Raw genomic sequence first — 49649 nt, 5'->3', positions numbered from 1 at the left:
TTTTTCAAATCCTATATAATCATTCGTCCAGCTTTTCACCATTTTTTCCGGAATACCAGATTGATTACCTTCAAGAGCATAAAACCCTGTTATCGCTAAGAGCATTGCTACCATTTTTTTCATTTTAGCACCTTTTTTACCGAGAACCTTAAAAGATTTGAACCTTTCATTATATTTATTATAACATAAATTTTTTTTCAAGTTAATTGAATATTTTTTCAGGTAAGGAAAATCATTTAGTGTTAATTTGCTTACTACTGCATAAAAATTACCACTACACTTTTTGTTTTATCCAACTTTTTCAATTTTCTTCGCAGAGCTTCTTTTCCTTTGTTCAATCTTAAATTATCTAATGAATTTTAAAAAGGTAAAAAATATTATAGTCATAACACCTATCTGTCCTACCCAGAATATAAACATCCATTTTATTATGTTCGCATAAGTTTTTGAAATTTTTTCATTAAATTCTACCCTTAACTTTGAAATCTCCTCAGTAATTCTTTTATCAAGTCTTGCAGTTTCCTCAGTAATTCTTTTATCAAGTCTTGCAATATCTTCGGCTCTTAATTTATTAATCTCTTCAGTTAATCTCCTTTCATATTTTTCAGCTTGTAACTCAATTAGATCAATTTTCAGTTTTTCATTAGAAGCATTTAAAAGTTCAATCAATGCATCAACTCCATCTTCCCCAAGTTTCTCCCTTAATACCTTTGGAACAGTTATTATTTTCATATTTTAAATTATAAAGAAAAGATACAAAAAATTCAAATATATGTAGAATAACATAAACAATATTGAATTTTTTGCTCAATAAGATTTTTAGGGGTGCCTACTTCAAAATGTTCCTACATTTACTCTTTAAATCTTTCAACATAGGCATTTTCTCATAAAATCTTTTGCATTTTACCTCTCTATCATTATTAAATTTTTAAAAAATTCCTCACTTCTTCTTATACCTTCCAGAATTAACTTGTCTTTTGAATTCTTATTTTTAATGTAGAATTTTTCAATTTCTTTTTTAATTTCCACTAAATGTTCTATTTTTCTTTTATCATTAAGAGCTTTTTCAGCAAGAATTTTTGGAGAACCTTCCCAAAATCCCTCCGGAAAATAAAAATCCTTCATCCATGTAAAGGAAAGCTTTAAAAGTTTAAAACCAATTCTTGAAAGATAAACTGGATTTCCTTTAAATAAAAAATCATAGGTCTCTTTGTCCCTTATATACTCTATATAAATTTTTTCACCACCTTTTATATCCTTTGAAATAAATTCAAGAAAAAAATCTTCAATCTCTGAGTTAAAGAAATTTTCACTTATATTAAAAATTTCAATCCATTTCCTATAAAAGGGTTTTCTTCCTTCAAAATATTTCAAATTTAAAATAAAAAAATCTTTTTTATCTTTTCTTAAAAAAACCTCAATATTATACTCTTCAGGAAATCTACCTGAGGAAATCCTATCAGCAAATATATAAAAATCTTTAAATTTAAAACCTTTTTTTAATTCCTCTATCAAATTCATTTAAAAACTTCCCCTGTTTCTCTCCACCAGAAGAAAAGATCAAGATTCTGTAAAGGAATACCTGTTCTATAAGAAAATTCTTTAAATTTTTTCTCTATTTCTAAATATTTACTCTTTTTTAAATTATCAGGAATTTCATCAATCACACCTTCTTTTCTTAAATTTTTCAAAATGTGTCTATCAAGAATAGCAAGTTCAAAGGAAAATCCTATATTCCTTAAAAAATGAGTAGCCTCTTTCAAACCATACCCTTTAACATTTTTAATAAGATATTCCCTTACTTTTTCTGGTTCTTTCATATTCTCAAGGATACTAACAATTTCAAAATTACCATTTTTAAAAAATTTTTTTCTGTTTTCTAAAATGTATTTTGCCTTACTTTTTCTAAACCTTACCTTACTCAGTTCATTAAAAATATCATTATAATCACCATTAAAAAGAAGATTTTTCCTTTCCAAGTTTAAAACAGCCTCCCAGCAAAATTTTGCTTTTGACTGAGGAGTTAAAAGACAGAATATAAATTCCTTAAAAATTTTAATATGATCTTTTTCTTTCCATATTTCTCTGAATTCCTTCAACCTTTTTTCTATTACTTCCTCTATTTCCTTATATTCTGAAAAAATAAATAAATTATTAATTTTTACTTTGAAAAAGTTTCAATCAGTTCATAAACTCTTTCTCTTCCACAATAAAGGTCTTCCCTGCATGGATTAGAGCTATCAAGAATCAATTCCTCATAAGTGGGTCTTTCCTTTTTATAAAAAATTCCAATGGGTATTTTCCCTTTGAAAGAAGTAGCATAGGTAAAAGCCTCTGTAAGATTTTCCTTATCATGACCATTTGGCAGAAACTCTATATTCTCCCTGAACCAATCATAGGTATTTACCTTGTTATAGGTTACACATGGAGAAAGAACATCAATAACAGAAAAACCTTTGTGTAAAAAAGCCTCTTTAATTATCTCTGTTAAAGAATTAGGCTCACCTGAAAATGCCCTTGCAACAAAACTTGCACCTGAAGCAAGAGCCAAAATTACAGGGTCAACAGGAAATTCAACAGAACCATATGGACTTGAAACTGTTACAAAACCATGATTTGATGTGGGAGAAAACTGACCTTTTGTAAGACCATAAATTTGATTATTCATTATTATAAGTTTTATATTAACGTTCCTTCTTGCAGTGTGAATAAAATGATTTCCACCTATTGCAAGTGCATCACCATCACCTGAAAGACCTATAACAAAAAGTTCAGGGTTGCCGAGTTTAATTCCTGTAGCAACAGGTAAAACCCTACCATGAAGTGTATGAACACCGTTTGCATAGAAAAAAGCATAGGATTTACCAGAACAGCCAATACCTGAAACAACAACAGTTTTTACAGGATCTAATCCAATTTCAGCAGCAACTTTTTTCAAGGAAGAAAGAATTGAAAAATCTCCACAACCAGGACACCAGGTAGGTTTTTTATAACCTTCGTAATCTTTTGGAGTTCTAACTTTGACCTCACTTAATATTTCACTCATTTTAATTCCTCCCTTATTTTTTCCTCTATATCAAGAGGTTTAAAAGGTCTTCCTGAAAACTTTGTAATTCCCCTTATTTTATTCTTATGGATATCAATAATAGCATTCTCCACAAGAAATCTTAACTGCCCTTTATAATTCTGCTCCACTATAAAAATTTTTTCCTTATCTTCAACAAACTTTCTTACTTCATCCTCAGGAAATGGCCATAAGGTAACAATTCTTAAAAAGGAAACAGAAATTCCATCCTTTTCCAATCTCTCCATAGTTTCCATAATAGGACCAAAAGTAGAACCTGCTGAAATAATTCCGATCTTAGCATTCTTTTTTTCATATAATACAGGAGGAGGAACCCTTTTTATTAAATGCTTTATTTTACTCATCCGCTTTTTTACCATACTCACTCTATTATCCTCATCCTCTGTTCCATAACCTGCTTCATCATGCTCATAACCTGTTGTTCCAAAAACACCTTCTTTTATACCGGGTATAATTCTTGGAGAAATACCATCCTCTTCAATTTTATACCTTAGAAGAAAACCATTATTCCTTGGAATATCATTTCCATTTAAAACTAATTTACCTCTCCTTATTTCTACTTTTTTAGGATCTATTTTTTCTTTATCAATAGTAAATTTATTCTGTGCGAGAAACTGATCTGTTAAAATAATAACAGGTATCTGGAATTCCTCAGCAAAATTAAAAGCCTCTGCTGTTAAATAAAAGAGTTCATCAGGTGTTGCTGGCATTAAGATAAGTCTTGGAAATTCTCCATGACCAGCAAAAATAATATAAAGCAAATCTTCCTGACTTGTCTTAGTCGGAAGACCGGTTGAAGGACCCACTCTCATAGCATAATAAATAACAAGGGGAGTCTCGGTCATTCCTGCATAGGATAATCCCTCAGTTTTTAAAGCAACCCCTGGACCAGAGGAAGCAACCATCGCCCTTAGACCTGCTATTGAAGCACCAATTGCCATATTTATAGAAGAAATTTCATCCTCTGCCTGTATAGCAGCACCCCCAAATTTTTTCATTTCTTTTGACAAAAACTCAAGTATTTCTGAAGAAGGAGTAATAGGATAAGCAGCAAGAAATCTACAACCACCCGCAATAGCTCCCATTGAAACAAAATCGTTCCCCATTGCTAAAACTCTTCCTGGGTCATTATATTTCCTCAATTTAAATTCAGGAAATCTTCCATGATTTTCCCTTACAAGTTCTCTACCCTTTAAAACTGCCTTTTTATTAAGCTCAACAACTTTTTCCCCTTTCCGCTTGAAATTCTCAAGAATAACCCTATCAGTAATTTCTTCATCCACTCCAAAAATTTCAGAAAGAACCCCAGAAGCAACCATATTTTTTATTAGCTCAAGACCAAGTTCCTTTCTTGCAATCTCCCTCAAAGGAAGAGGAACATAAAAAACACCTTCCTTTTTCAAATCATCAGAAAGCTCTTTTCCATCCCTTGAATCGTAAATACAAACAGAACCTTCCTTTAAATCTCTAAGATGAGTCTTTATACTGGGTATATCAAAAGCAATCAAAAAGTCATCATAGTTATTCCTACCGTATACAGGTTTAGAACTTCCCCTTACAGTATAGTTTGAGGGAAGACCTCTTATATTTGATGGAAAATCCTTAACCGTAACAACATAATACCCAATTTTTTTTAAAAGCGAAGCAAGAACTTCACCAGTAATAAAACTTCCATCACCGGCTATGCCGGCTATTCTTACTTGTACATCTTCTTTCAATTTTATCCTCCTTTTAAAATAAAATATATTCAAAATTTAGTAAAGTTTTAAAAAGTTTAATTATATAATAACTTGAAAGAATTTATTTTTCAAATCTTATTTCAATCTTAAAATTTTTCTTGGGGTTTCATTTTTCTTTAAAATGTAAATTCCAGATTTAAAATTTTTAAAATCTACCTTCCTTCCCGTAATATCATAAATACCTTCTCTAAAAGTTGAACTTTTTATTACAACTTCTTTTTCTCTAATAATCACAGTATGGAACTTTGCGGTATGTAAAATAAAAGCCAAAACCCCTTTTATTATATTTGTAGCATAATTAATATCTAAGGAATCTACAACATCCCTTGTAGTGTGGTAACCTGAATTGAAATTTTTCTCAAAAACACCAAGAGTTGTGTATCCATATGCTTCAAAAGGTATATAATCAGAACCCCATATGTTATCATAAATAGTGTTAAGTGATGGAATATAAAGGTTATAAATTGTTTTAAGGGTTTCAGCAAAGGCGAAAGATTTACTATTATTTGTATCAACCTGGTTTCCCATATCGTATTCAATCACTACCGTATTATTAACAAAGTCTATATCTCCTCCTATCATATCTGCATTTAAAAGATATTTAATTTTTTTATTATTCTGCCTGTAGTAATTTGCAAGCTGAGTGGAGCCTATAAGTCCAGGTTCTTCAGCAGCAAAAGCAATAAATTTTATCGTGTAATCAAAATCAATATCTTTGATTACCCTTGCTATTTCAATTAAAAGGGAAACACCTGAAGCATTATCATCCGCCCCTGGTGCAGGACCGTAAGGCGGATTACTCCAGCTTTGACCCCTTGAATCATAATGGGCACAAATTACTATGGGTTTTAAGGTATCAATAAAACCCACTTTTTTTGCTATTATATTGGCCTGTTCCCTGTTTCCATAAAAGAATATATGCTCTCTTAAATTATAACCGTAATTTTGAAATCTTTCCTTTATCCAAAGTCTTGATTTATACATGGAATCGCTTTTATAATGTCTTGTCCAGAAGTTCTGAAGTCTTAAAATATTCTTATAAACAGAATCTACCTGAACTTTCTCTATAATCTGTGCTATATCAGGATTATATGTTTGGGAGATTAATAAAAAAAATAAAAAGTTCATTTTAAAACCTCCTTTATATGTTTCTCAAAAAGTTCTTTAATGTATTCAAAATTAAAAGGATAAAGATATTTTATCCTTAAATTCTTAAATTTTTCTTTTATTTTTTCTATCTCTTCTTTTATTTCTTCATCTGTATGGTGTCCACCTGTAAACATTGTTGGAACAATAAAAATTTCTGAATTATTTTCATTTTTAACTATTTCTTCTATAACTTCTTCAAGATTTGGAGCACAGAATTCATTAAAGGCAAAATAACACTTTATATTCAACTCTTTCTCAATCTCATCTTTTAATTTTTTATGAAAAAAATAATGAGGGTCATTTTCTGCATTCCTTTCAAAATAATGAAGTTCTCTTTCAAGATTTAAAAATTCTTTTTTTTCTTCCTTATTTAATTCACCTTTCATTTTTTTAGATCTTAAGAAAAAATACTTTTTCAACTTTTCCTGAGGAAAATCATATGGAACAGAACCATGCCCAACAAAAATAATGTATTTCATTTTTATATTATAAAAGAATTTAAATTTAAAACCAAAATATTTTAAAATTAAATGAATTTAAAAAGAAAAAAAAAATGAAAAAATCAAAAGAAATTTATGAAAAAGCAATAAAACTTATGCCCGGGGGTGTATCATCCCCTGTAAGAGCGTTTAAAGCAGTTGATGCAGAACCCCTTGTAGTTGAAAAAGGGAAAGGTGCTTATATTTATGATGTTGATGGAAATAAATATATTGATTTTGTCTTATCATGGGGGCCACTAATTCTTGGACATTCTCACCCTGAAGTAAAAAGAGAAGTTAAAAAAGTATTAAATAATGGGTTTTCCTTTGGAATGCTTACCGAACTTGAAATTATTCTTGCTGAAAAAATAAAAAGAGCTTTTCCCTTTATTGATAAAATAAGATTCGTTAATTCAGGAACAGAAGCCACAATGTCAGCTTTAAGACTTGCAAGGGCTTATACAAAAAGGGATAAATTCATAAAGTTTGAAGGTTGTTATCATGGACACTCTGACTTTTTCCTTGTAAAAGCAGGTTCAGGGGGTCTAACCTTTGGTGTCCCCTCCTCTCCTGGTGTTCCTGAAAATATAATAAAAGATACTATTATTCTTCCCTATAATGATATTGAATTAGTTAAAGAAGCTTTTGAAAGGGAAGGAGAAAGAATTGCCTGTGTTATAGTAGAACCAATTGCAGGAAATATGGGGGTCGTTTTACCAAAAGAAGGATTTCTTGAATCCTTAAGGGAAATTACAAAAAAATATGGTAGTCTTTTAATTTTTGATGAAGTTATAACAGGTTTCAGAGTTGGTTTTGGTGGTGTGAGTTCCTTAAAAAACATAATACCTGATATTGTAACACTTGGAAAGGTTATTGGTGGTGGTTTTCCGGTGGGCGCTTATGGAGCTAAGAAGGAAATTATGGATTTAATTTCTCCATCAGGTCCTGTTTATCAGGCAGGAACCCTTGCTGGAAATCCTGTTTCAATGTCCTGCGGTATAAAAACCTTGGAAATTCTTGAAAGGGATAACCCTTATCCTGAAATTGAAAAAAATCTTACATATTTAATTAATGGATTAAAAAATATTTTTGATAGAAAAGGAATTCCCGCATCTTTTCCAGGGTTTAAAACCTTCTTTTCTATATTCTTTTCTGAAAAGGAGCCTTTAAATCTTAATGATGTTTTAAATACAAAAAAAGAATACTTCGTAAAACTCTTTAAAAATTTATTAAAAAGGGGAATACTCCTTCCTCCTTCTCCCTTTGAAGCCTTATTTCTTTCAATTTACCATGATAGAAAAATAATAGATAAAGTCCTTTCTAAATTTGAAGATGCAATTAAAGAAATATGAGTTTTGAAAAAGTTTAATAGTTATGTTAAAAATTGAGGTTATAAATCTTACTAAATTCTATGATAAAAGAAAAGCTCTTTTAAATATAAATTTTGAAATAAAGGAAAACGAGTTTTTTGCTCTGATTGGTTCAAATGGTTCAGGTAAAACAACTTTAGTAAGAATACTTTTAAAAATTTTAAAACCGAGTTCTGGTAAAGCAGGTATTTTCTATAATGGAAGAGAAATAAAAAAAGAAGAGATAGGATTTGTTCTTGAGGATGAAATGCCCTTTGATTTTTTCTCGCCTCTTGAATACCTTAAATTTTATGCAGAGATTTTGAAAAGAAAAGTTAATTTAGAGGAACTCTTAAAAAAATTTAATTTATATGAGTATAAAGATACAAAAATTTATAAGTTATCAAAGGGTAACAAGAGAAAATTATGTATTTTAAAAGCACTTATAAATAATCCGAAAGTCTTAATCTTTGATCAAGCTTTTGAAATTATTGATATTGAAACGAGGAGGGAAATTTATGAATTTTTGAGAAAAGAAAAGGAAGGCAGAATAATTTTCTTAACATCCCATGATTTTGAATTTATAGAATATTATTCCACACATTTTGGTATAATTAAAGAGGGAAAATTTTTAGGAAAATTTAAAACAGAGGAATTAAAAGGTAAAAAATTTTCAGATTTTTATTTTGAAAAAATAAAATGAAAAGTTTAATAAAAAGGGAAATTGTTTATTTTTATATAAAAAGACCTTTAAATTTTCTATGGTTATTTATTTTAAATATGATTTTCTTTTCTGCAAAGGGTCTTGCAACACCTTCTGATATTTCTCCATCAAGTCCTGAATATACCTTTACAAAATGTTTTTCTCTTTTAATACCCCTTTTTATTTTTGCTTTTATTGGTGGAATGAGTATGGATGAAATAATTCACAAGGAAAAAGTTAAGAAATATTTTGAAACTCTTTTAGCATTTTCTTTTTCTCCTTTTAAAATACTTTTGAGTAAAATAATAGCAAGTTTTATAGTTTTATATTCAGTTTTTCTTTTTTCCTTTTTATTTTATGTTTTTTTATTAAAATTATCTGGAAGTGGATTCCAAAAGATTTTTTTTGAAGGTAAGTTATACTGGATAAATTTTCTTTTATTTTCACCTCTTTTAGGTATTTCAATTTTAAATTTAGAAGCACTTTTTTATTTTATATTCACAGATCAGAGAACAAGTTCACTTTTATCTTTTTTTGCTTTTGGTTTTATAAGTTTTTTTATTTTATTTTTAGCCCTTGCCTCTCCTTATGATTTCTTTTTAATATTTTTCTTACCAATTTTTTCAATAGTATCTTTTATTGGTTCAATTTTAACAATTTTCATATTATTAAAAATTATTCCTCCTGAGAATTATCTATTAAAGTTTTAATTTTTCCATGAATTTTCAATAAAGCTTTTGTATCTCCATATATTTTTGCTGCCTTAATAAAATTTTTAATTTCTGATTCAAACCTTAAAATAATTCTTGTTCTCATATCCTCTGACAGGTTATCATACATTTTTTCAAAAGGCTTTCCTCTGAATAAATCAAAAGCAGTTAAGTATTCCCTTTTTGCATATTTCCATTCACCAGCCTGCAAGAATGTATTTGCAGCTGTAAGTGCTTGCATAAACTCCTGATAATCTGTTATAAAATAAACTCCATTATTTTTTAAAGTTTTGTCTCTTCTATTAATCTCAATCAAAGACCCTCTAATTTTTAATTTTTCCTTAATATTTTTAAGTAACCTCCTAAAATTTTTTTGTGGGTTTTTTGTTCTATTGAAGAAATTATTATAAATAAATTGAAGAGGGATACTTTTTCCAGGTTCATTTATTCTTAGGGCAAGATGAATAATAAAGGCACTTTCTCTGTTAGATAGATTAATTTTTAAAAATCTTTTATTTTTACCTTTTTCTCTTCTATAAATCTTCAATTTTCCTAGAAATTTTATTTCATATACAGGATTTTCCTTGTTTAAAACAGGTAAATCTAAAATTTTTTTTGAAAATTTAATAAAACCTTTTTTAATCATTCTTTCTATGGATTCAGGGAAGAAGAAAATAAACTGGTAAAAAAAGCCTAATATACCTTTTTTCTTTGCAAAAGAAAATGCTTTAATAAATTTTTTCTTTTTAAGCAAAACCAAAATATAAATAGAAGATAATAAATTACTCTTTTTTAGTTTTAAAATATTTTTATTTTTACCTAATAAAATATTAATAATATTTTGATGTTTTTTAAGTCCCTTATTTTTACAGAAAAATAAAATTCTTTTTAATAACTCTTTAGATTTTTTCATTTCCCCAAGCGCAGAATAACAAGCAGAAATTGTAAGATATGAATAAAACATACCCAAAACAAGTTCTTCTTTTTTAAAATTTTTGATAGCCTTATTGCATAAATAAATAGCCCTTATTAATTCACCCTTTAAAATATAAAAAAGAGAATAAAATAAATCTCTGAAACTTTTTTGTGCCCAATCTCCAAAATAGGCATTCTTTGAAATTTCTTTTGCCTTTTTATATTCACCTTTTAAAAAAAGAATTAATGCAAGGTTATAATTCACCCATTTTCTATTTTCTTCATCTAAACCATCAATAGATTTTATAAAGAAATATTCTGCTTTTCTATAATCCCCTATATGAGTGTATAGAGTTGCAATATCAAGCATAAGATAAGAAGAAGAAATTTTTTTTCTCTCTAATATTTTCTTACATAGATTTGCATATCTCCGGGCATAATATATCCTTCCTAAATAAGCATTCAGTATACCTTTTTCTATAAGAAGAGTAAATTTTAAATTAAAAAGTAAATATGAATTATACTCTTTTTTTCTTTTTAATATTCTTTCCAATTCCTTTATCCTTTTCAAACCCTCACTTGCCTTTCCAATCCATTCTAAAACACCAACTTCGGTTAACCCGATAATTAATGCTGAATAATTCAAATTTCTTTTTAAGCATTCTTTATACAACTTTTTGATTCTCTTAATATAAGATCCAACCTGTACCTTTCCAAAAAGAGAAAGTATTTTTTCAATTTTCCTTTTTAAGTTTAAGAATTCATCAGGAATTTCTTTTAAAATTTCATTTTTAGGTAAAACCGGAATAGAATTTAAAATTTCTCCTGCTTTTTTTAATTCCCTTTTAATAAAAAAAGTTCTAGCTAAACTAAATTTAACTTCTGCTTCCTTCGTCCAGGAAACATATTCAACAAAATTATTACTGATTTTCTCCTTTTTAAAACCTGCATAACCGTATCTTTTCCATACCCCCCATATACCCTTTATTGATATTTTTATATTCTCCTTTTCTAAAATTTCTTTTGCCTTTTTTAAAGTTAATGCCGGGTCCCTTTCCTTTAATAAAACAATCTTCTCCTCTAAATCCCTCTTTATCCTGTTCCAGGGTCTTCTATATCCATAAAAAATTCGTTCATCAAATTTTCCTTGCTCCTTAAACCCCTGATTTTTATATATTTTTACCCATTTCCAAAGGGTGTTGTAATGTATATTAAAATTCTTAGCAGTCTTTCTTAATGAACCATTATTAAGATAATGTTCAATTACTTTTATAGGTATAATTAAATTATTTGTCATATTTTGTGGAAAAATTATAAAATAAACAATAAAAAAAAGTCAAGTAAAATTATTCTTAAATAAAATAAATTGTGCCACAATATTTTTTTAAATTAAAAGATAAAAATTATGGGCATTTTTAAATTTATTATTTAGTGTAAAAAGGAGGTATCTTATGGGTAAAAATAAAATAAGCCTTATAGTAATAATAGGGCTCTTCTTTTTTGGGAGCCTGAAGGCAGAATGGGAAAACATATCTCCTAATGGTGCAATAGTCTATGCCTTTGATATCTCATCAACAGGTGTTTTTTATTTAGGAACTTATTACGGTGGAATATGGAAAAGCACTGATGGAGGTAATACTTTTTCTTTTCATTCAGGTCCATTTGCACCTATCTGGGATATAGCTGTTAGCAGACAAGATGAAAACATTATTTATGTTTTTACTGGGACTATTGGACTTGGATTCCATTTTTATTATAACACACGTTTATATAAAACAATGGATGGTGGACAAACCTGGATTCAGTTAGGAGGAACTGAGGTTTTTAACTATCCAATAAGAATTCATCCACAAAATGATAACTTAATTTTTATCTGCAATAGAGATTTAGATGGTCCTGGATTTAAAAGCACAGATGGCGGTTTCACTTGGCAACAGCTATCATTACCTTCAGATGTAGATGTTCACGATTTTGCAATTCATCCTTTTTATCCCAATATTATTTTTGCTGGTGGTGAAAGATCAGGTTCTGGTTATTGGTATGGTGTCATATATAAAAGCACGGATTATGGAGAAAGTTGGTATCAGGTTTATGAAAGTCCCTATCAAGATTGTTATGGCTTTGCTTTCCATCCTTCAGACAGTAATATTATTTATTGTTTAGCCAGAAGTGTAAATGAAACTTATGTTTTAAAAAGTTTAAATAAAGGAGAAAACTGGTTTCAAGTTGGTAGCTTGCCTTGGGGTTCACTTCCAGTTTCTTATTTTTCTGAATTACTCATAGACAAAGATTATCCTGATTTAATGTTTATTGCTGCAGATAAGGGAGGTATTTATAAAAGTATTGATGGAGGTCAAAGCTGGTTTTCTTCAAACTCTGGTATGAAAATTCCTTATGCTTCACGTATTATTCAGGATCCCTCACAACCCCTTACATATTACATTTCAAATGTTCAAGGTTTATATAAATCAACCGATGGAGGCATGACATGGACTCTTCTTAATGAAGGTCTTAGAGCCCCTTATACCTATGGAATTACAATACATCCCTTAAATAAAAATAAAATATATGTAACTTCTTTGGCAAATGGTATATTTATATCTAACGACAGAGGTAAAAATTGGACACTTAAAAATCATGGAATCTCAAATGCTGATTTAAAGTTTAATACTATTGCTATTAACCCTAAAAATTTAAATGAAATCTATGTATCATATCCATATCCTACAGATATTATTGGCAGAGCTTCCAAATTTTACAGAAGCGTAGATTCAGGACAAACATGGAGTTATAGATCCACTTTAAGTGGAAGCTCTGCCGGAGTTGGGAAAATTGTAATGGATACTTTCTCTAATATATACGTTACAAATTCAAACAACTTTGTGTATAAAAGTTCTGATGGTGCTTTGACTTTTAATCAGATTTTGTATCCAGCAGCATACTGGTCCGGTATCACAATTAGCCCAGACCAGACGATTTTTGCAACTAAACGTCCACCATTTGGGCCTGACAGGGATTCTTGTCTTGCAAAGAAAAGTCAAGATCAGGGCACAACTTGGCAGAAAATCTTTAGAAGCGGAGAATTTATTGGCATGATAGGCACAGCAATAGCTGTTTACCCTCAAAATCCTAATATTATTCTGGCAGCTGACAACTGGAATAGGCTCTTTAAAAGTATGGATGGAGGAGAAACTTACTTCCCTATCGCTTCTTTTCCTTCTTTTGGTATATTTGATATCTGTTTCAAACCATCCTCCCCTGAAACTATTTTGGTTTGTGTAAATTACCCTCAGGTATTATACTACTCAGCATACTTGTTGGATTATTTTGAGGTAGGTGGTGGTTCTCCTGCTCAACTTTACATATCATATAATGGTGGATTAACATGGGAAGAATTCCCAGTTCCTCCCAATCCTTATATTCACAGAGTAGAATGGAGTGAGGATTCAATAATTTATGTAACAACAAAAGGAGGTATTTTTAGATACAGATTTGGCTACACTAATATCTCAGAAAAAGAAAAACATAAGGAAATTAACCTTTTTGTTCTTTCACAGAATATCTCTAAAAATGAAATTAAAATACTATTAAACCCTGAAATTCTAAAATCTCTTAATTCGCCTTTAAGTTTAGAAATACTTGACATAAAGGGAAGTGTTATCAAAAAGTTTAATTTAAAAGATAAAAGCTTCATCATCTTAAATGGTGAATCTGATTCTGGTAAAAAGCTAAAAACCGGTGCTTATTTTATTAAGGCATCCATAGGAAACAAAAAAGAAGTTAAAAAAGTTATCTTATTAAAATAGGAGAAAAATTATGAATTTTTTGCTACTCTCTTTTTTTGGAATTTTACCTCCTTTACCCCTTGAAGGGAAAATAACATCTGAATTAAAAAAAGAACTTGAAAAAGCTGGTAATAAGGATAAGGTATTTGCCATTGTCCACCTTTCAACTATATACCCTTATGAAGAAGTTGATAATCTTTCATATAAAGAAAAAGCAAAAATTTTTAAAAGTATAGCTGAAAATTCACAAAATAAAATTATTGAATTCCTGAAAAATAATTTTAAATCCGATGAATATGAAATTCTGAAAAGATTCTGGGTTTTTAATGGTTTTCATATTAAAGCTACAAAATCTGTGATCTATACCCTTGAAAAATTAAATGATATATGGTTTATATGCGGAAACGAAAAGATAATACTTGATGGTATAATTGAAAAAGAAAAAAGAAGAATGGCAAAAAATACTGTTGAATGGAATATTCTGCGCGTTAGAGCAGATTCTTGCTGGATGGCAGGTTATACAGGTCAGGGAATTATAATAGGACACATTGATTCAGGTGTTGATACCTCCCATCCTGCATTAAAAAATAAATGGCTTTTTCCCTATTGGTTTGATGGAGTTTATGGACAATCTTCTCCTTATGATGATGATGGACATGGAACACATACGATGGGAACAATATGTGGAGGAGATGGCTTCGGTCCATTTCAGGATGATATAGGAGTTGCACCAGATTTAAAATTTGTAGCAGCAAAAGGGTTCTCAGGTGGGATAGGTTACTATGAATGGATTGATCCTTGCATGCAAAAGATTGTTGACTGGAAAGAAAGTGGAGTTGATATAAGAGCAGTTAGTAATTCTTGGGGTGGTGGTCGCCTTGAGTTGCATTTCTGGCCAATAATTCTGACATGGAAATCAATGGGGATTTTCCCTGTATTTGCCAATGGAAATAGTGGTCCAAATTATGGAACTGCTAACACACCTGGAAATTTTCCTACCGTTATTGGAGTTGGAGCCACAGATATAAATGATGTAATTGCAAACTTTTCTTCCCGTGGTCCTGCTCCTGATGCATATCCATGGAACGATCCCCAGTATTGGTATCGTCCTGATTGGAATTTAATTAAACCTGATATATCAGCACCAGGCGTCTATGTGCGATCAGCTGTTCCAGGAGGAGGTTACCAAGCCTGGAGTGGCACATCAATGGCATGCCCGCATGTTACAGGAGCAGTAGCAATATTACTTCAAAAAAATCCAAACCTAACTCCAAATGATTTATACAATATCCTTGTAAATTCTTCTCGACCAGTAGAGCCTTGCCCAAATTTTGATTATGGATGGGGTATTTTAAATATCTATAAGGCCCTTTTAAATACACCTTCTCCTAATGAACCATTCATTTATTTACTTTCTCTCCAAAGAGATGACCAAAACCAGAACGGAATATGGGAACCAGGGGAGAATTCAAGTATAACTATCAATCTAAAAAATTTAGGTGGCGGACCAGCGGTGAATACTTATGGGGTTTTAAAAACACAAAACCCATATGTATCAATAATTGATTCCATATCATCCTTTGGGGATATTTATCCAGGGGATAGTGCAGATAATGCAAGTGATCCTTATAAAATTTTTGCCTCTTATGATGCTCCATGGGGTTCTGAAGTTTTTTTTACTCTTGAAATAAATGCTCAGGAATATTCATCAACAAAATTCTTTAAAACTTATATAGGAATACCTGGATTTGATTTTGTAACACATGATACAGGAAATATAGTTTTATCTGTAACAAGGAATGGTTCAATTGGTTATATGAGTTCATATCCACCAATGATTTATGGCAGGGGCTGCCATTATCCAAAAACTTCTCCAAGTCATTTATATTACGGCAGTTTTGCAATTGGAAATTCTACATCCTTTGTTGTTGATAGATATTACAATCAAGAAGGTGATGATCAAGATTGGATAACATTAGATCCAGAAGGAAAAGTAAGATTATATGAACCAGGTCCTTTTTCTGATGAATACACAATTGCACTCTATGATGATTCAGGTCATCCCTCTTCTAAAAATATTTTAGTTAAACAGGAAACTTTTGCATGGGGAGATACAAGTGCTGATGATTTTGTTATTTATAAATTTACTATAAAAAATAGAGGAAATACCACTGTTAATAATCTGTATTCTGCAATCTTTCTTGATTGGGATATTGGAAATTATGAGCAGAATGTGGGAGGAGTTGATACAATTCGGAATTTAGCCTATATGTATTACGGAAATGTTGTTATGGGTTCAGCAGTGATTGACCCACCAAGAAATTCAGGAAAGATAAATCATTCATTAATTGATCATGCTCAATATGTGTATCCTTATGGTGGATTACCTGATAATATCCAGTTCCAATTTATGAACGGAACAATAAAAGTTCTTTTCTCAGATAGACCTTATGACTGGTCAACCTGTATTTCAGCAGGACCTTTTAATATAAATCCCCAGGATAGTATTATTACTGCTTTTGCAATACTTGGAGCAACTTCCGTCACCAAACTCCGCAAATACTCTGATACTGCTTATGCACGATACTGGAATATGGTTCATATAAAAGAAGTAAGTGAAAAAAATAACAAAATAACTTTCTTCAGTGTATCTCCAAATATCATAAAAGACAATGAAATACACATTAATTACACTTTAAAGAGAGATTCTGATGTGAAAATAAACCTGTATAATGTCTTGGGACAAAGGATATTTACATTACCAAGGGGAAAAATAAGTGAAGGTGAAAAAATAAAAATTCATACAAAACTTGCAAAGGGAATTTATTTTCTAAGTCTTCAAACCGGAAAACAAAAATTTCAGAAAAAAGTAATTTTAATAAGATGAAAAAACTTTAGGTATAGAAGATAAGAAAATTATAAGGTTCAAATCCTTAAAATTTTTGAGAAAAGATGATTTTATATAAATCTTTATTTTAAAATTAAAATATTACAGCCGAAACAATAAATATTCTTGCAATAATTTTAGGAGTTCTTGCTTTAATCCAACCCCTTATACTATCTTACTTTACAAACAAACTTATACAAAAAGAGGATGAAAGAGCAAAAAAGATGATTGAAGCAACACAAAGAATGATTGATGAAAGTAAAAAAGATACAGAAAGGATAATTGAGGAAAGTAAAAAAGATACACAGAAAATGATTGAAGAAAGTAAAAAAGATACAGAAAAAATACTTGAAAGAACTCAGAAGATGATTGATGAAGGAAATAAAAGACTTGAAAAATTTATAATGGAAACACAGAGAATAATTGACGAAGGAAATAAAAGACTTGAAATACTTCTATCAGAAGTTATTAAAAGAGTTTAATTCTCCTATCTATTCTGCAAATACATAGAAAAGATACCCATCTTTATTTCTGACTTTAATTTCATAGGAAAAGTTCTTTAAAAAATCCTGTGAGACCCTGTAATATAATTTAAAACTATCAATACCTTTTCTTTGTTATATCAATCAACAATGTTACATTCTAAATCATTAACATATACCAATAAAAAAAATAATTACCTATATATAAAGATTTATTGAAAAAATCTTTCCACATAAAATATAATAATAATTCAAATAAAAAGGAGGGTAAATATGCACCACTTTAAAGAATTATTCCAAAGTGCAGACTGGAAAAAAGAAAAGCATTCCCCGGTAATAGAAATAATAGGTGAAGTAAAAAAGGGAGAAAAAATAAGAATTGAAGTGAGTGTTGGAAAAGAAATATCCCATCCTAATACCACCCAACATCACATATCATGGATTGATGTCTTTTTCCTTCCTAATGGCGAAAAATTTCCTTATCACCTTGGGAGGTTTGAATTTTTATCTCACGGTTCTTCAACCCAGGGACCTGATACAAGTACTGTCTATACAGAACCTATTGTTATTTTTGATTTTAAAACCGAAAAAAATGGTGAAATTTTTGCCTTCTCATACTGCAATATTCACGGTTTGTGGGCAAATTCAAAGGAAATTAAATTTTAAACTTTAGAGGTTAAAATGGATTTATCACAGTATAACCTTGAAGAACTACTTTCTATTGCTATAAAAAGTGAAATAGAAGCAAGAGAACTATACGAAAGCTTAAGTAGAAAGGTTAAAAATGCTTTCTTAAAGGATAAATTAAAATTTCTATCCCAGGAAGAACAGAAGCATAAAGAAACCTTTGAATCAATTTATAAAAATAGATTCCCTGGAAAAAGATTATTACTTCCAGAAAAATCACCTGTTCCATTACCCCAAATAAATATTAAGTCTGAAAAAATTAAAATAAGTGAAATTTTTGAAATGGCTATGCAGGCTGAGAAAAATGCCTATGACTTTTATATTTCTCTTGCTACATATTTTAAAGAAGAACCTGAAACAGCTATTATGATCAACTATATTGCCTCAATGGAATTAGGACATTACAAGATATTTGAGATAGAAAAAGAAAATGCGCTTAAATTTGAAGATTACGATATTGAAAATCCTTTAATGCATTTAGGTCCTTAAAAAGGTTCAAATCCAGTAAAATTTTAAAAGGAGGATATTTAAATGCCATCCAAAGAATTACTTGAACTTTTAAATAAAGCAATAGCAGCTGAATTGCAGGTTTGTATTCAGTATATGTGGCAACATGTTTTATGGAGTGGACCTAAACATTTTGCAATAAAGGATGAATTTAAAAAAATAGCAATTGATGAAATGAAACATGCTGAAAAAATCGCAGAAAGACTTTTTTATCTCGGTGGTATGCCTACAACAAATCCTCTTCCCATTAATGTGGGAAAAAATCTAAAAGAAATGCTTGAACAGGACAAAAAAGATGAAGAGATGGCAATTGATCTTTATAAAAAAATAATTAAAAAAGCAGATGAGGAAGGAGACTACACAACAAGTTTTATTTTTAAAGAAATTCTGGAAGATGAAGAAGAACATCACGATACTTTTATAAGTTTGCTTGAAAACTTTGATAAAGATTAAAAAGGAATAAAAACTATGAAATTTAACTCAATCGATGAAATCATAGAATTTGCAATTAAAAAAGAAGAGGAAGCATACAATATTTATAACAAATTAAGGGAAAAAACAAAAGATAAACACTTAAAAAAAATCTTTGAAGAACTTAGAGAAGAAGAATTAAAGCATAAACAGAAACTTATTGATTTCAAAGAAGGGAAAATCATTTTAACTCCAAAAAGTGAGAAAGTTCCTGATTTAAAAATTTCAGATACACTCATAAGTACAGAATTAAAAGAAGATTTTGATTTTCAGGATGTTTTAATTTTTGCAATGAAAAGAGAAAAACTTGCCTTTACTTTATATACAGAACTTGCTGAAAAATCTGAAAATGAAGATATAAGAGAACTACTTAATTCTCTTGCAAAAGAAGAAGCAAAACATAAATTAAGACTCGAAACTATCTACGACGATTATATAGGTTAAAGTTATTTATTTTTCTCCAGTTTTTCAATTCCCTTAATTTTTCAATTTCTCCTTATAATTTCTCTATTTCTTCTTTTGAAGTAATATAGTATTTCATTTCTTTCTCAATTTCCTCATGTATTTTTTTAGGTTCCCTGATTTCAAACTCATGACCAGGTTCAATTATTTTTTTAAGTGTTTTCTCAATAACAAATTTCTCCTTTTCTTTCTCACCAAGAGTAACTTCAATTTTCATATTTTTCCCCTTTCTCATAATCTCTATTTCAACCTTTTTAAGAGGATTTTAATATCACCCTTTTTAATCCCAGCTTTATAAGCAGGTGAATCTTCTATAACATCCTTAACGATTACTCCATAATCAATTGAAAGGGCAATTTTTATTTCCTCAGCAGGTTCATAGGCATTTACTCCAAGCCATCCCCTTTTTTCCCCAGCATTCAAACCCTTCATTAAACTTGAGATTATCTTGGCTATAATATTTTTTATTGTTTTTCCTCCTCTTATTTATAATATTATAATACGAATAAATTTTCCATAATGTTCCCAATTAAAATTTATATTAATAAAATTCTAAAGTTAAAGTAACCTACACTTTTTAAAGTATCTTTTATTGCTCAAATAATTCACTATACTTCAGCCCACTTCTTTAAATAATCTTCAGGTGGAAGTTCAGCTATTCCCACTGCTTTTTTTAATTGGGGGAATTTTTTTCTTAGTTCTTCAAAAATAATTTCTGTTATCTGTCTTGCAGCACAACCACAGAAGGGAGAACATCCAGTTGAATCTCCAAGAGCCACCCCCATCTGAATAGTTCCTTTCTTATTATCAACATCTTTAACCCAGACAATCACATCCTCAATTCCAGGGCTCATCTTTATCCTTGGTCTTATATCATTTAAAATGAAATCCTCAATTTCCTTCAAAAGACTATCTTTATTTTTTATCATTTTTTACCTCCTTGTTTTATAAGTTCAACAAGTTTAAAATTAAACTGAGGTTCCCTGGTTTCATTTACAGGTTTTACTTCCTTTACCCAGGGAATAAATTGAACTAAAACCCTTTTTATACCTGATGTGAGAGTATAAACAGAATGGGGACAACAAGAACAGGCATCTTTTAAATCAACATAAATGACACCCTTTTCCTCATCTATATCCTCTATTCCAATATCCCCTCCGTGACCTTTTATATAACCTAAAATTTTCTCACCTATAACAAAATTTATCTCTTCCTTAGGCTTTTTAAAAATTTTAACCTTATCACCCCAATTTTCATAAATAAATTTTTCAAAATCTTTACTACCACCTCTTACCCCAAGATAAAGAGTTCCTTCTTTTTCCATTATTAAATATAAAGCCTTAAGATTAAATTTCTTTTTTAAAGATTCTAAATTTAAAGAAATATTCATAATTAATATTATAATATAAAATTAGAAAAATTTCAAATTTAAATTTTTTTTAATTATTTAAAAAGAAATTTTTAATTCTTCTTATTCCTTCTCTTATAAGCTCCTTTCCGAGGGTTGAAATTGAAATTCTCGCATACCCTGAAAAATCTTTACCAAAGGCAGAACCCGGGGTTACTGCTACACCTTCTTCTATAAGTGAATTTACTATGTAATCCTCAATATCCCTTTTTATTTTCTTTTTTATTAATTTTTTTAAATCAATAAAAAAATAAAAAGTTCCGCCCGGTTTATAAACATCATCTATGAAACTTTTGAGTTCCTCATAAGCTACATTTCTTCTTTCTTTAAGTTCCTTTAAAAAGCTATTTAACCATTTTTCCCTTTCTTTTTTATTCAAAAGAGCCTCTTTAAAGGCATATTGAAGAAAAGTTACAACCCCTGCTGTTTGACTGTAGTCCCCAAGTGTCATTTTTTCAATTATTGAGGGAATCCTTGAAACAGTATAACCTATCCTGAAACCTGTTGCAGAAAAGGTTTTTGAGAAAGTAAAAACAGATAAAACATTATCATTATCAAATTTAAGCATGCTGTAAAATTTATTTCCGTCAAACAGTATATCTTTATATGCTTCATCAGAAACAATTAAAACATCATTTTTTTTACATAAATAATTTATTTTTTCAAGTTCTTCGTAAGTAAAAACTTTACCTGTTGGATTATGGGGGTTATTAAGATATAATATTTCAGCATTTTTAATACTTTTCTCAAATTTTTCAAAATCTATTTCAAAATTTTCCTTTAAAGGCAGAAGTTTATAATTTGTTTCTGAATATGGAAAAATATTATCAAGCATACAGCTCCAGCACGGTGAAAAGGCAATGCATTTTGAACCCCTGAAAAGAGAAAAAACAAGCTGAAGACCTTCCTGGCCTCCATAAGTTGCCATTATATTTTCCCTTCCTATATTTTTTATTCCCATTTCCTTTAAGTGTTCTATGACAGCATCTTTAAAGAAATTTTCACCGCCTGATTTTGGATAATTTGTAAGACCTTTTTGAAGAGCATCATTAACAGCTTTTTTAATATAATCCGGTGTTGGTATTCCTATATCCCCTCTTTGAAACTGAATAAAAGGCTTACCTTTACTTTTTTCAAATTCTTCCTTTTTCTCTCTAACAATTTCACTAATCTTCACTATTTTTGAAAGCACAATATTTTTAAAGGCAGGAGAAATATTTTTCATTTAATTAAAATTATATATAAAACTATAAAACTTTGTAAATAATTCCCAAATTTCTTTTATAAATTCACTCACATTAATAAAAACTTGAAATTTTTAAAAAAATATATTATAATTATATCCTCGGGCTACCATACCGGAGGGGAAACACCCGTTCCCATTCCGAACACGGAAGTTAAGCCCTCCAGGGCCGATGGTACTGTGCCCGCAAGGGTACGGGAGAGTAGGTCGTAGCCCGGGGTTTTTATTTTATAATAAAATATGAAAATTTTTAAAAAAATAAATTTCTCTCTTTTTTTTGTATTTATATTTTTCTCCTGTAGAACTGTTCCTTATACTGGTAGAAAGCAGCTTATTCTTTTCCCCTTAGAAACTGAAAGAGAGCTTGGGAGAGAAAGTTTTTTAGAAATTTCTAAAACTGAAAAATTCTCTGAAAATCAAGAATATAATGAACTTGTTAAAAAGGTGGGTATGAAAATTATAAGTGAAGGTGGAATAGGTATAAAGGAAAACTGGGAATTTAGAGTAATTGAAAATGATAAAGTTATTAATGCCTTTGCACTTCCTGGAGGAAAAGTTTGTGTATATACAGGACTTTTAAAATTAATAGAAAGTGAAGATGAACTTGCCTGTGTTCTTGGTCACGAAATAGCTCATGTTGTTGCAAGACATGGAGGAGAAAGAATGAGCCAATTACTTCTTGCAGAGCTGGGTGGTATTACTCTTGATATGGCTTTAAAGAAAAAAAGAAGTCAGACTATTGAAATGGCAAAAGTAGCATACGGAGTAGGTGTTCAGGTTGGTGTTCTCTTACCTTTTTCAAGAGAACAGGAAGAAGAATCCGATTATATGGGTCTTATTTTTATGACAAAAGCTGGGTTTGACCCTGAAAAAGCATTAAATTTCTGGGAAAAAATGGAAAAAGAGTCAAAGGGTAAAATTCCAGAATTTTTATCAACTCATCCTTCACATAATACAAGAATTAAAAATATCAAAAAATGGATTCCTGAAATAAAAAACAAATATGGTAAAAAATAAATGGACCTAAAAGTGTTAAGAAAAGAAGAAAAAGATGAAATAAAAAAAATTCTTTATGAACTTCTTAAAGAAGAAAAAATTATGGTTCTTGCAACATCCTTTGAAGATAAACCCTGGGCAACACCTGTTATTTTTGCCTGGGACGGTAAGAACAAAATTTATTTCCTTTCAAGGAAATCAACAAGACATGCAGTAAATCTTGAGAAAAATCCTCAAATAAGCGCTGCTATTTATCCGAAAGTTTTAAGACCCTTAAGGGGAATTCAAATGGAGGGAAAAGTAAAAATTTTAAAAGGAAAAGAAAATTTAAAAGGTTTAAAAGTTTATATTAAAAGATTCCCAACTGCAGAGGGAAGATTACCTTTAAAAGATATAATAGAAAAAAGAGGGGAATTTTCCTTTTTTGAGTTTTTAATAGAAAAAATTTTTCTTTTAAGTGAAAAACATTTCGGTTGGGGGAAAAGGGAAGATGTCACATTTCTTCTCAATTCGGTGGAATGAAAAATTTATAAACACCAGAACCAGCAAGAACCCATAGAATTTCAATTGGTATTCTTCCAAATAAAAGAGATAATAAAAAATCTTTTTCCTTAACACCTATAAATCCAGCAAAATAACATAAAAGGTCTTTTGGAAGACCTGGAATAGGAAGGATAAAAAGTAAAGAAAGCCATAAAATACTTCTTGAAACTATCTTTATTCTATAATTTTCTAAAGCCTTTAACTTATTGGTACTTACAAGCTTTCTTTCACCAAACTTTCCAAGAAAAAAAGAAGTAAAGGAGCCGATTAAATTACCAGTTATAGCCATTATTGAACCTAAATAGGCTCCATAAAGAAAACCCATAATAAAGGGAAAAACCTGCCCTGGAATAGGTGCTACTATTACCTGAAAGGAATGAAAAAAAATAAGAACAAAAGGAGCAAAAAAACCAAACTTTTTAACTATTTCAAGAATTCGGGATTTACTGTAAGGATAGAGAATTATTAATAAATAGGATAGAAAAAGCAAAAAGAAAAAAATTAGAAAAATTAAAAGCAATTTTCTTAACATAAGATAATTATAAAACAATGAAAGAAATAATTGAATATTTTTTCATTTACCTTCATATAATTTCAGCCCTGTACTGGGTTGGAGGAAATTTATTATTTTTTTCCTTTGGATACACAATAAGAAAAATATATAAGGATGAAAAACTTATTCCAGGATTTAGAGCACTTGGAAAAACCTTCAGAGTAGGAAGCTGGATTTCAGTAATTATTCTTTTTTTAACCGGTTTATATCTTCTTTTGAAAAGATGGGGCTATATAAATACCATTATGAAATTAAAACTTTCAATTTTTTTTGTTGTAATTATTTTAAAATTCATACACGATTTTTTTATTGCTAAAAGAGCAGCACTTGAAAAGAAGCCTTCTAAATATTATAAACTTACTCTTTTTATAGCAAGAATTAACTTACTGTTGCAACTGGTTATAATTTACCTATCAATGATTTTTTTAAGATGAAAAAAGATTTTATCTTAGCCAGTCTAAAACAAAAACCTGAAAAAGTCCCTGTTTGGTTTATGAGACAGGCTGGTAGATATATCCCTGAATATGCTGAAATGAGAAACAAATACAGTATGAAAGAACTTATAAAAAATCCAACACTTGCAGCAAAAGTTACACTTTTACCTTTTAAATATCTTGATCTTGATGCAGCAATTTTATTTTCTGACCTACTTGTGATCTTGTGGGGATTTGGAATTGATTTTGAATATGAAAAAGATGAAGGTCCAAAAATATTAAAAGGAAATATAAAAAATTTTGATTACAGGGAATTAAAATTCATAGAAGAGGAAATAAAAATTTTAAAAAAAGAACTTGAAGTTCCTTTAATAGGTTTTACAGCAGCACCCTTTACACTTTTATCGTATATCATAGAAAAAAGTTATAAAAGGGATTTTCCGGAAACAAGAAAATTCATTTACAGGAAAGAAGAAGAATGGAATTTCTTAATAAAAAAAATCTCAAAAGGAATTGAAGATTTTTTAAAATTACAATCAGACGCTGGATGCGACGCTTTAATGATTTTTGATTCCTGGGTAGGAGCAGTGACTCCTGAAATTTATATTAAAAATATTTTTCCCTTTATTCAAGATATTTTTAAGAATTTAAGGGGAAAAATAAGAATTTACTTTTCATTATCAAGTGCTCACCTCGCAGGTATTATTGAAGAACTGGAATGCGAAACAATAGGAATTGATTTTAGAGTACCTATTAACTTTGCAATTAAATTTTTTGGGAAAAAACACTCAATACAGGGAAACCTTGACCCTGCAATTTTATTTTCAAAATTTGAAAAAATAAAAGAAGAACTTGATAAAATTGAAATGGAAAGAAGAAACTTTCAAGGATTTATATTTAACCTTGGACACGGAATCCTACCTGAAACAGATATTGAAACTCTTAAAGAAATAATTAAAATTGTCCACTCTTGGAAAATTTAATTTTAATTTAATTTTAAAAAAAGTAAGTATCTTGATATTTTTAAATTACTTTCTGAAAGAGAGAACTAAGCCTAAAAGCAGACTGTGAATTACAAAATTTGTGCCTCCATAAGAAAAAAAAGGAAGTGGTATACCTGTTACAGGAAGAAACCCAATAACCCCACCAATATTTACCAAAAAGGAATAAAATATTGAAGCAAAGATTCCAAGTATAAAAAAATAGGAAAATCCTTCTTTTTCCTTTAAAATATTTAAAATTCCGCTTAAAAGAGAAAAGTAAAGCAAAATTAAGAGAAATGAGCCTATAAACCCAAATTCTTCAGCAAAGGAAGCAAAGGCAAAATCAGAATGAGCCTGCGGTAAAAAAGCAAGAGATTTATGGGAACCTTTTAAAAAACCCTTTCCTAAAATTCCACCTGAGCCTATTGCAAGTTTACCCTGTAAAATCTGCCATCCAGCTCCTTTTGGGTCCTCTGAAGGATTTAAAAAATACATTATCCTTTTCCTCTGGTATTCTTTCAAAAGGTTATTATAAATAAAAGGGACTGTTAAACCGGGTATTAATATAGAAAAAGTTAATAAGATTTTATCACCCATTGGAAACTTTGAGAAAATTATAATAAAAAGCATTAATAAAGAAGAAAAAATAAAAAAGGCAAAAAAATTAAGGGAAAAAATTAAGGATAAAAAAGCAAAAATATAAAAAAGTTTTACTTTTATATTAAAAGAAGAAAAGATAAGATAGAAGGCAAAAAGAAAAATGTAAAAAAAGGCAGAACCGAGATCAGGTTCAATAAGAATAAGAAAAAAGGGAAGGATATGCAAAAATAAAAGTTTAAAGGAATCAATGTATCCTCTTTTTTTGTTAAAATAAAAAGCCATGGAGAGAAAATAGATTAAAAGCGGTTTACAGGCATCAGAAACCTGAAAAGAAAAATTCCCTATAAAAAGCCACCTTTTAATTCCCTTTTCCTTTAGTAAAACAAACAAAAGAAGAAAAATACTTATAGAAAAAAATATATATGAAAATTCCTTCCATTCAGGCAATTTTACTCTACTTAAAAAAATAAATACTCCTAACCCAAGAAAAAAATAGGTTATGTGCCTGTAAAAAAGGTAATCACCAAAAGATCTTGAAACTGAATAAATATTTAAAATTCCAAGAATAGAAATAAAAAGATAGGGAATAAAAATTCTATTATAGGGATTTAAGATACCTCTCATTAATCCAATTTATGATTTTACCCGCCATTGGAGCAGCTATTTCACCACCCATTCCGCTATTTTCCACTATTAAATAAATAACAAACTTTGGATTTTCTAAAGGGAAAAAAGCTACAAACTGTGCATGATCTTTACCAAGCGGATTTTGAGCTGTTCCTGTTTTACCCCCAATATTTATTCCCTTTATACTTGCAAGCCTACCTGTCCCTTTTTCTCCCTGAACTACTCTGAAAATACCTCTTTTTAAAATTTTTATGTTTTCTATTTTAAATGGCAATTCAAAATATTCTGTATTTATGTTCTTTAAAATGTGAGGTCTTTTAGCTTTGCCATCAAGTGCTATTGCTGAAAAAAGTAAGGCAATCTGTAAAGGGGTCATAAGAATTTCACCCTGACCTATCCCAAGATTTAATGCATTACCTTCCCCATAACCATACTTACCGTATTTTTTTTCAAAATAAGAAAAAGTAGGAAAGAAGCCCCTTTTTTCTTCAGGAAGGTCTATTCCGGTTTTCTCAAAAATTTTTAAATTCTGAAAATAATCTAAAAATCTCTTTAAACCTATCCTTTTCGACAATTCATAAAAATAAACATCACAGGAAACTTCTATAGCCTTATAAAAATTAACAAATCCATGGCCTTCCTCCTTCCAGTCTTTAAAAATTCTATTGCCAAATTTATACTCACCATTACATTTTATTACCTCATTTGTATCAATCAATCCCTTTTCAAGGGCAATTAAAGCTGTTATAACTTTAAAAATACTTCCAGGAGGATAAAGTCCCTGAATACATCTATTTAAAAGAGGATTAAGTGAATCACTAATAATTTTTTCTAATTCTTCCTTTTCAGTTTTTCCAGTAAGAAGATTTAAGTCAAAAGAAGGTTTTGAATATAAAGCATATACTTCCCCTGTGTTAGGATCAAGTATAACACATGCCCCCTTTACATAAGGTTTAAATATAGAGTCAATATATTTTCCAAGTTCAATATCAAGAGAAACTTCTATATCTTTACCATCAATAACTTCAATAGGTGGTCTTGTTTCCTTATTATATACCCTGCCCTTAGCATCAATTAAAATAAACTTAAAACCATCTTTTCCCCTTAATATATCATCATAAAATTTTTCAAGACCACTTTTGCCTACTCTTAAAAGAGGATCTATTCCCTTTTCAACATCAATTTTTTGTGGCAATCCTGTATACCCGATTGTTTGTGCAAAAAGGTGTTTGAAGGGATAGAATCTGTAAAGATGTGTATAAACACTAAAATATTTTGAAGAATCTGGATCTTCAAGATATTTTGCAATCTCATCAAATTGAACATCTTCCATATAAACTGAATCCTCTTTTAACAATCTGAAACCTGTTCTCCAGAATGATAAAACTATACCATTTCTATCAAGTATTTTACCCCGTTTAGAAGGAATCCTTATTTTTTTTGATTTAATCTCTATTGCTTTGTTTTCAAAAAATTCTCCTTTTAATACCTGATATTCAAAAAGTTTATAAATAAATAAAAAACAAAGAAAAATTAAAAAGAACTTTAAAATTTTATCATTAAAATCCTTTTCCATGGCACATTATGTATTATAAAGAAAATTAAAAAGGAAAAAAGAAAAAGTGTGTATCCTTTAAAAAAAATTAAAGGAATAAATAAGAAAAAATCTCTTAATAATTTAGTAATTAAAAGAGAAAAATTTATCTTGTTTCTTAAATAACCATAAGCAAAATAAATTAAAAGAATTAAAAAAGTAAGGGGTACTTTAGAAAAATAATCATTTAAAATACCAAAAATAAAAAGATAAAAAAAATTAATTAATTTAATTTCATCAATAATTAGAAAATAAGTTAATATAAAAGGCAAATCAATAAAAAATTCAGGAAAAAAAATTCTTATAAAAGGTAACAAAAAAAAGGAATTAAAAATAAAAATTAAAAATTTAATCATGGTTTAGGAGGGATAGTATAATAAAATTCATACTTCTCAGGTCTCCATACAGGCCTAACATATATTTCATAGAATATTTCACCTTTTTTTTCAACAAAACTATCCACAATAAAAGCAGGAATATTCTTAGGAAAATTTTCAGTTAAACCAGAAGTATAAAGAGTATCTCCTTTTTTTAATTCTCCCCAGGTTGGATAAAAATTTACTATTCCTCTTAATTCGCCAGTTCCTTGGTATAAAGATAAAATATTATACTTTGAAATCAAGGAACATTTAAATTCCTTATTAAAAATTGTTATTACTTTTAAAAGGTCTCCGTTTTTTTCTACTACTTTTCCAACAAGCCCTGCCTTTGAAACAACAACATCGCCTTTTTCACCTTTTCCCTTAATTATAATATTTTCTGGATATGGAAAGTTATCATAATAAAGGGGAAAATTAACAAATATTGGGACATTCTCTTTTTTTCTCAAAGAAAACTTCAAGCCCTCAATTTTTTCTTTTCTTATATAAAAAAAAGAATGTATTTCATTATAAAGAAATAAATAGGGATAAAAAATGTAACTTTCTATTTTTCTATCAAGAAAATCCTTAAAATTTTTTTTAAAGGAAAGGAGAGAAAGAAGAATTAATAAAAATGCAAAAAAATTTTTATTCAATAATTTTCTTTCTTTCCTTTAAAAGAACTTTTTCATAAAAAGATAAATTCTCAAGAATTTTACCAGCCCCCCTTACCACACAAGTCCTTGGATCATCCGCAATTCTAACAGGAAGACCTGTTGCTTCCTGTAATAAGGCATCTAAATTTTTAAGCAAAGCACCCCCACCTGTTAAAAAAATCCCCCTGTCAATAATATCCGAAGAAAGCTCAGGAGGAGTTTTATCAAGAGCTTTTTTGGTAGCATCTACTATCTGTGAAAGAGGCTCTTTTAAAGCCTCTCTAACTTCAGAGGAATTAATCCTTATAGTTCTTGGAACCCCCCTTACAAGGTCTCTTCCTCTTACCTCCATTTCTTTTTCCTCTCCAAGAGGTATGCAATTTCCTATCTCTATTTTAATCTTCTCTGCTGTTTGCTCTCCTATGAGCACATTATATTTTCTCTTAACATACTCAATAATTGCCTCATCCAGCTCATCACCGGCAGTTCTTATGGAAACATTTGAAACAATTCCATTTAAAGCAATAACCGCAATTTCTGTTGTACCACCACCTACATCAATTACCATATTACCAACAGGTTCTGAAATTGGAAGACCTATACCCACAGCAGCTGCAATCGGTTCTGATACAAGAAAAACCTCCCTTGCTCCTGCTTGAATTGCTGAATCTTTCACTGCCCTCATTTCAACCTCTGTAATACCGGAGGGAACACATATTAAAACTTTCGGATGCAGAAAAAGGGATTTTTTTGTAACTTTTGTAATAAAATAGTGAAGCATCTCCTGAACAAGAACAAAATCAGCAATAACTCCATCTTTCATTGGTCTTGCAGCTACAATTTCTCCCGGGGTTTTTCCAAGCATTTTTTTGGCTTCATTTCCAACAGCTATAACCTTACCTGATTCTTTTTCAACAGCAACAACAGAAGGCTCATCAAGAATAATTCCTTTTTCTTTTAAATAAATAAGAGTGGTTGCTGTTCCTAAATCAACAGCTAATTCATTACCAAGAAAAATATTAAAAAATTTAAAATAGTTTACCAAATTTCTCTTTTAAAATTGTTTTAACTCTTGCAATATCCCTTTTTATTTTTCTTATTTCCATAGGATTTTCAATGCTTCCAATTACCTTCTTTGTCCTTAACTCAAACAATTTTTCTTTTAAATCTTTCAAAGTTTTTAAAAGTTCTTCCTCGCTCAATTCCCTAAGTTCAGAAATTTTCATACTCCACCCTCCTTATAACTTACAAATCTTGTTTTTATTGGTAATTTATGAGAAGCAATTTCAAAAGCTCTTCTTGCAGATTCCTCAGGAACACCTGCCAGTTCAAATAAAATTTTTCCTCTCTTAACAGGCGCCACATAATGGTCCACATTACCTTTTCCTTTACCCATCCTGGTTTCAGCAGGCTTTTTTGTAACTGGTTTATCTGGAAAAATTCTAATCCAAAGTTTCCCACCTTTTTTAAGAAATCTACCTATAGCAAGTCTACAGGCTTCAATCTGATTTGCAGTTATCCAAGCTGACTCCAGTGCTTTCAAGCCATATTCACCAAAAGCAAGATAGTATCCATCAATAGCCTTTCCCTTTCTTCTCCCCCTGTGCATTTTCCTGTACTTCATTCTCTTAGGTTGTAACATCTTTAAACCTCCTCAAGTTCTGGTTTTTCAAGAATTTCACCTTTATAAATCCATACCTTTACACCTATGGTTCCATACCTTGTGAATGCTGTTGCAAATCCATAATCAATATCAGCTCTTATTGTTTGAAGGGGAACTCTACCCTGCATATAACCTTCCTTTCTTGCTATTTCAGCTCCCTGTATTCTACCCTTGCATTGAACTTTAATTCCCTTAGCACCCATTCTAAAAGCCTGTGAAACAGCCCTTTTCATAGCCCTTCTATGAGATACCTGTTGCTCTATTCTTCTTGCAATTCCCTCAGCAACAAGCTGTGCATCCAGTTCGGGAACCCTTATTTCCTGCACATGAATTGTAATATTTTCATTCTTTAAAAGAGCCGAAAGTTCCTTTTTAACAAGTTCAATTTCTTTTCCTTTCTGTCCAATCACCATTCCGGGTGATGCGGTATGAATTGTTACAGTAATCTGTTCACCGGCTCTATCAATTATAATATCTGAAACCCTTGCATCCTTATACCTTTCTCTAAGATACTGCCTGATCTTTATATCTTCTTCAAGATATTTAACATACTCTTTTTTTCTATCACTAAACCAGTGAGCTTTCCAATCTTTATAAATACCAAGTCTAAAACCATAAGGGTGAACTTTTTGACCCATTATTTTACCTCCTCTACAATCACTGTGAAATGGGCAGTATGCCTTCTTGCAATAGCTGGGGAACCTCTAAAACCAGGTCTTAAAATCCTCCATGTAGGTCCTTTATCAGCTTTACATACCTTAACCAATAAATTATTTAAATCAACATCCTCAAACTTCACCCCTTTTTTCACAGCCCATGAATTACAGGCAGATTTAACTGCTTTATATAAAAATTTTGCAGGTTTTTGAGGAAGAAAATAAAGAATATCAAGAGCCTGTTTAGCCGTTTTACCTTTAACAAGCTCGCAAATCCTCTTTGATTTTTTATATGAAGTTCTTAAATATTTTATTTTAGCAATCCCTTTCATTCTTTTTTACCACCTTCTTTTTCAGCTTCTTTTTCAGCTTCTTTTTCCCTTTGCCCCTTATGACCTCTAAATGTTCTTGTTGGGGCAAATTCACCCAACTTATGACCTACCATTAATTCAGTAATATAAACAGGAATGAATTTCCTCCCATTATGAACCTGTATTGTTAAACCAACCATTTCAGGAATAACTGTACTTCTTCGGGAGTATGTTTTTATTGGTGTAGTATCTCCCTTCTGCTTAATTTCCATTATTTTTTTTAAAAGTTTGGGATCAACATAAACACCTTTTTTACTTGACCTCGGCATAATTACTTTCTCCTTTTAATAATAAATCTACTTGAAGGTTTTCTGGGATTCCTTGTTTTCTTACCTTTTGTAATTTTTCCCCAGGGCGTTTTTGGAATCTTACCCTTTGTTCTACCTTCTCCTCCACCATGAGGATGATCACAAGGGTTCATTGCTGTTCCCCTTACATGAGGTCTTCTTCCCATCCATCTCATTCTCCCTGCTTTACCTATAAGGATATTTTCATTATCAAGATTTGAAACTCTTCCAATAGTTGCAAGACACTTTATATTTATTAACCTTACTTCACCTGAAGGCAATTGAACATGAGCATAATTTCCTTCCTTTGCTAATATTATAGCCGCACTTCCTGCTGATCTTACAAGCTGACCACCCCTTCCTGGAACAAGTTCTATATTATGAATTTCCATACCTTCAGGAATTTCTGACAGAGGCAAAGTATTTCCTATCTTCAAAAGAGAACCGGGTCCTGAAACTATTTCATCACCAACCTTAAGACCCTCTGGAGCAAGAATATACCTTTTTTCTCCATCTCTATAACACAAAAGAGCAATTCTCGCGGTTCTATTTGGATCATATTCTATACTTAAAACCCTCGCAGGAATTCCAAATTTATCTCTTTTAAAATCAATTATTCTGTAAAGTCTTTTGTGTCCCCCACCTCTGAACCTTGCAGTAATTCTTCCCATATTATTTCTTCCAGCAGTCTTCTTTAGAGGAACAAGAAGACTTTTTTCTGGTTCTGTTTTTGTTATTTCCTCAAAAGTGTATCCTGTCATAAACCTACGGGAAGGAGTTACCGGTTTATATTTTTTTATTCCCATTTTTTCCTCCTATACTCCTTCATAAATTGGTATAGTTTCACCTTCTTTTAACTTAACATATGCCTTTTTCCATGAGGATGTTCTACCATACAACCTGTTTCTTAACCTTTTAGGCTTTGGTTTCACTATCTGTGTTCTTACTTTTTCAACTTTTACTTTATATAAATTTTCAATAGCCCATTTTATCTCTTTTTTATTCGCATCCTTTCTTACTTTAAAAACATAATAATTGGACTTCTCCCTCAAAAAGGTTCCTTTCTCAGTAATAAGAGGTGAAATTATAATATCATATGGGCTTTTATTCACCTTCTATCCTCCCTCTTAATTTCAGAAATTCATTTAGACCATTTTCAGAAAAAACCACATATTGAGAATTTAAAATTTCATAGGCATTTACATCAATAGCCCTTTTCAACAATACACCTTCAATATTTCTAAATGCTAAAAATTTATCCCTCTCATTGTCCCCAAAAAGTAAAATTACCTTTTTATTTTTAAGAGAAAGATTGGAAAGAACTTTTTCACCTTCTTTTGTTTTTAATCCAATATTAGATAAACCACTTATTATTTTTAACCTCTCTTCCTTAGCTCTATCACTTAAAGCGATAAATAAAGCCTTTAACTTTGCTTTATAAGGAACCCTTATTGAAAAATCTCTTGGTCTTGGGCCAAAAACTATACCTCCCTTTCTCCATATGGGTGATCTTATTGAACCATGTCTTGCCCATCCTGTATGTTTCTGTGGCCAAGGTTTCCTTCCACCACCACTTACCTCTCCCCTTGTTTTTGTCTTTGCAGTTCCTTCTCTCTGTCTTGAAAGATAATACTTAGTTACAAGCCAGAGGAGATGAATATTTGGTTCTAATCCAAAAATACTCTCCGGCAATTTTCTTTCACCAATTTCTTTACCTTCAAAATCATAAATTTTTGCTTTCATTTTATTTTTACCCTTTTTGGACTCCTTATAATTACAACACTACCCCTTGGTCCTGGAACAGAACCTTTAACACCTATAAGCTTATTTTCAAGATCAAGATATATAACTTTCAAATTATGAATAGTTTCCCTTTCATTACCATAGTGACCAGCCATTTTTTTACCTTTCCAAACTCTACCTGGATCAGTTGTTTGTCCTATTGAACCTGGTCTCCTGTGGGACATGGAACCATGGGAAGCAGGACCTCCCGCAAATCCCCATCTTTTCACAACTCCGGAAAATCCTCTACCTTTTGTATAACCAATAACATCTACTGTCTCTCCCACTTCAAATATAGAAGGGCTTAATTCAGCACCTACTTTAAATATTTCGGGATTAAACTCTCCCCTTACTTCCTTTATATGTTCAGCAGGGTATTCTTCTCTCTCACCAAAAACTTTTATAAATTCACCTAAAAGAGGTTTTTTAATTCTTTTCTTCTTCTTTCTCCCAATGCAAAGTTTGACAGAATTATATCCATCTTTTTCCTCAGTTCTTATTCCAAGAACATATACATTATCCACATGCAAAAGAGTAGTAGGAGTAATCTCCTCCTCATAAAATATTCTTGTCATACCAACTTTCCTTGCAAGAATGGCTTTCATTTTTCCACACTCACTTCTATTTTAACATCAACCCCAGCTGGAAGATCCAGCTTTGATAATTTTTCTACAGTCTCCTGAGTGGGATTTACTATCTCTATCAATCTCTTATGAAGAGAATAAAAAAACTGCTCTCTTGAAGTTTTATGAACAAATGGACTTCTTATAACACTTATTAATGTTTTTTTAGTTGGAAGTGGTATAGGACCTCTTACATCTGCACCAGTTCCTCTTGCGGTTAATGCTATTCTCTTAGCAGATTTTTCTATTAATCTCGGGTCATAACTCTTAAGTTTTATTCTTATTTTTTCTGTAAATGGCATAGCATTACTCTATAATATCTGTAATAACACCGGCTCCTACTGTTCTTCCACCTTCTCTAATAGCAAACCTCAATTCCTTTTCCATAGCAACAGGATACATGAGTTCAACTTCAAGGTTTACATGATCACCAGGCATCACCATCTCTCTTCCTTCTGGAAGTTTTATTGTTCCAGTAACATCAGTTGTTCTGAAATAAAACTGCGGCTTATATCCTGAGAAGAAAGGTGTATGTCTTCCCCCTTCCTCCTTTGTAAGAACATAAACCTGTGCTCTGAATTTTGTATGGGGTGTTATTGAACCAGGCTTTGCAAGAACCATTCCTCTTTCTACTTCATCCTTTCCTATACCTCTTAAAAGAACACCCACATTATCACCTGCTCTTGCTTCATCAAGAACTTTTCTAAACATTTCAACTGAAGTAGCAACTGTTTTTCTTGTGGGTCCAAAACCAACAATTTCTATCTCTTCACCAGGTCTTAAAGTACCTCTTTCAACCCTACCTGTTACAACTGTTCCTCTTCCTGTAATTGAGAAAACATCCTCAATTGCCATTAAAAATGGTTTATCAATTTCTCTTACCGGATCAGGAATATAATTATCCATAGCATCAAGTAACTCCCATATTTTTCCACAATACTCACACTCTCTCTTTCCACACCCACACTTCAAAGCATTTAAAGCGCTCCCTCTAATCACCGGGACTCGATCACCAGGGAACTCATACTTTTTCAATAGATCTCTAACCTCTTCCTCAACAAGATCAACTATCTCTGGATCATCAACTGCGTCAATTTTGTTAACATAAACAACTATATAGGGCACATTTACCTGTCTTGCAAGAAGCACATGCTCTCTTGTCTGAGGCATCACTGAATCAACTGCTGAAACTACAAGAATTGAACCATCCATCTGAGCAGCACCTGTTATCATATTTTTAATATAATCATGGTGTCCCGGACAATCAATATGCGCATAATGCCTTTTTTCTGATTCATACTCAACATGAGCAAGATTAACTGTCAAAATCTTTGTCTCATCCCTTCTAAAAAGCTTAGCGTCAGCTTTTGCCACCTGCTCATAATCCTGCTCCTGAGCAAGACCATGTTTTGCAAGAACCTTTGTAATAGCAGCAGTAAGAGTCGTTTTACCATGGTCAATATGACCTATGGTTCCTACATTAACATGAGTCTTTTTTCTTTCAAACTTGGGTTTACTCATTTTTCAAAAAAATTTTTTAATTTGGGGGTTGAACCCATCTGTGGGGTATATTATAACATCCCCCACAGTGAAATTTAAAATAATATTTTAATATAAAATTTCCTTTTTTTCAAGTTTTAAAGGTCTAAATGCCTTCACTTTCATCCAGAAGCCTGCTCTACCCTTGGTATGTGATCTAAGTGTTGTAACATATCCAAAAGTATTCTTTAATGGCATTTCAGCCACAACTTTTATCCAGTCTGAATTCTGGAGCATTCCCTTTTCCAGTATAGTAGATTCCCTCTGCATTAAATCCTGAATAACATTTCCTAAATATTCCTGAGGGACTGTAATTTCTACGTAAGAATAAGGCTCAAGTAAAATAGGCTCAGCATTTTTAATTACTTCCTTACCCGCTTCATGTATAGCTAATCTTAAACCAAGGGGAGTTGTTTTTTCAATATTATAAACCTTTTTTAAAGTCATTTTCACATTTATCATCGGATAACCAGCTATAATCCCAAAATCAAGAACTTCTTTTATTGAATTCATTGCAATTTCTTTTAATTCCTCAGAAAAATCTATACTATTATCTACAACTATTTCATTCCTCATAGCATCCATTATAGGTGAAACCTCAAGATTAACTTTTCCATATTGTTCTTCACCTCCTATACTTTTCTTCACCTCCTTTATAACTTCAGCCCTTTTTAGTATACTCTCTCTATAATGAACTTGAGGTTTCAATGCCCTGAATTCCATTTTATAGTCCCTTCTCAATCTATCAAGTATAATCTCAAGATGTAACTCACCCATCCCGGATATTATTATCTGACCCGACTCTTCATCTATTTTCAAACTAAATGTTGGATCTTCCTCCACCATCCATTTTAATCTTTCCTCAATCTTTTTTAAATCCTTCGCTGAAATAGGTTCTATTGCTTGCGAAACAACAGGTTCAGGGAAAAGCATCTCTTCGTATAACACTGGATGTTCAGGGGAGCACAGTGTATCTCCTGTTCTCACATCCTTTGGCCCAACTATTCCAACTATTTCTCCACAGAGAGCTTCTTTTATTGCATTTCTTCTATTAGCATGAAGTCTGTATAATCTTTGAATTCTTGTAAGCTCTTTTGTTCTTGGATTATAAATTTTTGAATTTTGGGTAATTTTTCCAGAATAAATTCTAAAATAGCATAGTTTCCCCATATCCTCAAAAATTTGAACCTTAAATACAACTCCACTGAAATGATCCTCAGGCGAAGGGTACCTCAAAATTTCCTTTCGGGTTAATGGGTCAATTCCTCTAATTTCTCCTCTATCAATAGGGGAAGGCAAATATAAACATATTGCATCTATTAGAGGCTGAATACCTTTGTTTTTTAAAGCAGAACCTATTAAAACTGGTAAAAATCTTTTTTCAAAAACACCTTTTCTTATAGCTTTATTAAGTTTAAGAGGTTCTGGAATTCCTTTTTCATAATACTCTTCCGTAATACTTTCATCAATTTCTGAAAGCATAATTATCATATCTTCATAAAATTTTTTTGCTTCCTCAGGCAAATCATCTATTTCTAAAACTGAAAATTGAGTCCCTAATTCATCTTTATCCCATAAAATTTTTTTATAATCAACAAAATGATACACACCTAAAAAATCAGATTCAATTCCAACTGGCCACTCAAGTAAAAGAGGTTTTATATTGAATTTTTTCTCTATCTGATCCAAAACTCTTAAATGATCAGCACCCTGTCTATCCATCTTATTTATAAAGGCAATCCTTGGAACATTAAACTTTTCCGCCTGTCTCCATATTGTTTCTGACTGTGGCTCAACACCTTCTACAGCGGAAAAAATTATAACAAGACCATCAAGAATTCTCAAAGACCTCTCTACTTCTGCTGTGAAATCCACATGACCTGGAGTATCAACTATATGTATCAAATAATCTTTCCATTCACAAAAGGTAGCTGCTGCTTGTATTGTGATACCCCTTTCTTTTTCCTGTATCATATAATCCATGGTGGCTGTCCCTTCATCCACTTCTCCCATTCTGTGTATCCTTTGAGTATAAAAAAGAATACGTTCAGTGGTTGTTGTTTTTCCTGCATCTATATGGGCAGCAAAACCAATATTTCTTAGTTTTGTTAAATCCATAGTTATCAATTTCTTAGAATGATTTTTAAGTAAAAATTATCTTCCCCTGATTCCTCCCCAAATTCCATTTCAAATATTTACCATCTAAAATGTGCAAAAGCTCTGTTTGCCTCTGCCATTTTGTGAGTGTTTTCTTTTGTCTTTACCGCTCCTCCTTCATTGTTCGCTGCATCAATCAATTCTTTTGCCAATTTTTCTATCATACCCCTTTCACTCCTTGCTCTTGCGGCTCTTATAATCCATTTTATTGCTAAACTAATCTGCCTCTTCGGTCTTACTTCAACAGGAACTTGGTATGTCGCTCCACCTACTCTTCTTGGCCTGACCTCCAGCAATGGTTTAACATTTTCAATTGCTTTTTCAAAAATTTTTATTCCCTCCTCGCCTGTTAGTTCTTTGATTCTATTCATAGCCTTGTAAAATATCTTCATTGCTTTAGTTTTTTTACCATCCCACATTAAATTATTTATAAAACTTGCAACAAGGGGTGAGTTATAAACTGGATCCGGGGCAATTTTTCTCTCAGGTGCTCTTCTTCTTCTCATTTTTTATCCCTCCTTCTTTTTTCTCTTCACACCATAAAGACTTCTTGAACTTGCTCTGTTTGCAACTCCTGCACAGTCATAAACTCCTCTTACTATATGATATTTAACACCAGGCAAGTCTTTAACTCTACCTCCTCTAACAAGAACTACAGAATGCTCCTGCAGGTTGTGACCTTCTCCAGGTATGTAAGCAATTACCTCTCTTCCATTTGAAAGTCTAACTTTAGCCACCTTTCTTAAAGCAGAATTAGGTTTTTTAGGGCTTGTGGTATAAACACGAATACAGACCCCCCTTTTCTGGGGACATCCCTCAAGAGCAGGGCTTTTAGATTTTCTCTTTTTAGGTTTTCTCTTGTGTCTTACAAGCTGGTTAATTGTGGGCATTTAAAATTTTATCATCCATAAAAGGGTTTGAACCTTTATTTTGTGTATTAATTATAATCTCAAAAAAATAAAAATTCAAATATGCTATAAATTATTGAAAAGAGGGAATATTTCTATTATAATAAAGAAACTGCCCGCGTAGCTCAGGTGGTAGAGCACTTCCTTGGTAAGGAAGAGGCCGCCGGTTCGAGTCCGGCCGCGGGCTAAACATATTATTTTGGAAATCAAAATACCTCAAAAAAGTTTCAAAAAAGCTGTTGAAATTCTTAAAAAAGGAGGAGTTATAATAGTTCCCACAGATACAGTTTCCGGATTTGTTACTCCTTACTGGTCCTATGAGGGCGTAAATCGAATCTATAAAATAAAAAGAAGAGAAAAGGAAAAAGTGTTAGGGCTTTTTATCTCCGATAACAAAGATATAAAAAAATTTGCAAAAAATATAACAGAAACAAGAAAAAGGATATTCCATAATTTATGGCCAGGGCAAATTACTTTACTCTTTAAAGCCAAAAATAATCTACCTGATTATTTATTTCATAAAGAGAAAAAGACAGTTTCCTTGAGAATGCCGGCTCACCCCCTTATTTTAAAACTTATAAATGTAGTTGGACCTCTTGTTCAGACATCTTGTAACATATCAGGTGAAAAGGAAATTACAAAATATAGTGAAATCTTTGAAAAATTTGGTAAATATGTAGATTATGTATACCCTCAAGATTCTTATGGAAATATCTCATCTACAATTCTTGATGTCTCAAAATATCCATTTAAACTAATAAGAAAAGGACCGATTGGAATAAGTCTGATTGAAAGTGTTCTTTTAAAAAAAATAAAAATCTCTAAGGATATAAAAACAAATATTCTCTTTGTGTGTACAGGAAATACCTGCAGGTCACCTATGGCAATGGGAATTCTTTATTCACTTTTAGATAATGAACTAAAGGAATTAGTAAATGTAAAATCAGCAGGGCTTGCAACTTATGATGGTCTCCCTATATCAGAAAACACATTAAAAGTTCTTCAAAAATTTTATGATATAAATCTATCTTATTACAGAACAAAAAAATTAAAAAAAGATGACCTTGATTGGGCTGACTTCATTTATGTTATGGAAAAAAAACACTTAAGGGAAATCCAAAAAATGGGATATTACGAAAAGGTGAGACTACTTCATCCAGGTGAAGAACCCTTGGATATACCTGATCCCTTTGGTAAAGAATTTAAAATTTATATAGAGGTTTCAAAAATTATAGAAGAAAGTATTAAAAAAATTCTTAAGGAAATTAAATACAGATATTCATGAGATATAAAGACGCAGGAGTAGATTTACAAAAGGCAGAAACTGTATCAAGGATATTTAAAATATTAACAAAGCAGGAAGAAAGATTCTCTGGTATTTACGACTTTGGTGAATTTTTACTTGCAGCCACATGTGACGGAGTGGGAACCAAAACTCAGGTGGCAAGATTAGCAAATAATTATAAAATTTTAGGTGAAGATATTGTTAATCATTGTGTAAATGATCTTTTATGCCAAGGGGCAAAACCTCTATTCTTTCTTGATTACATTGCCTCATCAAATCTTGATTTGAAAATAGTAAGAGAAATTGCAAAGGGAATGTTAAAAGCTTTGAAAGAAAACGGTAATATACCCCTCTTAGGCGGTGAAACAGCTGAAATGCCTGACATATATAATAAAGAGGAATGGGATATTGTAGGATTCTGTATAGGGATTGTTAAAAAGGAAAATTTGCTTCCAAAAAAATTTAAAATTGGTGATATTCTTATTGGATTTCCCTCAACAGGACTTCATACAAATGGATACTCTCTTGCAAGAAAAATTTTATTAAAAAAATATAATTTAGAAAAAAAATTCAAGGGTAAAACTCTAAAAGAACTATTACTTAAACCCCATAAAAGTTATTTTAATATCCTATACCCATTAATTGAAAAAAATTTAATAAAGGGACTTGCCCATATTACAGGTGGAGGAATTGAAGGTAATCTAAAAAGAATTTTGCCAGAGAGACTTGGTTTTGAAATAGATATAAGGGAAATTGATAAACCCTTAATTTTTGATATTATTGAAAAAGAAGGAAATGTGCCAAAAGATGAAATGTTAAGGGTATTCAATATGGGAATTGGAATGATAGCTGTAATAGATAACAAAGATTTTGAAAGAGTTAGAAGTACTTTAATTGATAAAAAAGTCAAGTTTTATATCCTTGGAGAAATTATAAAGGACAAAAGAACAATAATTTTTTAGTATCCCTTAATTATATTTATTTGAAAATTATAAGGTTTTTGAAAATAAAGGTTCACTTGCCTTATAACCTTATATGAAAAAACTTCAAAGGAGGAAATAAAAATGTCTGAAAGAATTATCAGTGCTCCAATAGAAGATGAAATGACCATAAGTTATATAGATTATGCAATGAGTGTTATTGTCGGAAGAGCCCTTCCTGATGTAAGAGACGGATTAAAACCTGTTCATAGAAGAATTTTGTATGCAATGTATGAAGCAGGTTTATTACCTACAAGACCCTTCAAAAAGAGCGCAACAGTGGTAGGTGATGTTCTTGGTAAATACCATCCTCACGGTGATATGGCAGTATATGACGCTCTTGTAAGAATGGCCCAGGATTTTTCTCTGAGATACCCTCTAATTGAAGGACAGGGTAATTTTGGCTCAATAGACGGGGATCCACCTGCTGCTTACAGATACACTGAGGCAAGACTTTCAAAGATAGCAATGGAGATGTTAAGGGATATAGATAAAGAGGTAGTAGATTTTGTTCCCAATTTTGATGGAAGATTAAAAGAACCCGTTGTTTTACCATCCCTTTTACCTAACTTAATAGTAAATGGTTCAACAGGAATTGCTGTTGGTATGTCAACAAATATACCACCACATAATTTAACTGAAACTGTTAATGCTCTTTTATATTTAATAGAAAAACCCGATTGCAAAGATGAAGAAATTTTTGAAATAATAAAGGGACCTGATTTTCCAACAGGAGGAATTATACTTGGAAGAAAGGGAATAATTGATTATTTTAAAACAGGAAGAGGAACAATTACTGTTAGAGCAAGATACTACATTGAAGAAAAAGGAAGAAAAAAAATCATTTTCACTGAAATACCCTATCTTGTAAACAAATCCAGTTTACTTGAAAGAATAGCAGAACTTGTGAGGGAAAAAAAGATTGAAGGTATTCAAGATATAAGAGATGAATCTGATAGAGAAGGACTCCGAATTGTTGTAGAACTTAAAAAGGGAGTCTCTGAAAAATTTGTTTTGAATCAGCTATTTAAATATACCCAGCTTCAGGATCGTTTTGGAGTAATAATGCTTGCACTTTCAGATAATGAGCCAAAAGTTTTATCTTTAAGAGAACTTCTCAATTATTATTTAAAACACAGAGAAGAGGTTACAATAAGGAAAACACAATTTTTACTTAAAAAAGCAGAGGAAAGGGCTCATATTATTGAAGGACTTAAGATTGCTCTTAAAGATATAGATAGGGTAATAGAATTAATTAAGAAATCAAAGGACCCAAGGGAGGCAAAGGAAAAATTAATGAAAGAATTTAAATTAACTGAAGTACAGGCACAGGCTATACTGGATATGAAATTACAGACCCTTACAAGGCTTGAAATGTCAAAAATAGAGGAGGAATACGAAAAATTAATTAAGGAAATTGAAAGATTAAAGGGCATTCTGGAAAATAAAAGCTTATTAATGGAGGAAATAAAAAAGGAGTTAATTGAAATAATAGAAAAATATGGAGATAAAAGGAGAACAGATATTGAAGAAGAAGAACCAGAAGAGATTGATATTGAAAAATTAATAAAAAAGGAAAAGATATTAATTTTGCTTTCAAAAAATGGTTATATAAAAAGGGTTCAGGGCTCTTATTTAAAAACTCAAACAAGAGGAACACAGGGACAAAAGGGGCTTTTACTTGACGAGGATGATTTCCCTGAAGATGTCTTTTATGCCTTCTCTCATGATTATGTAATATTTGTTTCAAACAAAGGTAAGGTTTATTCCCTAAAGGCTTATGAAATTCCTGAAAGTGGTTTAAGGGGCAAAGGGAAACCCGTTAATACAATTTTAAATTTATCTGAAAATGAAAAAATTGTTGACATGATTCCTGTTTCAGAATTTAAAAAAGGTTTATATTTATTTCTTGTCACGAAAAAGGGGATAATAAAAAAAGTAGATTTAGAACTTTTCAAAAATGCTGGTAAAAGGGGAATTATTGCTCAGGGCTTAAAAGAAGGAGATGAAACCATTGATGGAATCCTTGTTAGAGATGAAGATGATATCATACTTTTAAAATCAAATGGACTTGCAACACGGATAAAATCAAAAATAATAAGACCTATGGGAAGAACAGGTTATGGTGTGATTGGTATAAACACAAAGGATGCGGAATGTGTCGCAGGAACTCTTATAGGAGATGATTCGCTTCTTGTGGTAACAGAAAAGGGTTATGGAAAGAGGTTCAGTCCAAAAGAGATACAAGCAAAAGGAAGAGGAACAAAGGGGATGATTGTGCAGAAAGTAAATGAAAAAACAGGAAAAGCAATATGGATAAGAAGTTTTTCTCCAAAGGATCATCTTGTTCTTTTAACAAGTTCTTCAAAGCTTTTGAGGCAGAAAGCTGAAGATATACCATTAATTTCAAGGTCCACAAGGGGTGTAAAACTTATAAAGGTTAAAGAAGAAGATAAAATTGTAGGATGCGCAAGAATTCCTTATGAGGAGGAAATAGATGTTTAATTTTACTCTTTTTTTAATTTTTTCTGTAAATCCAGTTAAAGGAGCAATATTCTCCCTCTTAATTCCTGGACTTGGAGAAAAAATTTATGGTAATGACAGAGAGTTTCTACTTCTTTTTACAGGAGAAATTTCTTTTATATCTTTTTATTTTTATGATTTTAAAACCAAAAAAGAAATAAGAGAAGATTATAAAATATTTGCTTTTAAAAAAGCTTTTGCTTATGCCGGGACTGATGATGAAAATTACTGGAATGCTGTTGAAAATTACTATAATTATGATATTTATTATGAATATCTTTTAAGAGAAGCAAGAGCTTTATATCCTGATAATCCTTTAATATGGGAAGAGTATGCAAGGGAAAACTCTGTTCCTTACAGATGGGCATGGAAAGATACAACTTCCTGGGATGAATTTTTACATAGAAGGGAAAGGGAAAGAAAAATTGAATCAAGGATGAAACTTTTTCAGGGTTTTATAATTTCCTATCATATTTTTTCTGCTATTTACACATTTATAGATTTAAAATTAAAAGAAAAAAATAAATTTGAACTTAAGGGTGAATTTGAACCCAATGGAGATAAAGCCAGTATAAAATTAATTTATAGATTTTAAATTGCATATTATAAAAAGGGAGGAGTGGTTAAAAAAGGGGTTCACAGGGAGAGTAAATAAAGTATTAAAACATCCCTTTTATGTTATACATCATACAGCAACATCTCAGAAGGAATATAATGGAGATATAAACTATTTAGACAGAATGCACAGAGAAAGGGGGTTTTTATTAATAGGTTATCATTTTATAATAGGGGTTGATGGAAAAATTTTTGAAGGGAGGAAAATAGGGGAAGAGGGTGCACATACTAAAAGATTCAATCATTCTCTTGGTATTGCCCTTATTGGAAATTTTGAAGAAGAAAATATTGAAATTAAGCAGACTGAATCTCTTTTAAATCTTATGAATTTCTTAGATAATCATTTTCTTATTAACAAATTTACCTTTCATTTTATCTTAAATGAAAATACTTTATGTGGAAGAAAAATTTATGAAAAAATAATAAAAAACAAAAATAAAAAATTTTTTAATTTTCCAGAGGATTTATTTTATAATTTATTGTGGGTTCAATCCCCTAAATAGAAATAAGGAGGGAAAATTAAATGAAAGAAAAAGTTTATATAATCGGAGCTGGCTTTGTAGGAGCAGAATGTGCTAATGAGTTGGCAAGAAAAGATTTCTGCGATGTTGTTTTAATTGATATTCTTGAAGGAATTCCTCAGGGAAAATCTCTTGATATGACCCATGCTAATCCTATAAGATACATATCACCAAATATAAAAGGGCAAAATAGTTACGATGGAATTGAGGAGGCAAAAGTAATTGTTATAACAGCAGGTGTTCCAAGAAAACCTGGAATGACAAGAGAAGAATTACTTGATACCAATTTTAATATAATAAAAAGTGTAATAGGGGAAATAAAAAAGAAAAATAATCATGCAATTTTGATAATTGTTACAAATCCCCTTGATGCTATGACATACGCTGCTTACAAATTATCTGGTTTTGAAAGAGAAAGGGTAATTGGGATGGCTGGTGTTCTTGATTCAACAAGATTTAGAGCTTTTCTTGCAATGGAGCTCGGTGTTGCTTATGAAGATGTTTCAGCAATAACACTTGGAACACATGGAGATTTAATGGTACCCCTTCCAAAATATGCAACAGTTGGGGGAATTCCTGTAACCCATCTTTTACCAAAGGAAAAAATAGATTTAATTGTTGATAGGACAAGAAAAGCTGGGACTGAAATAGTTTCACTTTTAAAAACAGGCAGTGCCTATTATGCTCCGGGTGTTTCAACAGCAATTATGGTGGAATCAATAATTAAGGACAAAAAGAGGATTCTTTCAGCATCAGTTTTATTAAAAGGAGAATATGGAATAAAAGACATTTTTGTTGGAGTTCCTGTGGTTTTAGGAGAAAAAGGTGTTGAAAGAGTTATTGAAATGAAACTTGAACCAGATGAAATGGAAGCTCTTAAAAAATCAGCGGAACATGTCAAAAAAATGCAGGAGGAAATAGACAAAAAGCTATAAATTATGAATATTGAATTATTATTTACTTTAACATTATTATTTTAATATGGAGATTGGTTTAACTTTTATAGGTTTAGGATTTACACTTCTTGCAGGTGCTGTGACATATATGGCGTGGAGAAATGGGAAAATTGTGAAAGAAAATACAAAGGTAATAGTTGAAAAAATGGATGAAGGATTTAGAAAAATGGATGAAGGATTCAGAAAAATGGATGAAGGATTCAGAAGAATGGATGAAGGATTCAGAAGAATGGATGAAGGATTTAGACTTATTGCCCTTCTTATTCTTGCTGAAACAAAAGAAGAAAAAAGGGAACTTGCAAAAAGAATTTTAGGAGAAAAATAATTTTATTTAATTTTCTTTTAAACTAAATTACTTGCAAGACCTATCCAGGTTCTTAAAGCATAAAAGGCTTCAATTATGTTTTCAGCTTCATAACTTAAAGTTCTCGGGGAAACTCTCTTTGTTTTAGGCATAATCTCAGCAATATCAGCCATACCAGTATTTAGGAAATCTGCTTCTATTTTTACTTTTCCAATTATTTTCAAAGGTTTTATAACTTTATTTTTATATTTATCGATCGCCTTTTTTATATTCAAATTTATTTCTTTTTCAATTTTAGGAATGGGAAAATGCATTGCTGAAAATCTACCTCTTGCTTCTTTTGTAATAACATATTCAATTTCCGGAATAATTGCTCTTGCTTCCTTTATAACTTCATCATCTCCTGTTAAAAATATTATTGGAACATCAAAATTCCCAGCTATATAGGCATTAATTGTAAACTCTCCTACAGGTTTATCGTTTATTCTTACTTCATAGATAACTCTTCCAAAATAAGTGTGGTCCAAAACTCCTCTACTTCCTGCTCTTGAATGATAGCCTAAAAAAATCCCTGCATCACACCCTTCAACACCTTCCACCATGGAAAGTTTCTTTAAATTTCCTGTTATTAATCTAACATTTTCAGGAATTTCATCAAATAAAATATTTATCATTTCACCATGGGAATCATTAACAATAATTTCTTCAACTCCATTTTTCTTTAAAGAATTAATAACAGATAGGAGATGATTTGTCATCCATTTTCTTGCTTTCTCGTAATCCTTTCCTTCTCTTCTTGTATGGTCTAAGGAGACAATACCTTCTATTCCCTCAATGTCAATTGATATAAAAACTCTCATTTACTTAAATTTCAAAAGCAGTCCAAGTGGAATTAAAACTAAATATCCAAGTACCATAAAGATAACTGAAATGGTTTTATCACCGAACCAGAGGAAAACGAATCCTATAAGGGAGAAAATTAAACCTGCTGATAATAAAATATAATTTTCTTTTTTGTAAGGTAAGGTATTTTTCATGTTTTAATTTTAGTAAAAAAAAGATTTAATTATCAATATTCAAAGGGAATAAAATTTTTATTTTTAATCTTATAAAATTTAATATTATCTAAAGATCTTCCGAAAAGGTAGAATTTGTAAGCACCTTTATAATAAACGAGATTATTTAAAAAATTTAAAAAGGAATAAGCGCCTCTAATATCTTTCTCAAAAGCATAATTTAGAATATTACCTATATCATAGCCAATATAAGCAGCTTCTCCAGGATAAAAACCATATTTTGTTTTAAATTCAGAGATAAACTTTTCAGAAACTGACCTATCCCAGATACCGGAACTTGCAAAAATCACCCTGTCTTCTACATATTTATTTGATTTAAGAGCAAAATCCTCTGTTGTAAACTTTCCTGTTGATATTATTTTTGATTTCAATCCCTTAAAAACCACTTGGGAAGAAAGGGAAAGCAGGGACTCATCTGTTCCAGATGGAAAGACAATAATTTCGGGTCCGAGTGTATCCTTAAAGAATTTTATCATTAAATCAATTTTTTTTTGAAAATCAGGGGAATCAGGTGAAAACATTATATAAAGAATATCTCTTTTTTCTTTAAAAAATTCATACAAAAGGGATAGAATACTTTCACCTTCTTCAGTTCTTGGTATAAATGCTGATATTTTCTGAAAATTATTAGGAACTATAAATCTTTCTAAAATTGCCCTTATTTCCTGATATATAGAATTTGATAGGGTTATAATATTCTCACCGAATTCACCGGCTCTTATATAAGAAAGTGCAGGAACTATAAAGACTTTATCTTTTTTCTTAGCGAAATAGGGAAGTGCAGCATAAAGATTTTTACTTAAAAGAGGACCAACCAAAACCATAAAATCAGAAGAAAATAAAAGATGATTTTCAAGTAATTTAAAAGTTTGAAATGGGTCTCCTTTTGTATCAAAAATGCTTTTATCCTTATATTTAAAGGAAATTTCAAACCCCCTCAGAAAATCTTTACCAAGAGAGCTATCAGGGCCAGAGAGTGGGAGATAAAGAAAAATTAAACCTTTTTTTTCTCTTATAAAAGGAATTTCAGGTTTTTTTCTTGTAAATATTTTTTCTATTTCCTTTGTTTTTTCATGTTCAGGATAATATTCTTTTAAAATATAGAAAATTTCTTCCTGTGCTTTTAAATCTCCTTCTTCTCTTGCTTTTTCAAAGGCAATAGAAAGAATTTCAGGATATATTCTTTTATTTTGAAGTTTATTAAGATTTTTTAAAATTTCCCTTAAAGAAAGGGATTCTGCAAGCTTAAGTATTTTACCTTCTGATTCTCTAAAATAAGGAGAATCACCTGCTTTTACAATTTCAATATAAGTTTCAAAGGCTCTGAGCATAAAATTTCTTTTCTCATAACTTTTGGCAAGCATATAGAGAACCTGAACTTTATAACTGCTTTCAGAGTAGGTATTTAAAAATTTATTTGAATAAACTATAACTGAATCAGGGTTATTAAGGGTATAATAAACATATATTAAAAGGTAATCAGTTTTTTCATTTGTTTTACCCTCTTTTAATAATCCTTTTAACTCTCTCTCGGCTTCTTTTAGTCTATTATTTTTTATAAGCTCAATTATTTTAACATCTGTTTGATTTAAAAGAAATAAAAGAATAATAAATTTAAACATATTTAATTATAAGAAATTAAGTTTTTAAAATAAAACCCCCTCCCAAATAAGGGAGGGGGCTAATCTGAAAAATTATAAACTCTATCCTTACCTATTCAGAAACAAAAAATTTAAATGTTCCCTCAGATGAGCCTCTGTATTTCAGGAAATACACACCAGATTTTAAATTCTTAAATCTGAGTTCATTGGTTCCAGAATTTACAAAAAGATTCCTTGTTTCAACCTTCCTTCCATTCAAATCATATAGCTCAAACACCATTTTCCCATCGTAAGGTGAAATAAATCTAACTGTCCCATTTCTGGATACATTACCACTGAATTTAAGCCCAGAACTTTTAACAAAAGACCTTGAACCCTCTCCAACTCCCATAAGAG

General features: G+C 30.7%; 57 protein-coding genes, 1 tRNA gene and 1 rRNA gene. 23 read left to right on the top strand and 36 right to left on the bottom strand.

Annotated elements, in window-relative coordinates; genetic code table 11:
- Nucleotides 1–345: 345 nt before the first annotated feature.
- The 7 genes from ABIN17_07290 to ABIN17_07260 form a co-directional block, all read right to left on the bottom strand.
- A complete protein-coding gene (locus ABIN17_07290) occupies nt 346–732 on the bottom strand; it encodes a hypothetical protein (GenBank protein MEO0284852.1) in 387 nt (128 codons plus the stop codon).
- 171 nt (nt 733–903) lie between these two features.
- Nucleotides 904–1521: a DUF1122 family protein gene (locus ABIN17_07285; protein MEO0284851.1), complete on the bottom strand. Its 618-nt coding sequence runs from the start codon at nt 1519–1521 to the stop codon at nt 904–906.
- Complete coding sequence (locus tag ABIN17_07280; GenBank protein ID MEO0284850.1) at nt 1518–2099, bottom strand: N-glycosylase/DNA lyase; 582 nt, start codon at nt 2097–2099, stop codon at nt 1518–1520. Before ABIN17_07280 ends, ABIN17_07285 begins: the two co-directional genes overlap by 4 nt.
- Before the next feature lie 62 nt (nt 2100–2161).
- Nucleotides 2162–3046 carry a 2-oxoacid:ferredoxin oxidoreductase subunit beta gene (locus tag ABIN17_07275; protein MEO0284849.1) on the bottom strand — a complete coding sequence of 295 codons (885 nt, stop codon included), beginning with the start codon at nt 3044–3046 and terminating at the stop codon, nt 2162–2164.
- A complete protein-coding gene (locus ABIN17_07270) occupies nt 3043–4803 on the bottom strand; it encodes a 2-oxoacid:acceptor oxidoreductase subunit alpha (protein MEO0284848.1) in 1761 nt (586 codons plus the stop codon). The genes ABIN17_07275 and ABIN17_07270 overlap by 4 nt, the downstream gene beginning before the upstream one ends.
- 96 nt (nt 4804–4899) lie before the next feature.
- On the bottom strand, nt 4900–5952 hold the full coding sequence (locus ABIN17_07265) for a M20/M25/M40 family metallo-hydrolase (GenBank protein MEO0284847.1): 1053 nt from the start codon (nt 5950–5952) through the stop codon (nt 4900–4902).
- On the bottom strand, nt 5949–6452 hold the full coding sequence (locus ABIN17_07260; GenBank protein MEO0284846.1) for a CbiX/SirB N-terminal domain-containing protein: 504 nt from the start codon (nt 6450–6452) through the stop codon (nt 5949–5951). Before ABIN17_07260 ends, ABIN17_07265 begins: the two co-directional genes overlap by 4 nt.
- A gap of 74 nt (nt 6453–6526) precedes the next feature.
- On the opposite strand from ABIN17_07260, the gene hemL reads away from it, so the two are divergent.
- Genes hemL through ABIN17_07245 form a run of 3 tightly spaced genes read left to right on the top strand, consistent with a single transcriptional unit; the run spans nt 6527 to nt 9214 of the window.
- Entirely contained in the window at nt 6527–7804 is a 1278-nt protein-coding gene (hemL, locus tag ABIN17_07255; protein MEO0284845.1) for a glutamate-1-semialdehyde 2,1-aminomutase, read from the top strand.
- A 22-nt stretch (nt 7805–7826) separates the two neighbouring features.
- Nucleotides 7827–8504: an ABC transporter ATP-binding protein gene (locus tag ABIN17_07250; protein MEO0284844.1), complete on the top strand. Its 678-nt coding sequence runs from the start codon at nt 7827–7829 to the stop codon at nt 8502–8504.
- The gene (locus ABIN17_07245) at nt 8501–9214 is read left to right on the top strand and encodes a hypothetical protein (GenBank protein MEO0284843.1); all 714 of its coding nucleotides are present in this window, start codon (nt 8501–8503) and stop codon (nt 9212–9214) included. The genes ABIN17_07250 and ABIN17_07245 overlap by 4 nt, the downstream gene beginning before the upstream one ends.
- On the opposite strand, the gene ABIN17_07240 is transcribed toward ABIN17_07245, so the two are convergent.
- Nucleotides 9180–11426, bottom strand: coding sequence for a helix-turn-helix domain-containing protein (locus ABIN17_07240; GenBank protein ID MEO0284842.1), 2247 nt, complete (start codon nt 11424–11426; stop codon nt 9180–9182). The genes ABIN17_07245 and ABIN17_07240 overlap by 35 nt on opposite strands.
- A gap of 154 nt (nt 11427–11580) precedes the next feature.
- Between ABIN17_07240 and ABIN17_07235 the strand changes: the two genes are divergently transcribed.
- The 7 genes from ABIN17_07235 to ABIN17_07205 all read left to right on the top strand — a co-directional run bounded on the left by ABIN17_07235 (nt 11581) and on the right by ABIN17_07205 (nt 19392).
- Nucleotides 11581–13935: a T9SS type A sorting domain-containing protein gene (locus ABIN17_07235; protein ID MEO0284841.1), complete on the top strand. Its 2355-nt coding sequence runs from the start codon at nt 11581–11583 to the stop codon at nt 13933–13935.
- Nucleotides 13936–13945: 10 nt separating this feature from the next.
- Nucleotides 13946–16801, top strand: coding sequence for a S8 family serine peptidase (locus ABIN17_07230; GenBank protein MEO0284840.1), 2856 nt, complete (start codon nt 13946–13948; stop codon nt 16799–16801).
- 224 nt (nt 16802–17025) lie between these two features.
- Entirely contained in the window at nt 17026–17283 is a 258-nt protein-coding gene (locus ABIN17_07225) for a hypothetical protein (protein MEO0284839.1), read from the top strand.
- A 273-nt stretch (nt 17284–17556) separates the two neighbouring features.
- The gene (locus tag ABIN17_07220; GenBank protein ID MEO0284838.1) at nt 17557–17949 is read left to right on the top strand and encodes a class II SORL domain-containing protein; all 393 of its coding nucleotides are present in this window, start codon (nt 17557–17559) and stop codon (nt 17947–17949) included.
- A 15-nt stretch (nt 17950–17964) separates the two neighbouring features.
- Entirely contained in the window at nt 17965–18459 is a 495-nt protein-coding gene (locus ABIN17_07215) for a ferritin family protein (GenBank protein ID MEO0284837.1), read from the top strand.
- A gap of 42 nt (nt 18460–18501) precedes the next feature.
- Nucleotides 18502–18930 carry a ferritin-like domain-containing protein gene (locus ABIN17_07210; GenBank protein ID MEO0284836.1) on the top strand — a complete coding sequence of 143 codons (429 nt, stop codon included), beginning with the start codon at nt 18502–18504 and terminating at the stop codon, nt 18928–18930.
- A 15-nt stretch (nt 18931–18945) separates the two neighbouring features.
- Nucleotides 18946–19392, top strand: a complete 447-nt coding sequence (locus tag ABIN17_07205; GenBank protein MEO0284835.1) for a ferritin family protein — start codon at nt 18946–18948, stop codon at nt 19390–19392.
- Nucleotides 19393–19444: 52 nt separating this feature from the next.
- Here ABIN17_07205 and ABIN17_07200 read toward each other — a convergent pair whose 3' ends face one another.
- The 5 genes from ABIN17_07200 to ABIN17_07180 all read right to left on the bottom strand — a co-directional run bounded on the left by ABIN17_07200 (nt 19445) and on the right by ABIN17_07180 (nt 22043).
- A complete protein-coding gene (locus tag ABIN17_07200; GenBank protein MEO0284834.1) occupies nt 19445–19627 on the bottom strand; it encodes a hypothetical protein in 183 nt (60 codons plus the stop codon).
- Between the two features lie 23 nt (nt 19628–19650).
- On the bottom strand, nt 19651–19842 hold the full coding sequence (locus ABIN17_07195) for a PDZ domain-containing protein (protein ID MEO0284833.1): 192 nt from the start codon (nt 19840–19842) through the stop codon (nt 19651–19653).
- 176 nt (nt 19843–20018) lie between these two features.
- Nucleotides 20019–20339 (bottom strand): hypothetical protein, encoded by a 321-nt coding sequence (locus tag ABIN17_07190; protein ID MEO0284832.1) that lies wholly within the window; start codon nt 20337–20339, stop codon nt 20019–20021.
- Entirely contained in the window at nt 20336–20800 is a 465-nt protein-coding gene (locus ABIN17_07185) for a NifU family protein (protein ID MEO0284831.1), read from the bottom strand. Before ABIN17_07185 ends, ABIN17_07190 begins: the two co-directional genes overlap by 4 nt.
- A 49-nt stretch (nt 20801–20849) precedes the next feature.
- Nucleotides 20850–22043 (bottom strand): pyridoxal phosphate-dependent aminotransferase, encoded by a 1194-nt coding sequence (locus ABIN17_07180; GenBank protein MEO0284830.1) that lies wholly within the window; start codon nt 22041–22043, stop codon nt 20850–20852.
- Between the two features lie 120 nt (nt 22044–22163).
- Here ABIN17_07180 and rrf point away from each other — a divergent pair.
- The 3 genes from rrf (at nt 22164) to ABIN17_07165 (ending at nt 23579) form a co-directional block, all read left to right on the top strand.
- Nucleotides 22164–22280 (top strand): 5S ribosomal RNA (gene rrf, locus ABIN17_07175).
- 21 nt (nt 22281–22301) lie between these two features.
- Nucleotides 22302–23078, top strand: a complete 777-nt coding sequence (locus ABIN17_07170) for a M48 family metallopeptidase (GenBank protein MEO0284829.1) — start codon at nt 22302–22304, stop codon at nt 23076–23078.
- The gene (locus ABIN17_07165; GenBank protein MEO0284828.1) at nt 23079–23579 is read left to right on the top strand and encodes a pyridoxamine 5'-phosphate oxidase family protein; all 501 of its coding nucleotides are present in this window, start codon (nt 23079–23081) and stop codon (nt 23577–23579) included. It abuts the gene before it with no gap.
- Here the strand turns inward: ABIN17_07165 and ABIN17_07160 are convergent.
- Nucleotides 23563–24132 (bottom strand): VTT domain-containing protein, encoded by a 570-nt coding sequence (locus ABIN17_07160; GenBank protein ID MEO0284827.1) that lies wholly within the window; start codon nt 24130–24132, stop codon nt 23563–23565. The two genes, ABIN17_07165 and ABIN17_07160, sit on opposite strands and share 17 nt — an antisense overlap.
- Before the next feature lie 17 nt (nt 24133–24149).
- Here ABIN17_07160 and ABIN17_07155 point away from each other — a divergent pair, with 17 nt between their 5' ends.
- Together ABIN17_07155 and hemE are read left to right on the top strand one after the other, a co-directional pair.
- A complete protein-coding gene (locus ABIN17_07155) occupies nt 24150–24587 on the top strand; it encodes a hypothetical protein (GenBank protein ID MEO0284826.1) in 438 nt (145 codons plus the stop codon).
- Nucleotides 24584–25570 (top strand): uroporphyrinogen decarboxylase, encoded by a 987-nt coding sequence (gene hemE / locus ABIN17_07150; protein ID MEO0284825.1) that lies wholly within the window; start codon nt 24584–24586, stop codon nt 25568–25570. The genes ABIN17_07155 and hemE overlap by 4 nt, the downstream gene beginning before the upstream one ends.
- 45 nt (nt 25571–25615) lie before the next feature.
- Here the strand turns inward: hemE and rodA are convergent, their stop codons facing one another.
- From rodA to rpsL, 18 genes are all read right to left on the bottom strand, one after another.
- Nucleotides 25616–26794 carry a rod shape-determining protein RodA gene (gene rodA, locus ABIN17_07145; GenBank protein ID MEO0284824.1) on the bottom strand — a complete coding sequence of 393 codons (1179 nt, stop codon included), beginning with the start codon at nt 26792–26794 and terminating at the stop codon, nt 25616–25618.
- On the bottom strand, nt 26769–28373 hold the full coding sequence (locus ABIN17_07140; GenBank protein MEO0284823.1) for a penicillin-binding transpeptidase domain-containing protein: 1605 nt from the start codon (nt 28371–28373) through the stop codon (nt 26769–26771). Before ABIN17_07140 ends, rodA begins: the two co-directional genes overlap by 26 nt.
- Before the next feature lie 370 nt (nt 28374–28743).
- Nucleotides 28744–29406: a rod shape-determining protein MreC gene (locus ABIN17_07135; GenBank protein ID MEO0284822.1), complete on the bottom strand. Its 663-nt coding sequence runs from the start codon at nt 29404–29406 to the stop codon at nt 28744–28746.
- Entirely contained in the window at nt 29399–30451 is a 1053-nt protein-coding gene (locus tag ABIN17_07130) for a rod shape-determining protein (GenBank protein ID MEO0284821.1), read from the bottom strand. The genes ABIN17_07135 and ABIN17_07130 overlap by 8 nt, the downstream gene beginning before the upstream one ends.
- The gene (gene rpmC, locus ABIN17_07125; GenBank protein ID MEO0284820.1) at nt 30435–30632 is read right to left on the bottom strand and encodes a 50S ribosomal protein L29; all 198 of its coding nucleotides are present in this window, start codon (nt 30630–30632) and stop codon (nt 30435–30437) included. The genes ABIN17_07130 and rpmC overlap by 17 nt, the downstream gene beginning before the upstream one ends.
- Complete coding sequence (gene rplP, locus ABIN17_07120; GenBank protein MEO0284819.1) at nt 30629–31048, bottom strand: 50S ribosomal protein L16; 420 nt, start codon at nt 31046–31048, stop codon at nt 30629–30631. Before rplP ends, rpmC begins: the two co-directional genes overlap by 4 nt.
- A gap of 2 nt (nt 31049–31050) precedes the next feature.
- The gene (rpsC, locus tag ABIN17_07115) at nt 31051–31707 is read right to left on the bottom strand and encodes a 30S ribosomal protein S3 (protein ID MEO0284818.1); all 657 of its coding nucleotides are present in this window, start codon (nt 31705–31707) and stop codon (nt 31051–31053) included.
- Complete coding sequence (locus ABIN17_07110; GenBank protein MEO0284817.1) at nt 31707–32057, bottom strand: uL22 family ribosomal protein; 351 nt, start codon at nt 32055–32057, stop codon at nt 31707–31709. Before ABIN17_07110 ends, rpsC begins: the two co-directional genes overlap by 1 nt.
- The gene (gene rpsS, locus ABIN17_07105) at nt 32054–32365 is read right to left on the bottom strand and encodes a 30S ribosomal protein S19 (GenBank protein ID MEO0284816.1); all 312 of its coding nucleotides are present in this window, start codon (nt 32363–32365) and stop codon (nt 32054–32056) included. Before rpsS ends, ABIN17_07110 begins: the two co-directional genes overlap by 4 nt.
- Before the next feature lie 2 nt (nt 32366–32367).
- A complete protein-coding gene (rplB, locus tag ABIN17_07100; GenBank protein ID MEO0284815.1) occupies nt 32368–33189 on the bottom strand; it encodes a 50S ribosomal protein L2 in 822 nt (273 codons plus the stop codon).
- A gap of 9 nt (nt 33190–33198) precedes the next feature.
- Nucleotides 33199–33495: a 50S ribosomal protein L23 gene (gene rplW / locus ABIN17_07095; protein MEO0284814.1), complete on the bottom strand. Its 297-nt coding sequence runs from the start codon at nt 33493–33495 to the stop codon at nt 33199–33201.
- Complete coding sequence (gene rplD / locus ABIN17_07090) at nt 33488–34126, bottom strand: 50S ribosomal protein L4 (GenBank protein ID MEO0284813.1); 639 nt, start codon at nt 34124–34126, stop codon at nt 33488–33490. Before rplD ends, rplW begins: the two co-directional genes overlap by 8 nt.
- Entirely contained in the window at nt 34123–34770 is a 648-nt protein-coding gene (gene rplC, locus ABIN17_07085; GenBank protein MEO0284812.1) for a 50S ribosomal protein L3, read from the bottom strand. The genes rplD and rplC overlap by 4 nt, the downstream gene beginning before the upstream one ends.
- A complete protein-coding gene (gene rpsJ / locus ABIN17_07080; protein MEO0284811.1) occupies nt 34767–35090 on the bottom strand; it encodes a 30S ribosomal protein S10 in 324 nt (107 codons plus the stop codon). The genes rplC and rpsJ overlap by 4 nt, the downstream gene beginning before the upstream one ends.
- 4 nt (nt 35091–35094) lie before the next feature.
- Nucleotides 35095–36309 carry an elongation factor Tu gene (gene tuf, locus ABIN17_07075; GenBank protein MEO0284810.1) on the bottom strand — a complete coding sequence of 405 codons (1215 nt, stop codon included), beginning with the start codon at nt 36307–36309 and terminating at the stop codon, nt 35095–35097.
- Nucleotides 36310–36396: 87 nt separating this feature from the next.
- On the bottom strand, nt 36397–38445 hold the full coding sequence (fusA, locus tag ABIN17_07070; protein MEO0284809.1) for an elongation factor G: 2049 nt from the start codon (nt 38443–38445) through the stop codon (nt 36397–36399).
- Between the two features lie 77 nt (nt 38446–38522).
- Entirely contained in the window at nt 38523–38990 is a 468-nt protein-coding gene (rpsG, locus tag ABIN17_07065) for a 30S ribosomal protein S7 (protein MEO0284808.1), read from the bottom strand.
- A gap of 3 nt (nt 38991–38993) precedes the next feature.
- Nucleotides 38994–39374 (bottom strand): 30S ribosomal protein S12, encoded by a 381-nt coding sequence (gene rpsL, locus ABIN17_07060; protein MEO0284807.1) that lies wholly within the window; start codon nt 39372–39374, stop codon nt 38994–38996.
- A gap of 132 nt (nt 39375–39506) precedes the next feature.
- Between rpsL and ABIN17_07055 the strand changes: the two genes are divergently transcribed.
- From ABIN17_07055 to ABIN17_07020, 8 genes are all read left to right on the top strand, one after another.
- Nucleotides 39507–39579 (top strand) — tRNA-Thr (locus tag ABIN17_07055).
- A gap of 12 nt (nt 39580–39591) precedes the next feature.
- Nucleotides 39592–40677 (top strand): L-threonylcarbamoyladenylate synthase, encoded by a 1086-nt coding sequence (locus ABIN17_07050; GenBank protein ID MEO0284806.1) that lies wholly within the window; start codon nt 39592–39594, stop codon nt 40675–40677.
- Complete coding sequence (gene purM, locus ABIN17_07045; protein ID MEO0284805.1) at nt 40674–41639, top strand: phosphoribosylformylglycinamidine cyclo-ligase; 966 nt, start codon at nt 40674–40676, stop codon at nt 41637–41639. The genes ABIN17_07050 and purM overlap by 4 nt, the downstream gene beginning before the upstream one ends.
- A 102-nt stretch (nt 41640–41741) precedes the next feature.
- Entirely contained in the window at nt 41742–44162 is a 2421-nt protein-coding gene (gene gyrA / locus ABIN17_07040; GenBank protein MEO0284804.1) for a DNA gyrase subunit A, read from the top strand.
- Nucleotides 44155–44775 (top strand): hypothetical protein, encoded by a 621-nt coding sequence (locus tag ABIN17_07035; protein ID MEO0284803.1) that lies wholly within the window; start codon nt 44155–44157, stop codon nt 44773–44775. The genes gyrA and ABIN17_07035 overlap by 8 nt, the downstream gene beginning before the upstream one ends.
- Before the next feature lies 1 nt (nt 44776).
- A complete protein-coding gene (locus ABIN17_07030; GenBank protein MEO0284802.1) occupies nt 44777–45298 on the top strand; it encodes an N-acetylmuramoyl-L-alanine amidase in 522 nt (173 codons plus the stop codon).
- 20 nt (nt 45299–45318) lie between these two features.
- Nucleotides 45319–46251, top strand: coding sequence for a malate dehydrogenase (mdh, locus tag ABIN17_07025; GenBank protein MEO0284801.1), 933 nt, complete (start codon nt 45319–45321; stop codon nt 46249–46251).
- A gap of 46 nt (nt 46252–46297) precedes the next feature.
- Entirely contained in the window at nt 46298–46597 is a 300-nt protein-coding gene (locus ABIN17_07020) for a hypothetical protein (GenBank protein MEO0284800.1), read from the top strand.
- 17 nt (nt 46598–46614) lie between these two features.
- On the opposite strand, the gene ABIN17_07015 is transcribed toward ABIN17_07020, so the two are convergent.
- From ABIN17_07015 to ABIN17_07000, 4 genes are all read right to left on the bottom strand, one after another.
- Entirely contained in the window at nt 46615–47436 is an 822-nt protein-coding gene (locus ABIN17_07015; protein MEO0284799.1) for a M55 family metallopeptidase, read from the bottom strand.
- Complete coding sequence (locus ABIN17_07010) at nt 47437–47613, bottom strand: hypothetical protein (GenBank protein ID MEO0284798.1); 177 nt, start codon at nt 47611–47613, stop codon at nt 47437–47439.
- A gap of 32 nt (nt 47614–47645) precedes the next feature.
- Entirely contained in the window at nt 47646–49274 is a 1629-nt protein-coding gene (locus ABIN17_07005) for a hypothetical protein (GenBank protein MEO0284797.1), read from the bottom strand.
- Between the two features lie 91 nt (nt 49275–49365).
- Nucleotides 49366–49649, bottom strand: a 284-nt coding sequence (locus ABIN17_07000) for a T9SS type A sorting domain-containing protein (GenBank protein ID MEO0284796.1), incomplete at its 5' end; no start/stop codon positions are given.

It is taken from the genome of candidate division WOR-3 bacterium (assembly GCA_039803925.1).
Taxonomy (GTDB): Bacteria; Hydrothermota; Hydrothermia; order Hydrothermales; family JAJRUZ01; genus JBCNVI01.
This window is presented reverse-complemented; position numbering and strand designations above follow the sequence as displayed.

Coding starts and splice junctions, on each gene's coding strand:
- ABIN17_07200 (MEO0284834.1), bottom strand. CDS start 19,627: ATGAAAATTGAAGTTACTCTTGGTGAGAAAGAAAAGGAGAAATTTGTT.
- ABIN17_07205 (MEO0284835.1), top strand. CDS start 18,946: ATGAAATTTAACTCAATCGATGAAATCATAGAATTTGCAATTAAAAAA.
- ABIN17_07215 (MEO0284837.1), top strand. CDS start 17,965: ATGGATTTATCACAGTATAACCTTGAAGAACTACTTTCTATTGCTATA.
- ABIN17_07140 (MEO0284823.1), bottom strand. CDS start 28,373: ATGGAAAAGGATTTTAATGATAAAATTTTAAAGTTCTTTTTAATTTTT.
- ABIN17_07190 (MEO0284832.1), bottom strand. CDS start 20,339: ATGATAAAAAATAAAGATAGTCTTTTGAAGGAAATTGAGGATTTCATT.
- hemL (MEO0284845.1), top strand. CDS start 6,527: ATGAAAAAATCAAAAGAAATTTATGAAAAAGCAATAAAACTTATGCCC.
- ABIN17_07185 (MEO0284831.1), bottom strand. CDS start 20,800: ATGAATATTTCTTTAAATTTAGAATCTTTAAAAAAGAAATTTAATCTT.
- ABIN17_07240 (MEO0284842.1), bottom strand. CDS start 11,426: ATGACAAATAATTTAATTATACCTATAAAAGTAATTGAACATTATCTT.
- rpmC (MEO0284820.1), bottom strand. CDS start 30,632: ATGAAAATTTCTGAACTTAGGGAATTGAGCGAGGAAGAACTTTTAAAA.
- ABIN17_07110 (MEO0284817.1), bottom strand. CDS start 32,057: ATGAAAGGGATTGCTAAAATAAAATATTTAAGAACTTCATATAAAAAA.
- ABIN17_07265 (MEO0284847.1), bottom strand. CDS start 5,952: ATGAACTTTTTATTTTTTTTATTAATCTCCCAAACATATAATCCTGAT.
- rplP (MEO0284819.1), bottom strand. CDS start 31,048: ATGTTACAACCTAAGAGAATGAAGTACAGGAAAATGCACAGGGGGAGA.
- ABIN17_07220 (MEO0284838.1), top strand. CDS start 17,557: ATGCACCACTTTAAAGAATTATTCCAAAGTGCAGACTGGAAAAAAGAA.
- mdh (MEO0284801.1), top strand. CDS start 45,319: ATGAAAGAAAAAGTTTATATAATCGGAGCTGGCTTTGTAGGAGCAGAA.
- ABIN17_07035 (MEO0284803.1), top strand. CDS start 44,155: ATGTTTAATTTTACTCTTTTTTTAATTTTTTCTGTAAATCCAGTTAAA.
- rpsG (MEO0284808.1), bottom strand. CDS start 38,990: ATGAGAAGAAGAAGAGCACCTGAGAGAAAAATTGCCCCGGATCCAGTT.
- ABIN17_07155 (MEO0284826.1), top strand. CDS start 24,150: ATGAAAGAAATAATTGAATATTTTTTCATTTACCTTCATATAATTTCA.
- ABIN17_07020 (MEO0284800.1), top strand. CDS start 46,298: ATGGAGATTGGTTTAACTTTTATAGGTTTAGGATTTACACTTCTTGCA.
- ABIN17_07010 (MEO0284798.1), bottom strand. CDS start 47,613: ATGAAAAATACCTTACCTTACAAAAAAGAAAATTATATTTTATTATCA.
- rplB (MEO0284815.1), bottom strand. CDS start 33,189: ATGGGAATAAAAAAATATAAACCGGTAACTCCTTCCCGTAGGTTTATG.
- ABIN17_07275 (MEO0284849.1), bottom strand. CDS start 3,046: ATGAGTGAAATATTAAGTGAGGTCAAAGTTAGAACTCCAAAAGATTAC.
- rplD (MEO0284813.1), bottom strand. CDS start 34,126: ATGAAAGCAAAAATTTATGATTTTGAAGGTAAAGAAATTGGTGAAAGA.
- rpsC (MEO0284818.1), bottom strand. CDS start 31,707: ATGGGTCAAAAAGTTCACCCTTATGGTTTTAGACTTGGTATTTATAAA.
- ABIN17_07165 (MEO0284828.1), top strand. CDS start 23,079: ATGGACCTAAAAGTGTTAAGAAAAGAAGAAAAAGATGAAATAAAAAAA.
- rpsJ (MEO0284811.1), bottom strand. CDS start 35,090: ATGCCATTTACAGAAAAAATAAGAATAAAACTTAAGAGTTATGACCCG.
- rodA (MEO0284824.1), bottom strand. CDS start 26,794: ATGAGAGGTATCTTAAATCCCTATAATAGAATTTTTATTCCCTATCTT.
- ABIN17_07245 (MEO0284843.1), top strand. CDS start 8,501: ATGAAAAGTTTAATAAAAAGGGAAATTGTTTATTTTTATATAAAAAGA.
- ABIN17_07210 (MEO0284836.1), top strand. CDS start 18,502: ATGCCATCCAAAGAATTACTTGAACTTTTAAATAAAGCAATAGCAGCT.
- ABIN17_07225 (MEO0284839.1), top strand. CDS start 17,026: ATGATTGAAGCAACACAAAGAATGATTGATGAAAGTAAAAAAGATACA.
- ABIN17_07250 (MEO0284844.1), top strand. CDS start 7,827: ATGTTAAAAATTGAGGTTATAAATCTTACTAAATTCTATGATAAAAGA.
- hemE (MEO0284825.1), top strand. CDS start 24,584: ATGAAAAAAGATTTTATCTTAGCCAGTCTAAAACAAAAACCTGAAAAA.
- ABIN17_07160 (MEO0284827.1), bottom strand. CDS start 24,132: ATGTTAAGAAAATTGCTTTTAATTTTTCTAATTTTTTTCTTTTTGCTT.
- ABIN17_07290 (MEO0284852.1), bottom strand. CDS start 732: ATGAAAATAATAACTGTTCCAAAGGTATTAAGGGAGAAACTTGGGGAA.
- ABIN17_07180 (MEO0284830.1), bottom strand. CDS start 22,043: ATGAAAAATATTTCTCCTGCCTTTAAAAATATTGTGCTTTCAAAAATA.
- fusA (MEO0284809.1), bottom strand. CDS start 38,445: ATGGATTTAACAAAACTAAGAAATATTGGTTTTGCTGCCCATATAGAT.
- ABIN17_07285 (MEO0284851.1), bottom strand. CDS start 1,521: ATGAATTTGATAGAGGAATTAAAAAAAGGTTTTAAATTTAAAGATTTT.
- gyrA (MEO0284804.1), top strand. CDS start 41,742: ATGTCTGAAAGAATTATCAGTGCTCCAATAGAAGATGAAATGACCATA.
- tuf (MEO0284810.1), bottom strand. CDS start 36,309: ATGAGTAAACCCAAGTTTGAAAGAAAAAAGACTCATGTTAATGTAGGA.
- ABIN17_07005 (MEO0284797.1), bottom strand. CDS start 49,274: ATGTTTAAATTTATTATTCTTTTATTTCTTTTAAATCAAACAGATGTT.
- ABIN17_07015 (MEO0284799.1), bottom strand. CDS start 47,436: ATGAGAGTTTTTATATCAATTGACATTGAGGGAATAGAAGGTATTGTC.
- purM (MEO0284805.1), top strand. CDS start 40,674: ATGAGATATAAAGACGCAGGAGTAGATTTACAAAAGGCAGAAACTGTA.
- ABIN17_07260 (MEO0284846.1), bottom strand. CDS start 6,452: ATGAAATACATTATTTTTGTTGGGCATGGTTCTGTTCCATATGATTTT.
- ABIN17_07195 (MEO0284833.1), bottom strand. CDS start 19,842: ATGAAGGGTTTGAATGCTGGGGAAAAAAGGGGATGGCTTGGAGTAAAT.
- rplC (MEO0284812.1), bottom strand. CDS start 34,770: ATGAAAGCCATTCTTGCAAGGAAAGTTGGTATGACAAGAATATTTTAT.
- rpsL (MEO0284807.1), bottom strand. CDS start 39,374: ATGCCCACAATTAACCAGCTTGTAAGACACAAGAGAAAACCTAAAAAG.
- rpsS (MEO0284816.1), bottom strand. CDS start 32,365: ATGCCGAGGTCAAGTAAAAAAGGTGTTTATGTTGATCCCAAACTTTTA.
- ABIN17_07230 (MEO0284840.1), top strand. CDS start 13,946: ATGAATTTTTTGCTACTCTCTTTTTTTGGAATTTTACCTCCTTTACCC.
- ABIN17_07170 (MEO0284829.1), top strand. CDS start 22,302: ATGAAAATTTTTAAAAAAATAAATTTCTCTCTTTTTTTTGTATTTATA.
- ABIN17_07235 (MEO0284841.1), top strand. CDS start 11,581: ATGGGTAAAAATAAAATAAGCCTTATAGTAATAATAGGGCTCTTCTTT.